This is a genomic window from Umezakia ovalisporum Ak1311 (genome assembly GCF_029891685.1).
In the GTDB taxonomy this organism is placed as follows: Bacteria; Cyanobacteriota; Cyanobacteriia; order Cyanobacteriales; family Nostocaceae; genus Umezakia; species Umezakia ovalisporum.
This window is the reverse complement of record NZ_JANQDJ010000042.1, coordinates 1-45967: the sequence shown is the minus strand read 5'-3', so window position 1 is coordinate 45967 and position 45967 is coordinate 1. Positions and strand designations below refer to the sequence as shown.

35 protein-coding genes and 4 pseudogenes are annotated in these 45967 nt (G+C 41.4%); 20 read left to right on the top strand and 19 right to left on the bottom strand.

Annotation, left to right across the window (positions count from 1 at the left end):
- From NWP25_RS07210 to NWP25_RS07195, 4 genes and pseudogenes are all read left to right on the top strand, one after another.
- On the top strand, positions 1 to 356 hold a 356-nt coding region (locus NWP25_RS07210; protein WP_313959066.1), incomplete at its 5' end, for a transposase.
- 325 nt (positions 357 to 681) lie between these two features.
- Positions 682 to 3984, top strand: a complete 3303-nt coding sequence (locus NWP25_RS07205; protein ID WP_280699091.1) for a type I restriction endonuclease subunit R — start codon at positions 682 to 684, stop codon at positions 3982 to 3984.
- The gene (locus NWP25_RS07200; RefSeq protein WP_280652246.1) at positions 3981 to 4679 is read left to right on the top strand and encodes a M48 family metallopeptidase; all 699 of its coding nucleotides are present in this window, start codon (positions 3981 to 3983) and stop codon (positions 4677 to 4679) included. Before NWP25_RS07205 ends, NWP25_RS07200 begins: the two co-directional genes overlap by 4 nt.
- Before the next feature lie 240 nt (positions 4680 to 4919).
- Positions 4920 to 5799, top strand: a pseudogene (locus tag NWP25_RS07195) (IS982 family transposase).
- Here the strand turns inward: NWP25_RS07195 and NWP25_RS07190 are convergent.
- Positions 5796 to 6185 (bottom strand): hypothetical protein, encoded by a 390-nt coding sequence (locus NWP25_RS07190; RefSeq protein WP_374912755.1) that lies wholly within the window; start codon positions 6183 to 6185, stop codon positions 5796 to 5798. The pseudogene NWP25_RS07195 and the gene NWP25_RS07190 overlap by 4 nt on opposite strands.
- 233 nt (positions 6186 to 6418) lie before the next feature.
- Here NWP25_RS07190 and NWP25_RS07185 point away from each other — a divergent pair.
- A pseudogene (locus NWP25_RS07185) lies at positions 6419 to 6556 on the top strand (transposase); the annotation flags it as partial.
- An 85-nt stretch (positions 6557 to 6641) separates the two neighbouring features.
- Here the strand turns inward: NWP25_RS07185 and NWP25_RS07180 are convergent.
- Positions 6642 to 6920 (bottom strand): LapA family protein, encoded by a 279-nt coding sequence (locus NWP25_RS07180; RefSeq protein WP_280652244.1) that lies wholly within the window; start codon positions 6918 to 6920, stop codon positions 6642 to 6644.
- Positions 6921 to 6971: 51 nt separating this feature from the next.
- Complete coding sequence (locus NWP25_RS07175; protein ID WP_280652243.1) at positions 6972 to 8411, bottom strand: phosphoglucomutase/phosphomannomutase family protein; 1440 nt, start codon at positions 8409 to 8411, stop codon at positions 6972 to 6974.
- A gap of 106 nt (positions 8412 to 8517) precedes the next feature.
- Between NWP25_RS07175 and NWP25_RS07170 the strand changes: the two genes are divergently transcribed.
- Positions 8518 to 9402, top strand: coding sequence for a PD-(D/E)XK nuclease family protein (locus NWP25_RS07170; RefSeq protein WP_280652242.1), 885 nt, complete (start codon positions 8518 to 8520; stop codon positions 9400 to 9402).
- Positions 9403 to 9516: 114 nt separating this feature from the next.
- On the opposite strand, the gene NWP25_RS07165 is transcribed toward NWP25_RS07170, so the two are convergent.
- Positions 9517 to 11193 (bottom strand): transglutaminase domain-containing protein, encoded by a 1677-nt coding sequence (locus NWP25_RS07165; RefSeq protein WP_280652253.1) that lies wholly within the window; start codon positions 11191 to 11193, stop codon positions 9517 to 9519.
- Positions 11194 to 11487: 294 nt separating this feature from the next.
- Here NWP25_RS07165 and NWP25_RS07160 point away from each other — a divergent pair, with 294 nt between their 5' ends.
- The 3 genes from NWP25_RS07160 (at position 11488) to NWP25_RS07150 (ending at position 18222) form a co-directional block, all read left to right on the top strand.
- Positions 11488 to 14346, top strand: coding sequence for a cation-translocating P-type ATPase (locus NWP25_RS07160; RefSeq protein ID WP_280652252.1), 2859 nt, complete (start codon positions 11488 to 11490; stop codon positions 14344 to 14346).
- Positions 14347 to 14417: 71 nt separating this feature from the next.
- Positions 14418 to 15575: a DNA replication/repair protein RecF gene (gene recF / locus NWP25_RS07155; RefSeq protein WP_280652241.1), complete on the top strand. Its 1158-nt coding sequence runs from the start codon at positions 14418 to 14420 to the stop codon at positions 15573 to 15575.
- A gap of 259 nt (positions 15576 to 15834) precedes the next feature.
- Positions 15835 to 18222, top strand: a complete 2388-nt coding sequence (locus NWP25_RS07150) for a putative PEP-binding protein (protein WP_280652240.1) — start codon at positions 15835 to 15837, stop codon at positions 18220 to 18222.
- A 68-nt stretch (positions 18223 to 18290) separates the two neighbouring features.
- Here the strand turns inward: NWP25_RS07150 and NWP25_RS07145 are convergent, their stop codons facing one another.
- The 10 genes from NWP25_RS07145 to NWP25_RS07100 form a co-directional block, all read right to left on the bottom strand.
- Positions 18291 to 19454, bottom strand: a complete 1164-nt coding sequence (locus NWP25_RS07145) for a baeRF3 domain-containing protein (protein ID WP_280652239.1) — start codon at positions 19452 to 19454, stop codon at positions 18291 to 18293.
- A gap of 286 nt (positions 19455 to 19740) precedes the next feature.
- The gene (locus NWP25_RS07140) at positions 19741 to 20394 is read right to left on the bottom strand and encodes a DUF1361 domain-containing protein (RefSeq protein ID WP_280652238.1); all 654 of its coding nucleotides are present in this window, start codon (positions 20392 to 20394) and stop codon (positions 19741 to 19743) included.
- A gap of 106 nt (positions 20395 to 20500) precedes the next feature.
- Positions 20501 to 20974 (bottom strand): hypothetical protein, encoded by a 474-nt coding sequence (locus NWP25_RS07135; protein WP_280652237.1) that lies wholly within the window; start codon positions 20972 to 20974, stop codon positions 20501 to 20503.
- 132 nt (positions 20975 to 21106) lie between these two features.
- On the bottom strand, positions 21107 to 21871 hold the full coding sequence (locus NWP25_RS07130; RefSeq protein ID WP_280699089.1) for an energy-coupling factor ABC transporter ATP-binding protein: 765 nt from the start codon (positions 21869 to 21871) through the stop codon (positions 21107 to 21109).
- Between the two features lie 10 nt (positions 21872 to 21881).
- Positions 21882 to 22535: an energy-coupling factor transporter transmembrane component T family protein gene (locus NWP25_RS07125; RefSeq protein WP_280652235.1), complete on the bottom strand. Its 654-nt coding sequence runs from the start codon at positions 22533 to 22535 to the stop codon at positions 21882 to 21884.
- Positions 22528 to 23451 carry an energy-coupling factor ABC transporter permease gene (locus tag NWP25_RS07120; protein ID WP_280652234.1) on the bottom strand — a complete coding sequence of 308 codons (924 nt, stop codon included), beginning with the start codon at positions 23449 to 23451 and terminating at the stop codon, positions 22528 to 22530. The genes NWP25_RS07125 and NWP25_RS07120 overlap by 8 nt, the downstream gene beginning before the upstream one ends.
- A gap of 416 nt (positions 23452 to 23867) precedes the next feature.
- Entirely contained in the window at positions 23868 to 24698 is an 831-nt protein-coding gene (locus NWP25_RS07115) for an energy-coupling factor ABC transporter ATP-binding protein (RefSeq protein ID WP_280652233.1), read from the bottom strand.
- Positions 24699 to 24749: 51 nt separating this feature from the next.
- A complete protein-coding gene (cbiQ, locus tag NWP25_RS07110; RefSeq protein WP_280652232.1) occupies positions 24750 to 25535 on the bottom strand; it encodes a cobalt ECF transporter T component CbiQ in 786 nt (261 codons plus the stop codon).
- Complete coding sequence (locus tag NWP25_RS07105) at positions 25532 to 25834, bottom strand: energy-coupling factor ABC transporter substrate-binding protein (RefSeq protein WP_280652231.1); 303 nt, start codon at positions 25832 to 25834, stop codon at positions 25532 to 25534. The genes cbiQ and NWP25_RS07105 overlap by 4 nt, the downstream gene beginning before the upstream one ends.
- Positions 25821 to 26561: an energy-coupling factor ABC transporter permease gene (locus NWP25_RS07100; protein WP_280652251.1), complete on the bottom strand. Its 741-nt coding sequence runs from the start codon at positions 26559 to 26561 to the stop codon at positions 25821 to 25823. Before NWP25_RS07100 ends, NWP25_RS07105 begins: the two co-directional genes overlap by 14 nt.
- A 298-nt stretch (positions 26562 to 26859) precedes the next feature.
- Here NWP25_RS07100 and NWP25_RS07095 point away from each other — a divergent pair, with 298 nt between their 5' ends.
- The 5 genes and pseudogenes from NWP25_RS07095 (at position 26860) to NWP25_RS07075 (ending at position 31746) form a co-directional block, all read left to right on the top strand.
- Positions 26860 to 27855 (top strand): multicopper oxidase domain-containing protein, encoded by a 996-nt coding sequence (locus NWP25_RS07095; protein ID WP_280652230.1) that lies wholly within the window; start codon positions 26860 to 26862, stop codon positions 27853 to 27855.
- A gap of 168 nt (positions 27856 to 28023) precedes the next feature.
- Positions 28024 to 29046 (top strand): ComEA family DNA-binding protein, encoded by a 1023-nt coding sequence (locus NWP25_RS07090; RefSeq protein ID WP_280699087.1) that lies wholly within the window; start codon positions 28024 to 28026, stop codon positions 29044 to 29046.
- A gap of 212 nt (positions 29047 to 29258) precedes the next feature.
- Positions 29259 to 29693, top strand: a complete 435-nt coding sequence (locus NWP25_RS07085) for a ferritin-like domain-containing protein (RefSeq protein ID WP_280652250.1) — start codon at positions 29259 to 29261, stop codon at positions 29691 to 29693.
- Between the two features lie 98 nt (positions 29694 to 29791).
- Entirely contained in the window at positions 29792 to 30748 is a 957-nt protein-coding gene (locus NWP25_RS07080) for an FTR1 family iron permease (protein WP_280699086.1), read from the top strand.
- Between the two features lie 123 nt (positions 30749 to 30871).
- Positions 30872 to 31746 (top strand): annotated as a pseudogene (locus tag NWP25_RS07075) (IS630 family transposase).
- An 80-nt stretch (positions 31747 to 31826) separates the two neighbouring features.
- Here the strand turns inward: NWP25_RS07075 and NWP25_RS07070 are convergent.
- Both NWP25_RS07070 and NWP25_RS07065 read right to left on the bottom strand, forming a co-directional pair.
- Complete coding sequence (locus NWP25_RS07070) at positions 31827 to 32441, bottom strand: molybdenum cofactor guanylyltransferase (protein ID WP_280652227.1); 615 nt, start codon at positions 32439 to 32441, stop codon at positions 31827 to 31829.
- 18 nt (positions 32442 to 32459) lie between these two features.
- Complete coding sequence (locus NWP25_RS07065) at positions 32460 to 34517, bottom strand: thioredoxin domain-containing protein (protein WP_280652226.1); 2058 nt, start codon at positions 34515 to 34517, stop codon at positions 32460 to 32462.
- Positions 34518 to 35545: 1028 nt separating this feature from the next.
- Here NWP25_RS07065 and NWP25_RS07060 point away from each other — a divergent pair.
- On the top strand, positions 35546 to 36604 hold the full coding sequence (locus NWP25_RS07060) for a polysaccharide pyruvyl transferase family protein (RefSeq protein WP_280699084.1): 1059 nt from the start codon (positions 35546 to 35548) through the stop codon (positions 36602 to 36604).
- Between the two features lie 191 nt (positions 36605 to 36795).
- On the top strand, positions 36796 to 37398 hold the full coding sequence (clpP, locus tag NWP25_RS07055; RefSeq protein ID WP_280652224.1) for an ATP-dependent Clp endopeptidase proteolytic subunit ClpP: 603 nt from the start codon (positions 36796 to 36798) through the stop codon (positions 37396 to 37398).
- A 257-nt stretch (positions 37399 to 37655) separates the two neighbouring features.
- Here clpP and NWP25_RS07050 read toward each other — a convergent pair whose 3' ends face one another.
- Positions 37656 to 38525: a hypothetical protein gene (locus NWP25_RS07050; RefSeq protein WP_280699093.1), complete on the bottom strand. Its 870-nt coding sequence runs from the start codon at positions 38523 to 38525 to the stop codon at positions 37656 to 37658.
- Positions 38526 to 39576: 1051 nt separating this feature from the next.
- Between NWP25_RS07050 and NWP25_RS07045 the strand changes: the two genes are divergently transcribed.
- From NWP25_RS07045 to NWP25_RS07030, 4 genes are all read left to right on the top strand, one after another.
- Positions 39577 to 41916, top strand: coding sequence for a ribonuclease R family protein (locus tag NWP25_RS07045; RefSeq protein ID WP_280652223.1), 2340 nt, complete (start codon positions 39577 to 39579; stop codon positions 41914 to 41916).
- 17 nt (positions 41917 to 41933) lie between these two features.
- Positions 41934 to 42554 (top strand): flavin prenyltransferase UbiX, encoded by a 621-nt coding sequence (locus tag NWP25_RS07040; protein ID WP_280652222.1) that lies wholly within the window; start codon positions 41934 to 41936, stop codon positions 42552 to 42554.
- Between the two features lie 60 nt (positions 42555 to 42614).
- Positions 42615 to 43301: a LapA family protein gene (locus tag NWP25_RS07035; protein WP_280699083.1), complete on the top strand. Its 687-nt coding sequence runs from the start codon at positions 42615 to 42617 to the stop codon at positions 43299 to 43301.
- Positions 43302 to 43612: 311 nt separating this feature from the next.
- Positions 43613 to 44158: a shikimate kinase gene (locus NWP25_RS07030; RefSeq protein WP_280652221.1), complete on the top strand. Its 546-nt coding sequence runs from the start codon at positions 43613 to 43615 to the stop codon at positions 44156 to 44158.
- 268 nt (positions 44159 to 44426) lie between these two features.
- Here the strand turns inward: NWP25_RS07030 and psbC are convergent, their stop codons facing one another.
- The gene (gene psbC, locus NWP25_RS07025; protein WP_280652220.1) at positions 44427 to 45815 is read right to left on the bottom strand and encodes a photosystem II reaction center protein CP43; all 1389 of its coding nucleotides are present in this window, start codon (positions 45813 to 45815) and stop codon (positions 44427 to 44429) included.
- Positions 45799 to 45967: pseudogene (locus NWP25_RS07020) on the bottom strand (photosystem II D2 protein (photosystem q(a) protein)); the annotation flags it as partial. The pseudogene NWP25_RS07020 and the gene psbC, both read right to left, overlap by 17 nt.

Here is a 45967-nt window from a genome sequence, read left to right as displayed (position 1 = left end):
CTAATCATTTACACGCAGTAATTATTATCTGTAGGAATGTATTGCAATACACCCCTACAACAGAATCCATGTCTATATCAAATTCCCTATTGCGATCGCCTTCTCAAACAATAGGTGCAATTGTGCGAGGCTTTAAAGGTGTTGCAACTAAACAAATTAACCAAATACGCGATTTACCAGGAACACCAATATGGCAGCGTAATTACTATGAATCTATTATTCGCAGTGAAAATGATTTGAATCGGGTTCGAGAATACATTATCAATAATCCGGCTCAATGGGATTTAGATGAGGAAAATCCTACCAATCATAAATCCGTAGGGGCGTATTGCAATACGCCCCTACATAGAAATTGAATGTATAGAATAAAATAGAATGCTTATTGATTCGATTGTTGCAAGAGTACCAACACCAGGAAAAATATTAAATCGAGTTCAATTGATGAGCTAGAAAAGCAAGTTTGTAATTTTTTCGGTATATCTTCTGTAAATGAAACACCACAGTTAGGTGTTAATTTTCGTTGTTCCCAACATCGAGAACCAGAAGAAACATCTCGCCTAGCTTGGTTAAAACGAGTTCAAAACAACGTTCCTCAACCCAATCTACCCAAACATTGAGTTTTAGGCCTAACTGAACTGTACTGTAATATAATGGAGTAAAATATAATCCGTACTTGTTCTGATGTTCAACGAGTATAGCCAGGTTGAACTCCCTCTAATTAACCAACTTCAACTCATGGGTTGGCAACATATCGAGGGTGACATTGATGCTCCTTACCTAACTGACAGACAAAACTTCCGGGAAGTCCTGCTGATGGAAAGATTACACAAAGCCATCGGCAGAATTAACCTTGATGACAACGGACAACCTTGGCTAGATGATAGTCGCATCAATACCGCCATTGGTGTTTTAGAAAGGTTGGGAACTGCCAAACTCATGGAAGCGAATCAAATAGCCACTGATTTGCTACTTCAAGGAACTGTAATAGAAGGTGATCCACAATGGGATGGAGGCAGAGATCAGACTGTTCGCTTCATTGATTTTGACCATCCTGAACGCAATGATTTTCTAATTATTAATCAATTCCGCGTTGATATTCCTGGCGGTAAAAATTATATAATTCCTGATATTGTTTTATTTGTCAATGGCATTCCCCTAGTAGTAATAGAATGCAAAAGTCCTTCTAGCACCGAACCAATGGCAGAAGGAATTAACCAGTTACGGCGTTATTCAAATCAACGAGAAGAAATCGCAGATGATGAAGGTGTAGAAAAACTATTTCATTACAATCAATTTTTGATTTCTACCTTTTTCCATGTAGCCAGAGTAGGCACAATTGGCGCATCATATCAACATTATCTAGAATGGAAAGATACTAGTCCCGTCTCAATGGCTGAAGTAGCAGCAGAATTAGGTGTAAGGGCGTATGGCCATACGCCCCTAAGTAGTCAGCAAATTTTAGTAGCGGGAATGCTGCGTCCAGCCCTCTTACTGGACATAGTTCGCAATTTCACCCTATTTCAGCAATCAGGTGGCAAGAATCTCAAAATAGTGGCTCGTTATCAGCAGTTTAGAGCCGTACAGGAGTCAATTCGCCGCTTGCAAAATGGTCAAACTCGTTGCCAACATGGTGAAAGTGACCAACGCGGGGGTATTATTTGGCATACTCAAGGATCTGGTAAAAGTTTAACAATGGTTTTCTTGGTGCGAAAGCTGAGAACTTTACCAAAATTACGGCGCTTTAAAGTTGTTGTGGTGACAGATAGAGTAGATTTACAAAAACAACTTAGTAACACTGCCAGTCTCACTAATGAAACAGTCCTGAAAGCAACAAATACCGAAGAACTCAAAACACTGTTGCGTCAATCTAGTCCAGATTTAATCTTTGCCACAATTCAGAAATATCAACAGCGAGATGAGGATATCTCCGATGGTAGGGGCGTATTGCAATACGCCCCTACAGGAAATACTACTGTTCGCAAAGCAGCAGAAAAATCCTCTAGCTATAACCTCAATCCAAAAGTGCTGCGTCTGGTGACGGAAACCGAGCAGTTTCCTATTTTGAACGATTCTGAAGATATCCTAGTTTTAGTAGATGAAGCCCACCGCACCCAAGCTAGTCAACTACACGCTAACTTAATGGCAGCGTTACGCAATTGTGCCAGGATTGGTTTTACAGGGACTCCAATTGTGGCAGGAAAACGCAAGCGCACCTACGAAATTTTTGGGGAGTTTATTGATCGCTACACCATTCAACAATCAGAAGCAGATGGGGCAACTGTACCAATTCTCTATGAAGGACGTACTGCTGAGGCTGAGGTAGCAGATGGGCGATCGCTAGATCAACTTTTCGAGGATATGTTTCGCCATCGCACTCCTGAAGAATTAGCCGCAATTCGTGCTAAATACGCCACAGAAGGCAATGTCTTGGAAGCTCCAAAACTCATAGCAGCCAAGGCAGAGGATATGCTGCGCCATTATGTAGAAACAGTGCTACCCAATGGCTTTAAAGCCCAAGTTGTGGCTAGTAGTCGCCTCGCAGCAGTCCGCTATCAACAGGCTTTTGTTGCTGCTCATGAAAAATTAGTAACCCAGTTGGAAAGTTTTGACCCTTCTCAACCATCTTCAAATCCCGAAACTGACTTTTTAAACCGGATTTATCCGCAATTAGAGCAAATCAAAGGTTTAGAGTTTGCAAGTATAATTTCCAGTGGAAACAATGACGATCCAGCTTGGAAGCAGTGGAGTGATGAATCCAAAGTAGAAGACTACATCAACCGATTTAAAAAACCACTGGTGCATCCTGACCTCAACAAACAAGATAGTTTGGCTTTCATCATCGTCAAGAGTATGTTGCTGACTGGTTTTGATGCCCCAATTGAGCAAGTATTGTATCTAGATCGCTCAATGCAAGGACATGAACTACTGCAAGCCATCGCTCGTGTAAACCGCACCTATACCCGTAAATCCTGCGGCTTTGTTGTAGACTACTACGGTGTAGCCCGACATCTGAAACAAGCCTTGGCAGTTTATAGTGCTGAAGATATCCAAGGGGCTTTAATTAGCTTAAAGGATGAGTTACCCAAATTGAGCCATCGCTATCAACGTGTACTTGCTGTTTTCCAAGGACGGGGTATTCCAGACATTACCGATGTTAATAGTTGCATTGAATTACTACGAGATATAAAAATCCGGGCTGAATTTGTAGTCAAGTTGAAGCAATTTCTAGAAAGCCTAGATATTGTCATGCCCCGACCAGAAGCATTACCTTACATAAAAGATGCCAAAATTCTCGGTTACATCAATAAAGCTGCTGCTAACCTCTACCGTGATTTCCAACTCAATCTCTACGACGCAGGAAATAAAGTCCGGCAACTGATAGACGAATACATCATAGCCAGTGGTATAGATCCTCAAGTCCCGCCCATCTCGATTATGGATGCTGATTTTGAGAATGCTGTTAACTCTCGTACTTCAAATCGTGCCAAAGCATCGGAGATGGAACACGCTGCTCGTTACCATATCAGTAAAAAGTTTCAGGAAGACCCGTCTTATTACAAAAAATTAAGCGAACGCCTAGAAGAGATTCTAGAAAAGTTTCAGGATAAATGGGCAGAATTAGTAGAAGCATTACGCCAATTTACTGAAGATTTACGGCAAGGTCGTCCAGCAGATGAAACTGGCCTTGATCCCAATACTCAAGCGCCATTCTTAGGCATCCTAGTCGAAGAAATCAACGTAGGGGCGTATTGCAATACGCCCCTAGACAAACTGGTAGCCGTTACAGTGGAAATGGTAGAACACATCCGTCAAGAAATTCGCATAGTTGATTTCTGGCGAAATGCCCACGCCCAGAACGTATTGCGAGGCTGGATTGTGAGTTTTTTAGATGACCACGATGTGATATCCTTCTCTAGACAACAGGCAGTGAGCGATCGCATCGTAGAATTAGCCAAACACCTCCATGCGAGATTAACCACATGAGTGAATCTCTGGTAATTGATGATTTGTACTTTGTATTAAATCGAAGTAACAAACGAAAAACAGTAGGTATTACCATTGACCGAGGTGGAGAATTAATCGTCAATGCTCCCTATGACTGTCCTTTGGCAATAATTGAGCAAATTGCCCAAGAGAAACGTTTTTGGATTTACACGAAATTAGCAGAAAAAGAATTACTTTCCCAAAATTGCTCAGATAAAGAGTTTATCAACGGTGAAGGATTTTATTATCTAGGTCGTAGCTATCGACTGTTGTTAGTAGCACGAAAATCTCCCATGGCTCTACGCCTTTACCAAGGTAGATTTATGCTCAGGTCTAATGAACAGAACCATGCTAGAGAGCATTTCATTCATTGGTATACACAACACGCTGAACTTTGGTTACAACGTTGGGTAAATTTATTTTCACCCAGGCTAGGTGTAGCTCCTGGCCTGATCAAAATCAGAGACTTGGGTTTTCGTTGGGGGTCATGTGGTAGTAGGGGAAATCTTTATTTCCATTGGTTAACAGTCCTCCTACCACCCCGAATTATAGAATATATAATCGTTCATGAATTAGTGCATCTGCACGAGTCGCACCACAATGAACAGTTCTGGAAGTATATAGAGCGTGTTTTGCCGGATTTTGGATTCAGGAAGCAGTGGTTAGCTGAAAATGGTAGTCGCTTTGTATTATAAAAGGTAAAGTAAGTTACCAAATTATCGATGTCTGAGGACAAGCTGCTTCGCGTCTATGCATCTCTTGATGAAGGTAAACCCGTAATCCCTGTGTGATTAGATGTGATTCATAACCACTTACAAGAAAAATTACAAACAAGAGTTAATTGAAAATGGAAATTAATAGCTTAACCTGAGTTCGGGATAAGGAAAGGGACAGGTAGTAAGCTGAAAATAGGGTTAAATCCAGCAACCTGTCCTATGTTTAGTTTAGATGCTTTGTTTTGTCATGTAGATGATTTCTGTAAAGCATTTGAAGCCCAATGGCACAAAAAGCTGTTAATTCATGAGGAAAGAAAGGGGAATCGAGGAAAAAGCCTATGCTTAAGTGAAATCATGACAATACTGATTGCATTTCATCAGAATCACTACCGCAATTTTAAGTATTTTTATTTGAATCAAGTGAAAAAATATTGGAGTGATGCGTTTCCAGGTCTACCCAGCTATCAAAGATTTATCGGATGGATACCATGTACCTTGATCCCTCTGTGGGTCTATCTCAAGCATTGTTTTGGCAAATGTACGGGTACGGGTTTTATGGATTCAACCAGTTTGAAAGTCTGCCACAATCGTCGTATTTCACGCTATAGGGTGTTTAAAGGTTTAGCCGAGCGCGGCAAGACTTGTGTGGATTGGTTTTTTGGTTTCAAGTTGCATCTTGTCGTCAATGAGTTTGGTCAACTGTTAAATGTAACTATCACTCCTGGTAATGTTGATGACCGTCAGCCTGTACATGATTTACTGACTGGTCTGTTTGGCAAAATTTTTGGCCATCGCGGTTATGTCTCCCAAAAACTCGCTTCTCAACTTTTACAAGACTTCGGAATTGAATTTTTTTGCCAAACCTCGCCGCAACATGAAGAACAAGCTTATGGGTCTTCACCACAAGCTTTTGTTTCGTAAACGCTCCATTATCGAGACTATTAACGACCAACTCAAAAACATTTCTCAGACTGAGCATTCTACACACCGAAGCCCAGTTAATTTTTGCGTTAACGTTCTTTGCGGATTAATCGCTTATTGTCATCAACCCAAGAAACCTAGTCTTCAACTAGACTGGCTTTTACCTTCTTACCTTTAACCCGAACTCAGGTTAATTAAGTCACCAAATGTTGAGAATTTACCACGCTTTTCTAGAGTTGTTAAGTCAATAATGACTTGTAAAAAGGGTTTTCGCCCTGGTGTTGATGACGACAATATCTTTAAAACTGCTTCTAATGCGTGGCAACAAACTACCTTAATCATCTTCCTTGTTGACCAAGGGTTTATGTTTAAGAATCTGCTGATTGCACTAGGGGATTTTATCTGACTGTGTTCAGGTAATGGGTGTCCTTGTGCCTGTAAGAATAATGTCAACATCGCTTCCAAGTTATCTTTCTGGTACTGCGTCGGCATCAATTCTTTAAGGGTGTAAACTAAGTTTTGGGCGTGGGCAAGCATTGACGAGTGCTTTTTATCGACATACATTTCACGCCTTTTTTCTCATTTTTTGAGACAAGGATACAATCATATCCGTGCCAGATGTCAAAAAGTCCTTACATCCCATAATCTCTTACCTCTGTATTAATCGCTGCATTCCAGTCTTATTTAAAACACAAGCTATTTAATTGGTTCTGTTCATCTGTTGTTATAGTTTTATACTGGTTTATTTAATTTTTACTGGTTAATACGGTTGGTGCAAGATATGAGTTAAAGCTTGTTTGCTTCCAACACTCAAACCGGGACAGGTTGTGGTGATGGATAATGCCACATTTCATAAAGGTGGGCGCATTGAACAACTGATTCAGTACCCAGGGTGTGAAGTGCTGTACCTACCACCTTATTCTCCACACCTGAATCACAATGTGTAGAAATGTTGAATAACAATCTGCAAGTCTAAGCTTTGTGTTTGAATGCACCTGATTAATTTATGCCTGAATTTGCTTAGAAGTCTTCGTCATCTACAAAAAACTCAGCATCTTCATCTAATGAAGATCTACCCTGCCAAGATCCGGCAATATCCCAGAGGGGTTGCAGTATTGCCATGCCAATTAAACCCACACCGACACTGAAAGCCAGTACTAAACCTACTGGGATTTGAATTGATTGAAATGTTAAGAATTTTAAAGATACAGGGGTGGCATTTTGGACTGAGATAATGGCGATCGCTGCTAGCCAAATAGCCACAATTAAAGATATCAAAATAGGAATCAAAGTTTTCATAATTTAAACTCCCCTCTCCGTTGACGAAGAGGGGTTAGGGATGAAGTTCTGTTAAATTGCTACTGCTTCTAGTTTAGCGATGGCACTTTCCATTTCTTGAGCAACTGTGGCTAGTTTCTCTGAAGAGTTGGTTTCCATGTAAACGCGTACTAGAGGTTCTGTACCTGAAGGGCGTAGCAATATCCAGCTACCTTCTTCTAAGTACAGTTTAATTCCGTCTTTGCGTCCAACTTCTTTGACCTTAATTCCGGCCACCTCTGAGGGAGGATTCTTAGTAAAGAAGTCAATAACGGTGTTTTTGTGTGCTTCTGTCAGGTGTAGGTCGAGACGCTCATTGTAAAGTGGACCATCAGCTTCGGCGATGGCTTCTTTCACCAATTGACTGAGGGGTTTACCTTCATAGGCGATGGCTTCTGCCACGAGCATATCGGCTAAAATACCATCTTTTTCGGGAATATGGCCAATTACACTTAAGCCGCCTGATTCTTCACCTCCAATCAGCACGGTAGTTTCCCTCATTTTTTCACCAATGTATTTAAAGCCTACGGCTGTTTCATAAATGGGCAAGCCGTGTTTAGCTGCGAAATTATCTAGGAGATGAGTTGTGGCTACAGTGCGGACTATTGCGCCGCTTTTACCTTTGTTTTTGATTAAATGACGTGCTAGTAATAGCAGCACAGTGTTAGGGGTGAGGACATTTCCTAATTCATCAACGACACCAAAGCGATCGCTATCGCCATCTGTAGCCAAGCCCAAGTCAGCTTTGTCAGCTTGTACTGCTTCCACCAGGCCAACAAGTTGTTCACCTTTGGGTTCGGGCATTCCGCCGCCAAATAGCACATCACGTCTAGTGTTGAAGCTTTCTAACTGACAGCCGCAGTGTTGCAAAACTTCATCCAAATAGCCGCGAGAGGTAGAATAAAGGGCATCGTACTTAACCTTTAAATTCGCGCTTTTGATCCGTTCTAAATCTAACAAAGTGTAGATGAATTTTAGATACTCTGGTTTGGGATCAAACATCGAAATTTTACCAACAGAACTACTGCTTGCCAGGGCATTGGATGCACTTTCAATGTTTGCCACAATAGTATCAGTAATCTCTGGAGTGGCAGGCCCAGCATAATCAGGAATATATTTAATTCCACAGTAAGGTGCTGGGTTATGGCTAGCGGTAAACATCAAAGCCCCAGCAGAATTTAAAAGCCGGGCGTTGTATGCGATTACTGGTGTAGGGCAATCCCGATCAGTAATTTTTACAGTCCAACCTAAGTCTGCCAAAACTTCAGCTGCTGTTTGGGCGAACTGGTCAGCTAAAAACCTAGTATCGTAGGCAATAAGAACTGGTCTATCTTTTGAATAGGCTGTTTCGAGATAACTTGCGATGGCCCTTGTTACTTTCCGCACATTGGGAAAAGTAAAATCATCGGCGATAATTCCTCTCCAACCGTCGGTACCAAATTTTATCTTGCTGGAATTGCTACTAACGCTCATTTGTATCACTTTCTCCCGGACAAATTTAATACTATAGGAAGCTTCTCGCAAAGCGTGCGTAGCCGCAAGTATCCTCCAACGTATTTTTTCTCACTGATATTGAGCAATGTCATTTCCTAATCGACCCTTTGCTAGTTATCACCTTTGGTCTTTAGTTGCCCCAGCAACCGGACAAGAACGTTGGCATTGTCAGATGAGGAGGGGGTTTATTAAAGCGCGTCAACATGAACCACAAGTTAAAGCGCTGTTGGGTAGAGCTACCGCACCCCAGCTAATTGGTATCCTTGCCCAAAAAGGCGTTTATGAATTCCATCATAATAGACATCTCTTAAACCAATCAGACGGTGTAGATCGAGTTGCCCAGCTACTAAAATTAAGCACCTCAACTGAGCAAGTGCAACAGCGCGTGCTGCGGATTTTGCAGAAATATCATAATGCCCCGTTACTCTTAAATAAACACATCATCCAATTAACAAGAGGTGATGAAGGATTTCCCAAGCCAATTTTTGTGGAACAGAAAGATTGTCATTTCCGCTTATATGCAGCCATGGACTGTATTTTTTGGGAATCTGACCGCACTTTGCATATTTTAGATTTTAAAACTGGTAAATCTAGCTTTGACCGACGACAGGCATTAGTTTATTTACTAGCTGCCCGTTATCTTTACCCTGGAATAGAAGCAGTAGCATCATTTTATAATTTGGAGATGTGTAAAGAATCAGATTTAATTAGCATTAATAATAGGGAATTAGAATCTTTAAAATTTGATTTAGCAAATATTGCTAACAAGCATCAATACGATTTACAAAAATATCACGAAAAAACGAGTAATTTCAGTAAAATATTCCCTCCCAATCCAGGTAATCACTGCCGCTTTTGCCAGTTCAACTCCATTTGTGATTTTTCTAAAAAGACATCTTATTTTCCCACCTTGCCCAGTTTTATAAGTCATGAAGGACAACGGAGTAAGAGGGAGAACAAAAATATTTGAAGGATTGAAATATGACAGGGAACAGGGACTGAAAACTCATGTGGTGTCTTGTAGCACCCTGGTAGAGACAATTCATGAATTGTCCCTACGTTCTTGGTTCAAGATGACTAATGACTAATCACCAAAGGGCGGTAATTGCTTGAGAATTGTAAAGCGAATGTGATTAATTGCTAAGTCCCCTATGGGAATGTCTTCTTTTGTCAGCCTTACACCCTGACTGCTTAAGCTTTCAAAGGTTATGCCTTTGCCAATTTCGATGTGATACCAGGATAAACCCATAAAAAAGCGTGTGGGGTAGGGGCCATTGTTTCCCAAATCATCAGGATTAGATTCCATTGGCAACCAACCAAAACCGGGTATGTAGAATTCTAACCAAACATGGTTAAAGTCTGGTTGTAAGGGAACTCCTTGATGTTCGCTATGGGGGGGACATTTGTATCTACCCACTGTACGGCAGGGAATGCCATTTAAACGGCATAAAGCTAGTAAAACCCCTACATACTCGCCGCAGGAACCAACACCTCGTTCTAATACCAAGTCTGGGGTGTCAATGTAGGGTTTAATGCCATAGGATAATTCATCGTATACGTAGTTGCGGATGTTGTACATTTTCCGGAGCAGATTTGTTTCTGAACCAATGGCTTCACTGGCGGCACGGCGAACAATGGCAGTATCCATTGCTAAATCATCGTCATCTACTAGGTAGCGACTTTGAAGCTCTGGTAACACTTCCGGAACATTTTCTACATCTTTTGGAGTGATGCGATACTTAATTCCGCGAACTTCTAATAGTGCTTTCCACCCAAATATGTGCCTTTCGCCCGGAGTGAGGGCATCAAATGTAAATACTGCCACACGTTGTCCATCGATCAATTCTTCTGTAAACGGCATACCGATAGGTTCAACGTGTTTCAACTTTTGGCGTTCTGTTTCTGAGGGGAGGGCAATACGCCATTCTACATCTGGCAAATACACCTCTTCTAACGGGGAAATTTCCTCGGCGTAGGACATTTCGATGAGATAGCCATTGGAAAGGGCGTATTTTTGATCTGGGTCGTGATAGTAATGCAGAGGGTGAATAAAAGTGCGATCGCGGTATGTTAGTTCATGACTGGGGTCGGCGTTGGGGTTATCCCGGATGTAAGGCTCATCTGAGGCATAAGCGACAAAAAGAGTTTCTTTGCCTGTTTGTTCATTTCTATGTATGGCAATACCTGTGGGAAATTCAAATGGTGTTAATACGCTGAATTGTATTTCTCCCGTGGCTCTGTCCACAGCATAAACTGTTTGTTCTGTGCGATCGCAAACCCAAAGAGTATCATGGCTAACTGCCAAATTTTCTACGCCTACCCCCGGCGCATAAAACCTGGTGATTTCTTTGCGGGTATTGCGATCAAAAATGAGAATATATCCCAGCTTGTGGCAACTTACATAAACTGTTGATTCCCACACAGCAACGCCATCAGCAGCATAAGGCAAGGTGACGAAATGTTCTAGACCCAAGGACGAGATTTTGGACAGATAAACACTGTTTTCACGGGTTATCCACAGAGAATCTGACCATACTGCTAAACCAGTAACATCCCGAAATTCCCTGACTTGGTGGGGATTTCTGATTTTGCTGTTATCAGAAATGGGATCAATCTCCAGTAAATGTCCCTTAATACTATCAATCGCGATCAGTGTATCTTTGATGAAAGCAATCCCACAAAGAGAGGCTGCTGTTAACGGTCGAATTGTTCTTTGACCAAACATTTGGCTGGCAATCAAACTAGGAAGTGCAAAACTCATATTAAGCATATTTATTTAACGGTTTAGCACGCCCAGAATTAATTTTGGCATATCCTTGATGACCAAAATTATGTCTTTTCAAGCTAATGTAACTAAACACAATGTCCCTATTGTTATGGTTTGTATCGTATAAATACATAGATTGCCAGCAAGAAAAACTAGTAAATTTCCGGAATCACATTTACATTCAAGTCACCCAGGCTGCTGAAAATTCTTAATGTAACTTTAGCTGATGCGTTTCCAGTCATCCCTAAATTATGATCGAATTTTATAACCATTTCAGTGACATACACAATGTCTGCTAATTCTCAGCCTGAAAGTAACTCCCTTTGGCATAGTTGGGAAATTGATCAAGCTTTAAACCTGCTCAAAACCGATGCAGACAAAGGCTTAACCTCTCAAGACGTGCAACAGCGCCTGCAAAAATACGGTCCCAACGAACTGGAAGAAAATGAAGGTCGCAACCCTTGGGAAATCCTGCTAGATCAGTTCAAAAACATTATGTTATTGATGCTGATTGCCGTAGCTTTTATTTCTGGCTTCTTAGACCTCATGGCTTGGCAAGCAGGAGAATTCAAACCTGGTGAAGTGCCGTTTAAAGATACAGTGGCAATTCTGGCAATCGTCATTGTCAATGGCATCCTCGGCTATGTCCAAGAAAGTCGTGCCGAAAAAGCTTTAGCAGCATTGAAAAAACTTTCCTCTCCCTTGGTCCGAGTCCTCCGCGACGGCAAATTGATGGAAATAGCAGCCCAAGAGTTAGTTCCAGGAGATATGATCCTGCTAGAAACAGGAATGCAAATAGCCGCCGATGGACGCTTAATTGAACAATCTAATTTACAAGTGCGGGAATCAGCCCTTACAGGTGAAGCCGAGGCTATCAGTAAACGAGCGAATCTAATCTTACCCCCAGAAACAGCCCTGGGCGATCGCCTGAATTTAGTTTTTCAAGGTACTGAAGTTGTCCAAGGACGAGCCAAGGTATTGGTCACTAACACCGGAATGCAAACAGAACTGGGCAAAATTGCCACCATGTTGCAATCAGTAGAAAACGAACCTACACCTTTGCAACAGCGCATGACACAACTCGGCAATACCTTAGTTTTCGGTTCCTTGGTGCTGGTAGCTTTTGTGGTAGTAGGTGGCATCATTCAAGCCAGAGGGTTCGGCAACATTCGCGAACTGTTAGAAGTTTCATTGAGTATGGCAGTGGCTGTGGTTCCAGAAGGTTTACCTGCTGTCATCACCGTAACATTAGCACTGGGAACTCAACGCATGGTACGCCATCAAGCCTTGATTCGCAAATTACCAGCAGTAGAAACCTTGGGTTCTGTAACTACTATATGTTCTGATAAAACAGGCACGTTGACCCAAAACAAAATGGTCGTGCAGTCAATTTATAACAACAACCATGTATATCACGTCACTGGAGAAGGTTATGCACCGAGAGGAGATTTTCAGTTCAACAATCAAACCATCGCAGTGGAAGATGATCCGCAAATTTCTGCCCTGCTAGTCGCAGCCGCAGTGTGTAATGATGCAGTGCTGCAACAACAAAAAGGAGAATGGAGGATCTTAGGAGACCCCACCGAAGGAGCATTGGTCACTGTAGCCGCTAAAGCCGGAATTGAACAAGACCAATGGAACAGCAAATTACCCCGGGTCAATGAATTTCCCTTTGACTCGGAACGTAAGCGCATGAGCGTCATTTGTCAAGTAGAACAAGTAGCCACAGGTGAAGCATCTTTAACCGATGTAGACCCTCTAATTGCTGACATGACCCAATCTCAACAGTACTTAATGTTCACAAAGGGGTCGCCTGAGTTAACTTTGGCAGGTTGTACTCAGATACATTCGGGTAATCATGCTGCTGCTTTAACCGAGGAACAACGGCAAAAAATTTTGGCAGAAAATGACCGCATGGCCAATAAAGGATTGCGGGTACTTGGTTTTGCTTACAAACCCCTTACAGAAATGCCTTCCGACACAGCCGAAACATCCGAGCAAAATTTAATTTGGTTGGGGTTAATCGGCATGTTGGATGCTCCTCGTCCAGAAGTGAGAGCAGCTGTGCAAGAATGCCGTAACGCAGGCATTCGGCCTATTATGATTACAGGTGACCACCAACTCACTGCACGGGCTATCGCCGCAGATTTAGGCATTGCAGGTGAGGGAGATCGAGTGCTCACAGGTCAAGAATTGCAGCACATGAGTGACCAAGATTTAGAGCAACAAGTTGACCTCGTAAGTATTTACGCCAGAGTTGCCCCAGAACATAAACTGCGAATTGTCCAAGCCCTACAACGGCGGGGCAGATTTGTCGCGATGACCGGGGATGGTGTCAACGATGCTCCAGCCTTGAAACAAGCTGATATTGGCATAGCAATGGGCATAACTGGCACAGATGTCAGTAAAGAAGCCAGTGATATGGTGCTACTCGATGACAACTTTGCTACCATTGTCGCTGCCACCAAGGAAGGTAGGGTAGTTTATACCAATATTCGCCGCTTTATTAAATACATTCTCGGCAGTAACATTGGGGAAGTGCTCACCATTGCCTCAGCACCACTGCTCGGACTCGGAGGTGTTCCTCTTACACCCCTACAAATTCTTTGGATGAACTTAGTGACCGACGGTTTACCAGCTTTGGCATTAGCTGTAGAACCCCCGGAGCCAGATGTGATGAAACGACCGCCTTTTAGTCCCAGGGAAAGTATTTTTGCTAGGGGTTTAGGTGCTTACATGATTCGCATCGGCATCGTTTTCGCCATAATTACCATAATGTTTATGCTCTGGGCACACAATCATGTGCAATTAGTAGTGGGAGAAAACCTCGACCCGCAACGCTGGAAGACAATGGTGTTCACATGTTTATGCATAGCTCAAATGGGTCATGCCATCGCCATTCGTTCCAACAACAAACTGACTGTGGAGATGAATCCCTTCTCAAACATCTTTGTCTTGCTGGCTGTGGTGGTGACGACAATTTTACAATTGATGCTTGTTTATGTTCCTCCTCTACGTGCCTTTTTTGGCACACATTGGTTACCTCCAGCGGAATTGGGTATTTGTATTGGTTTCAGCGCTTTGATGTTCGTCTGGATTGAATTAGAAAAATTATTCTTTCGCATCACGGGTAGAACCACTGTGTAAAAAAAGCAAAAGGTCATGGTCAAAAGTCAAAGAAATATCATCTTTTCGCCAATAAGCAATTAATAATTTCTATGTACCTGAAGAATATCCACCTGAAACAATTTCGTAATTACCAAGATCAAAAAGTTGAGTTTACTGCCGCTAAAACTATTTTATTAGGTAATAATGCTCAAGGAAAATCGAATTTGTTAGAAGCGGTGGAGTTGCTGGCGACATTGCGATCGCATCGGTTGGGACGCGATCGCGATTTTATTCAATCAGGTAAGGATGTGGCCCAAATTCATGCCTTGCTTGAGGGACAAAATGGCATTAGTGAAGCAGCCTTAACTTTGCGCCGTAATCATCGCCGCAGTGTAGCAATTAACGGGGCATCTGTACGCCGACAAATGGATTTTTTAGGGCTACTCAATGCTGTGCAATTTTCCAGCTTGGATTTAGACTTGGTGCGCGGTAGCCCAGAACATCGTCGTCATTGGCTCGATACTTTGTTAATTCAACTCGAACCGATTTATGCTCACATTTTGCAGCAATACAACCAGGTCTTACGCCAACGCAATGCTGATTTCAAAAAAACTGCCAATTCAGCAGTTTCTACTGTACAAGCAAAAAATCGTCTCCGTCCAAATTCCACCCTAGCCATATGGGATGCTCAGTTAGTCACCACTGGTACCAAAGTGATGAGAAGACGCGCTCGCGCTTTGCAAAGACTAGCACCTTTGGCAACAGCTTGGCACAGTAGTATTAGTGGTAGCAAAGAAATTCTGCAAATCAATTATTTACCCAATGTCTCCTGGGCAGATAATGATCCAGAGCAAATTCATGCAGCTTTTTTCACTCAAATTCACCAACGAGCCGCAGCCGAGCTGTACCGAGGTACTACCCTTGTCGGACCCCATCGGGATGAAATAGAGTTGATGATTAATCAAACTCCTGTCCGTCAATACGGTTCTCAAGGGCAACAACGAACTTTAGTTTTGGCATTAAAATTAGCCGAACTACAACTAATTGAACAAGTCGTCCAAGAACCACCATTGCTGTTACTAGATGATGTTCTCGCTGAATTAGACCCGTTTCGCCAAAATCAATTGTTGGATGCCATTCAAGACCGTTTTCAAACTTTAATCACTACCACTCACCTCAGTTCTTTTGATGCTCAGTGGTTGAATTCTTCACAAATTCTTTATGTCAAGTCTGGTCAAATCACCCCCACTGTCAACAAAGATTTGTAATTAGGGAGTCTGGGCAAAAATACCATCACCGACATTACACTGATGAAGTCTGTTTGGCATTGCTCGATAATATTTAGCTGATCACCTTCTCATTTACATTGCTAGATTTCACTATAAACTCAATAATTAAAGGCATAGCCTCTGAGCAATTACTTTAATCCCCCCAAGCTATTCTGGGTTTTGGGAGAAAAATATCTGAGAATGTCCCGAGAAAAAAGACTGGTAGCTATAAATAGATAACTGATAACTAAGAAATTGAGTGGATAAACTCTACTGGCTTGACCAAATTCAACTGCAAGACCGCGCTCAAGTAGGTGACAAAGCATTTTACTTGAGCAAAATTATGCAGCGTGGCTATCCAGTGGTGTCTGGTTTTGTAGTGTCAGCCCAAGTATTGCGAGAATTTGTGGCTACTCTCAATAGTACATCTGCTTTAGTAGCAGATTTACCTTATTCTTCCTTACATTTAGATGTAGGTAATTGGCAACAACTTCAGCAGGTAGCTAATCGCTTACGTCAGGAAATTATGACAGGAAAAGTACCATCTGAATGGGTACAGAAAATTTTCGCCGCCGCAAGACAATGGCAAACCCGTGATTTAATTTTACGTCCCAGCTTGGCATTATCAGCAGTGACACCGGGGGTGGGCAATACATCTGGATTATTGGAGGCGATTTTTTGTCCCTGGGATGAAGAAGCCATTGCAGTCGCTTTAAAACGCGCTTGGAGTCAATTGTTTCGCGCCAAGAGTTTACTGTATTGGCGGCGGGCGGGAATCAACCTGCAACAAATTAATTTAGCCGTTTTGGTGCAACCAATGGAAAATGCCATTGCCAGTGGTGTTTTTTCTACCCAAACTCTTGTTAGTCCATACCAGTTATCAAGTTGGACAATAGAAGCAACAAAAGGATTAGGAATAGCCATTTCTCAAGGCGATGTTTTACCCGATGTTTATTACATCCAACCCGAAACCGGGAAAGTGCTGGAACGACATCTTGGTAATAAAATGCTGGCTTATAATTTGGCTCATGGGCCAAGCGTAAATTCACGTACTTTATTTGTTACCGCAGATGACAGTCACATCGTCACTTATGTACTTGAAGCAAGCGAACAAAACCAATACGCTTTATCAGAAGAAGATCTGCAACAAGTGATCTTGTTGGGACAGCGACTTGTCACCGAAATCGGTAATGATTTGACGATTAAATGGACTATTTCTGAGCAAAAATCACATCATCATCTTTACTTAACTCAAGTTAGTTATTCTCAATCTCCAGTTGCCAATTTACAGCCTAATTACGGCAGTTCAGCACTGATTAAAGGCATAGGCGCATCAGGGGGAAGTGTGACGGCAAAAGCCACTGTAATTACCGATGCACACCAAAAACCAGAGCAAGTACATAAAGGAGTAATATTAGTAGCACAAAAAATTACACCTGATTGGTTACCTTTACTACAAGATGTAGCTGGGATTATCACAGTCCAGGGAGGATTAACAAGTCATGGTGCAATTCTAGCCAGAGAATTGGGAATTCCAGCCGTTGTTAGTGCAACAGATGCTACATCGGTGATTCAAAACGGAGAAGGCTTGTTGGTAGATGGCAATAGGGGAGAAATTTATCGCATGAGGAAAGAAAAAACAGCAGAACAAGAAAGATTAGAATTAACTTCCCCACAGCAAAGCCATCCTGGATTTCCCCATTCTCAGTTACCCGTGATTTCTACCCAGTTGCTTGTCAACTTGAGTCAGCCGAAATTACTAAAAAAAGTGCAAAGTTTACCTGTGGACGGAGTGGGATTGTTACGCTCAGAATTAATGTTATTGAATATCTTAGAAGGGCAACATCCCTATAGTTGGCTAGTTGGTGGTCGGCAAAAAGAATTATTAGAAAAATGGTCAGACCATATTATTCAGTTTGCGCGTGCTTTTGCGCCGCGTCCAGTATTTTATCGTTCCTTGGATTGGCGATCGCATGAGTTACCATCATCTGTCCAACATTTCCCCCAGGGGATTGTTGGAGAAGGGTTGCATTTACGCGGTACATTCGGTTATGTGTGCAATCCTGCTGTATTTGAGTTGGAACTGAGGGTTTTAGCAGCTGTGCAGCAAGCTGGGTACAGCAATATTAATTTATTATTGCCCTTTGTGCGGAGTGTGGCAGAGTTTTCTTTTTGTCGGGATAAAGTCGAGCAAGCTGGTTTAACTCAAGTACCACAATTTCAATTGTGGATCATGGCAGAAGTGCCTAGTGTACTGTTTTTACTGCCAGAATATGTCAAAGCGGGTGTAGCGGGGATTTCCATTGGTACTAATGACCTGACCCAATTGTTGCTGGGTGTAGATCGGGAGCAAGGACAAATGACCAAAGTTTTAAATGAACGTCATCCGGCGGTGCTGCGAGCTATCGCGCAATTAATTGAGATGGCACAATCTGCGGGGATTCCTTGTTCTATTTGCGGTGAAGCACCAGCTATTTTCCCAGAAATGATTGATCAATTGGTGGAATGGGGTATTACTTCTATTTCCGTGGAACCAGAAGCAGTGGAAAGGACATACAGAGCGATGGCCCGTGCTGAACAACGCCTAATTTTAGCCGCAGCAAGAAACCAAATCGGCGTGGTAGTAGCGCCTCGTAGAAATTGCTAAACGTCAACATTATTCAGGGTGGGTGTTGTATATATTTAGCTTCAACTTATACAACACCACTAAAAATATCAATACCGGAAAATAGCTGCTAATGGTGCGCCATTGGGCATTTGTTCCGAGTGAACTGTGTATACTTTACCACCATTGATCAATGTTTGAATGGCAGCCAAATCTAACATATCTTCATCATTTGGCTCTGGTTCTGAATGTAAATCTACAGTCATGGTATCTGGGTTAAATTTGCCCCAAATTTGCCTATCCATTGGCACAAACATAGAATCAACCCTTTGGCAATAGGTCGCTGAGACAATTTCTTTAACATCACTAGAAGTTGTACCAGTACCTGCTAGTTGCTCATAAAGCTTAATTGCTGACTGCTGATTTTGATGAAATAAAGGTTCCACTATTGGCCAAGCCAGTTGATGCAACTCTTCCGGCTTCATAACTGCGGTGTTACCAGTAATACCTTGTTCCACCAAGTAAGGATAAGTATTTGCTTCTTGATAAATCGGGAATAAGTACTCAACCCCTGCTAACAGTAGGGGTGTATTGTCACCCCGGATTTTCTCGTGTACTGCCTTATCCACAGCATGACAAAATTGTAGAATATCTTCTTGACGTTTATCTCGGTCGGGACTTCCCTGACCATGAAAATCCCCTGGTTGTTGAAACGGATTAGCTGTTCCCCCTCTAGATGTACCAATACGGTGTTGTACGCCTTTTTGAATATCATCTTCCATTAAGGCTTCATTCATACTCCGGGGCATATTTTCTACTTCCACCTCATCCAGGCTATACCCCGTTCCCTGAAAAAACCTGATATCCTTTTGACTCAGAGCTAGAAGATAAAATTTGCCGTCACTATTAATCAAATGTAGTAATGGCTTGACATGAAACCTGTTGCTCACAAATACCAATTCTTGAAACTCCATTGGTAGCCGGTAATAGCGAAACATCTGGGGAGAAATAAAAATTGCTAATCCTTTGTTTTGATTTTCCCAGAAATCAGTTGTATCCAGTTCCTTAGCTGGTTTGAGAAATTCAACCGCCTCGGTATGACGCATCCCCATGGCGTCCAAACGTTGTTCAGCTTCACGGATTAAATTCTTAAAACGAATTGGGTTTTGGCGAATTTCTGGCCCTGCTTTTTGCATAGGTATATACAAAGAAATACAAGGGCTTTGGGAATTATCAAGTAAAATTTTGAGTTGATCATGGGATAATATTGTCATATTATTCAACTCCTATGAATAAAAACTAAACAACTAATTTTATTTCACACCGTATTTGATGAAATTTCATCTTGCTTTTGACAAGAAAATATTTGCTATATACACCATTCTTTAGATAGATAAATACATGTTTTTCATATTTTTATAGATAAATAGTTTTTAATTACAAGGATATCATAAATATCCCCCTGCCCTTCATAGAGTTTGGGAGTGAGATTGGAGATACTTATTTCAACACTATAAAAATTTTTAAAATTGACCGAGAGTAGAGTATGAAGCTCAAAAATTAAGAGATATCACTATTAACTCGTTGTGTCCGAATACTTATTCTATTTTGTGGCTGCATAACAAAACCTAAAGACGCTCGTTTCATAATCCAGTACAAAGTCAGCAGGATTACAAAGGTGAGAGCAATAATTATTAAAGGCTGTCTACCAAGTAAATCCTCGATACCTTTCGTTAGTAAAGCATCAGGTTTAGTGACGAAATCCCAACTATTGAAACGTAAAAACCTGCCCCAATAAATACCTACTGAACAAAGTGCATGAGTAATTAGTTCAACAGCAAAAGTCCACTGGCTTTTACCTATGAGGTGTAAATAGTAACCTAAATTGATTAAGGAAATTACATAAGCTTCAAAACCAGCCAAAATCACTATGATATAAATAGGAATTAGAACTAAGGTAATCATCCATACAGATTGAATCCGACGGATATCTTCTATAAAGTGAATTATATCAGTTAATAGATAAGGCGCATTTGGTAAGAAGGCAAAGAAAATTAGAAATCCTAGCCACCAAACCCAAGAACGACCGCGTTTAATGCGAAATAACCAAACGCTCAAAGCTAAAGGTATAAAAGCCAGAAATAAATTCCAAGTCATCCAAGGCATATTAAAGCGTAAGATTTGTATAAGTGTGGCTATCAGTTCTTTTTTCATAGTTGCTCACTCGTAAGACTGGTGTTCGGGTAGCCTCTACCTCAGAAGGAGGACAATATTAGACTATGAGAATTTGACGACATAGCAAAGGGCAATAGATAAATATTTATTGAGATTGACCACAGTATTTATTCAAGTCTTCTACTAACGCATCGGATTTTTGACCGGCAGTTTCAGCTGCTGTTAGAGATGTATCAATTTCTGTTCTTGCCTTTTGTAGTTTTTCCCTACCTGTGGGTGATGCTTCGGCATTTTTAGCTTTACCAAGTGCTTGAGACGCTGTAGCGATCGCTTGACTAAGATTCTGGAATATCTTCGCAAAATTGCTTTTAAATTCTTTGAGTTTGGAGTCTGATAAATTCAGTTCTTGTAAAGATTTCGTGATCACTTGTAAATCCTTTGATAGTTGTAAGCTAGTTACAACCTGCTTTCCTTTGTTTTGATGAATCAAAGAGTTACCGGCATTCACCACCTGAATCAACCGCTGACATTGGGTGACTTTATCCTCACAACTGCTAAGTAGTAAAGTAATACTCAAACTAACAGGAGCAAATACAATTAACTTACGCCACACAGACAATACCCTTTCCTTGCTGGGAAAACCCCAATAATATTAGCTAATAATTGAGTGATTTCCCAGTTTAAAACGTGGCAGTTTATCTGTTTTTGGTAACTGACAAATAAAAATATCCCAGGTATGAGGATAAAAGGTTTACCAACCTGGTGGTAAACCTAATTGGTTTAAACTATCTCCGTCTTGTAAAAGTGTTTGAATCTCACCGTCTATTTGAATACGTCCACCAGATAGAACTAAAGCTCTTTGAGTGACTTTTCCCAACCAATGCAATTCGTGGGAGGCAATTAACATGACCTGCACTGGCAGCTTTAATAATATTTGCGCTAAGTGCCTTCGCCATGCGGGATCAAGTCCGTTAGTTGGTTCATCTAAAATCAGGATTTTTGGATCTAGGGCTAAAATCGCCGCTAGAGCAGCAAGTCGTCTTTGTCCTCCAGAAAGTTCATGAGCGGAACGGTGAGCGTAGGCCTCTAGACTGAAATCTGTTAATAACTGCCTGGCTCGATCAATGGCCACGGCTGGGGGAACACCGTAATTGCGAGGTCCAAAGGTAATATCTTCCAGGATGGTGGGCATAAATAGTTGGTCATTGGCATCTTGAAAGCTAAAACCGATGTCACGCCTCACTTGAGGCAGGGTTTTCGGCTCTATGGGGATACCATTAATCAAGATTTTTCCGGAACAAGGTTGTTTTAAGCCAATCAGGTTTTCTAATAAGGTGCTTTTACCAGAACCAGTTGCACCCATTAATGCTACGCGATCGCCTGCATTTAAGGTAAAAGAAAGTTCCTGTAATACTGGTTGCTGGTTATTGTATGCGTATACCAAATTTTGCACCTCAATGACTTTAGGGTAGCCTTGATGTGTGGGAAATTGGGGATTAAAAGTTAAAGATTTCAAAATAGCTGCACTAAATTTTGTAAGAAGTTATGGTCAAAACCGTTGCCATTGCCCAAGCTACTAACAGGGCAAAACGCTCTTTTAATCTAAATATGGCATCTATGGGTAACTCCCCGTTGTAACCACGAATGACCATTGCAGTATAAACTCGCTCTGCTCTATCTAAACTACGGAGATATAAAGCCCCAATCATCGCCGCACTTGTGTAGCGCAACCATCCCGATGCACCATTTAAACCCCGTAATTGAGCGCTACGCTGCATTTGTTTGACTTGATCAAGCAAGATTTCTAAGTACTGTCCGGCTAATAATAAATTGGCCTTGATTGGTGCAGGTACAGGTAAGCTTTTCATAGCAATACCGAAACTATGGGGAGGTAAAGTTAACAAAAAACTATTCATGGTAACTAGACAAACCAGAGAACGCATCAATAAAAAACTCGCTCGTTCCCATCCCAAGGGTAATGCCATAAATGAGAGAAAAATTAATTCAGTACCTAGTAGTCCTGCCAATTGCAGGATAGGTACACGCAAAAATCCTGCCCAAAACAGAGCGACTGCTCCATATACCCCCAAACAAAGCCAAGCATCATACTTTAATAAAGCTGTCCCTAATACAATTACTAAAGACAGCTGCAAGCGTAAAGGTAAAGTAATTTTAAGCATTCTTAGGTTTTATTACCTTGGCAATTCCAAAAGCTACAGCAAAGCTGACCACAGATCCCAATAATCCAGCAATACTCGTACCAATTACTCCTAAAGCTTCTATTTCGTAGTCAGCTAAGGGTGTTGGTACTTGGATTCGTACTTCTTCGGCTAAATCTATAAAACCTAAGTCTTCAGCAACTCTTTCCAAGCCATCAGGCCACCCTGAAGCCACTAAAGATAACAAACCAGCAACTAATAAAATACTGATTACAGGTACTAACCATCCTTGAAATTGCTGTTGTTCCCCTGGGAGTAGATCAGGTCTGGCCGTCGCCAGGTAAGCTACCACACCTCCAGTAATCAATCCTTCGCCTACCCCAATGAGGATATGTATTCCAGTCATTGCGGGTAAAACTATGGCTGCGGATGCAGTTCCAGAAAGAACTAACTCTATAGCACAAGCTACAGATGCCACAACTACGCTGACACCAGCAGCAATACCAGCGGCCAGAGGTAAGCGACCTTTAGACCCTCCAAATAGGCGTTGTAAGGTTTTGGTTAACACCCAGCCCACCCAAACAGCAATTACTCCCGCGTTCAAAATGTTTGCACCCAAGGCTGTGATACCACCGTCGGCGAATAGCACAGCTTGAATAATGAAAACTGTGGCAATACATAACATTCCCGCCCAGGGACTGCCCAAAACTATGGCCGCTAGGGTTCCCCCTAATAAGTGACCGCTAGTACCTCCAGATACCGGGAAATTGATCATCTGGGCGGCAAAAATAAAAGCAGTGGTTAAGCCCAATATGGGCGCGCGACGGATACCAAAAGCTTCTTGCGTTCGCCCACAAGCAAGCACAAGTGCAGCAGCACTCATTAAACTAGTAGCTCCAGCTACGGGAGGTGAAATAAATCCATCAGGAATATGCATTATGTACTCGTCTTGAATGTGTGAACCCACACAATATAAACAATATAGTTACGGCATCACATCAATAGAAAAAATAATTTTTCTGGCTTTTGCAATGCCCTCTTAGGCGATTTTATCCTGTGATTTGGGGAATCTAAACAATAAATTTTCCGATAAATAATATACTTATTTATCGGAATGTTGAATTTTATTTCTGAAAATAGACTGGTGACTATAAGTACCATTTCTAATGAAATTAGTTGTTTGAATTTTGCCTAAGTAAGATTTTTCGGTTATCATGGGTATTTTGTGTCATGTGTATACTTGCAAAGGATACTCCTGGAAAAAAGTCCTGACTTACTAGTTGTTGGGGTTATCCAGTGCAGAAAACTAAGACTGCTGACTACTTAATCAGTCTCGATGTGAATATGATTAAGCTAAAAGTAAGGGAAAAGTTTTAATATTTTATGGTGTAATTGTTGCCAAATTTCTTTTGTTTCGGATATTTCTTCACCAAATAGCATTTCATAGATTAGTGGAACTCCTAACTGTAGTTCCTCAAGAATTTCGCGTTGCTTAAATACATCCTGGGGATTTCCTTCTAAAATAAGTTGTCCTCGATCCATGACAAATACCCAGTCTGCCCAACGATAAACTAAATCTAGGTCATGGGTCGCCATTAATATTGTTGTGCCAGATGTGTGAATATTTTTCAGGGTTGCCATCAAGTTACGAGTATGTAATGTATCCAGATATGCGGTCGGTTCATCTAGTAATAGCAGTTCTGGTTTTAGCACCATAACATCAGCAATAGAAACTCGTTTTTTTTGTCCAAAGCTCAGATGATGTACGGATCTCTGGGCTAATTCAGTTAATCCAAACTCAACTAAGGCTTGCTGAACACGCTGTTGAATTTCTGCTGTTGGTAAGCCTAAATTACACAATCCATAAGAAATATCTTCTTCGACAGTTGAGGCTACCAGTTGTTGCTCTGGATCTTGAAAGATTAGTCCGACTTTTTGGCGTAATTTTAGTAAGGATGTCCGGTCGTACTTTAGCGTTTCCCCTTGCCATTTGATATTTCCTTTTTGGGATTTATATAGGCCATTAGCTAATAAAAACAATGTGGTTTTACCACAACCATTTTGACCTATCAATGCACATTTTTTTTTCGCTGGAATTTTTAATGTTAAGTTATTTAAAGCTAATTGTTGTGTTCCTGGATATGTAAAATTTACCTGCTCAAATTCTAGTAATGATTGCTGCATAATAATAATGTTTTTTCAAAACCTTGGTGAGGAAATTAAGAGATATGCCTTCTATCCCCATGACAATTTAATTAAAACTACACATCCGATAATTGCTTCTATGGCATAGCGTTTGGAAAAATGATAGCGATGGGGATACCAAACTTTAAATTCGCCATTAAAACCCCGTGAGGCTAAACTTAAAGAAACTTGATGATAGTTTTCTAGGGTGCGGCTGAGTAGTTGTCCAATCAAAAGTGATAAACTTTTGATCCCAATTCTCAAAGTGCAGTAGCCACCGCGAGACTGTTGTGCAGTGAAAATTTCGGAAGCTGTATTTAATAAAACAAAAATAAAACGGTACATTAATAGTAAAATATCTCTTAATAACACCGGAAAACCAAAGCGTCCTAAGGTTTGTAAAATTTCAGTAAATGGGATAGTTAACATTACAAAGTATAAGCAAGAAAGTGAAGCGATCGCTCGCGTTAAAATTGTCCACCCTTGCTCAATGCCATGATGACTGATGTATATGTAATAAGAAGCAACATTCAACCCAATTATTGAATCATCTTGGATTAAATTTAAATGTTGAATGTTTATACCATTAATTACTAAAGCTGGCAAACTCGTTAACCAAAATAAAATAGCAATATAAACTAATTTTAGATATATTCTTAAGGGAATCTTAGCATATAAGACTGTCCAATTACTGATCCAGATTGCAATTAAAATTTGTAGTGGGGGACGACTAAAAGCAGTGAGAATTAATAAGGTGATCACAAATAACAGTTTTTGCTCTGGTGCTAACCATCGCAACCGATTAGTGTAAGCCAGAGTATCTATTTGCAGAGTCATTCCTTATTCCTTTTCTGTCGAAAACGCTCCTTATATAATCCAATCACATAACCAATGACTCCAGATCCCAAAGCGGCTTGAGAGGTAAATAACAAGCTTTCTACCTCACCACTAGGTGGTTCAAAAACAGGTTTAAACCAAGGTTCATATCCAGGCTGCACTTCGACAATTGCTTCTTCAGCTTGGCCATCCGCACCACCAAATTCTGCGTCACGGATAAATATTAAGGGAGCTACTGCTAGAGTAATCACAGATAATATCAACAACCAATTACTCAATTCTTGTTTAGACTGATTCATTGCTTTGAGGTTCTTTTTTAATCAATTGCAATAGTTCGAGTTCTTGAGGTGTGTAGGATTGTAGCCAGTTCCACACCAATACAGTTAGTAATCCTTCGCTAATTGCTAAAGGAACTTGAGTAATGCCAAAAATAGCCCCAAACTTGGCAAATGAAGCCATAAATCCACCTACAGGTGCCGGAAAAGCTAAAGCGAGTTGTACAGACGTGATAGTGTAAGTCAGCAGATTTGCCAAAGCGGCTGCTAAAAAAATTGCGATTTTTTGCTTGCCAGTGAGTCGCGTTGTCAGATGATATATCCAGTAGGCGGCAAATGGGCCAGCCATCGCCATAGAAAAGGCATTAGCTCCTAGTGTTGTTAAACCCCCATGTGCTAGCAGTAGAGCTTGAAATAATAAAACAAGAGTACCTAGTACGGACATTGCTAAGGGTCCAAATAGCACTGCCCCTAAGCCCGTACCTGTAGGATGAGAGGAACTACCTGTGACTGAAGGTATTTTCAAGGCTGACAAAACAAAAGCAAAGGCTCCTGCTAGTGCTAAAAGTAATTTCAATTCTGGGTTGGCTTTGGTGATGCGAGTGAGCGATCGCAATCCTAAAGTAAAAAATGGTAACGCCACAACCCACCAAAAAATTGCCCAACTGGCTGGTAAGTAGCCTTCCATAATGTGCATTCCATAAGCTGGTGCAGATGCTCCTATGAGCATGAAAAAACTCACAAACCCCATCAACATTAGTGATATGAGTTTTGATTTGAAAATAATCTTCAACAATTTTTATACCTCATAGATAGATGTATTTTAATGACTTAGCTTGAATCAGTGCATACCTTAATTAAGAATTAAAGATTAAACATTACCCATAGAATAGTCTGATGACTTTAAAACTGAATCATAAAACTTTTTTTCTGAAGTTGTCTGCTCAATTAAACTTTACAAATAGTTGACAATTATTGACAATAAATTGTGAATTTCATATCATACACCAAACTAATTACAAATTTTTAGTGCTTGTGTGGATTATGTCATGCCCAACAAATTTATTCTGGAGCAAGAAAAATTCTGGAACCGTCGCCAACTAATAAAACTGGGGTTAACAGGTGCTGGAGTGACCACTGTAGCAGGAATCTGGCATTGGCTAAATTTACAAAATCAGTTGAGGGTGAAAGTACCACCTCTGGAGATAGAGGCAAGTGAAGGAGCTACTCAGCCGATTAAGATGCTGAGAGAGTTTAATTATGGAACACTCAAGTCAGAAAATGGGCGTAATATCCGAGAATTTCAGTTAATTGCCAGTACTTCTACAATTCAACTTAATAGTGCTGTCTCCTATAATATTTGGGATTTAAACGGTAGGATACCGGGGCCGACGCTACGGGCAAAACAAGGCGATCGCGTGCGGGTAAAGTTTCTTAACAAAGCCGGACATTCTCACTCTTTACATTTTCACGGTACTCATCCGGCGGAAATGGATGGTGTCCGTCCAGTTAGACATAGTACTGCCACAATTTATGAATTTGATGCTCAACCCTATGGTGTTCACTTGTACCACTGCCATATTGAACCAGTTACTCGCCACATTGCCAAGGGGTTATATGGAATGTTTATTATTGATCCCCCAACACCACGCCCCCCAGCTGATGAGATAGTTCTAGTCATGGGTGGGTATGACGTTAATGATGACAACCATAACGAATACTACGCCTTCAACGGTCTCCCTGACCACTACATGCATCATCCTATTCCCATTTATCAAGATCAGTTGATTCGGCTCTATGTTCTGAACATGATTGAATTTGACCCAGCAGTAACATTTCATCTGCACGCCAATTTCTTTGATGTCTATCGGTCTGGAATGACTCTTACTCCCACTGAAAAAACTGATGTAATTACCATGGGTGTAGCAGAAAGGCACATTTTAGAATTTGCTTTTCGCTATCCTGGAAAGTATATGTTTCATCCTCACCAGGATACCATCGCGGAAAAAGGTTGTATGGGTGAATTTGAAGTTATTGCTAATTAACTTCTCTTAATTGCCAAAATTTCCCTAGCGGTGATTTTGATAATAAACTGAAAAAATTATTAAATTATTTGCAATATTTAAACAAATATTTGACAAAAACTCTCATTTGTATGACAGTAGAATTTAGGCTATTTATTGACTAAACTTAAAATTTTTTTAGGGCTAAAAATGATCAGATTGCGTTATGCTAGTTTATCTGTTGCTGGTGCAGTGATAGTGACTATTAGTGCTTGTAATAGTACACCAACTACAGAAAATCCATCCACACCAAACGTTGATAATCGTTCTCAAAGTACGGAGGCTGTGAGCCACAGTGGTCACGCTGGTAAAGATAAAATTAATATCAACAGTGCTATTTTGTCAGAGTTGGATAAATTTGAAGCCAAGTTAGGTATACCCGCATTATCTAACAAAATTCAGGCCAACCGTCCCTATGGCAGTCCTGAAGATTTGGTCAGCAAAAAGGTCATCACTCAGGAGCAATTCAACCAGATTAAAGACTTGGTTACTGTTGAGGAAGTTGTATTGACAGGTGAAGCCCAAGATGTGGACTACATGACCAAATTGAGTTTAATGAAAGGGCATCTTTTAGTAGCACAAGAACTGATAGAAAAAAATCAGCTAAAACAAGCCGAACCTCATATTGGACATCCGGTTGAAGAGATATATGTTGATGTGGAAGATGAATTAAATGAGCGTAAAGTCAAAGAATTTAAGACGAATTTGCTCAGTTTGCAAAACTTGATCAAATCTAATCCCAAAAATGGCAAAGTGAACACTGACCTGGCAGCTTCTATCCAAGCAGTTGATGAAGCAATAAGTGCTTTACCCACAGAGCAACGCTCAAAACCAGGCTTTGTGCTCCAGGTAATTAACGAGTTACTAGATGCAGCTAACGCAGAATATACGGCAGCAATTGCAAATAACAAAATAACTGAAGCAATTGAATATCAAGATTCCCGTGGCTTTGTAGTTTACGCCAATGAGCTATATCAAGAAATTGCTACCCAAGTAGCCACAGAAAATCCTGAAGCACACCAAGCCATCGCAGCTAGTCTCACTCAACTACAAGCAGCTTGGCCTAGTGTTATTCCAGCATCTCAAGCAGTGAAGACGCCAGAAGATGTTACTAAGCTGGTGACCACTATTGAGGAACATTCGCAAAAAATCATCAAAAAATCGAAAATCTAAGCCAGGTTTTTGGCAAGGCCGATCCCTAGAGGTTTACATTGACTTAATTGGTAGTGCTGAGAGAGCGGTTTACAATAAGTTGAGAAGTGAGGTGATAGTTAACAGTTAACAGTGTAAATAACTTGGTTGTGAATATCTATAGAGAGTTCCGTCCTGTATACCTGTTAAATCAATACTTATAATTCCCATTCGTAAATTTAACTAATCTAATGATGCAAGAGCTTGACCACAAAAAGACCATTGACCTGCTGAACGCCATTATGGAATTTGAACTAGCGGGAGTAGTACGCTACACCCATTATTCGTTAATGGTCACCGGTCCTAATCGTATTCCGATTGTGGCTTTTTTCAAAGCGCAGGCAAGTGAATCTCTACTTCATGCCCAACAGGTAGGAGAAATTCTCACAGGTTTAGATGGGCATCCCTCTCTAAAAATCGCTCCAATGGAAGAAACTTACCAGCACACAGTCAAGGATATTTTGGCAGAAAGCTTATCTCATGAAAAGAAAGCGCTGGATTTGTACAAAAGTCTTTTGGAAACCGTCACCAATGCCAGTATTTATTTAGAAGAATTTGCTCGTAGCATGATTGGGCAAGAAGAGATGCATAATCTCGAATTAAAAAAAATGCTCCGGGATTTCGGCTAAACTTCTCGGGAGTGAGGACTAGGTACTAAGTACTTACTGAGAAAAAATAAAGAATATTTGTGTCCCACTCCCCAATTATTACTTCCTATTCCCCAAATATGAATTTTAGTACTGCCATACCTACTTTTTTAATTACACTCCGAGAAGGAGTAGAAGCTGCCCTTGTTGTAGGCATTGTGCTAGCTTTGCTGAAAAAAGCCAACCAATCCCGACTCAACCCTTGGGTATATGCTGGTGTTGGTACTGGCATTCTCATTAGTGCTGTGATAGGTGTGTTAATTACTTGGTTAATTCAAGTAGTAGGAGCAGTAAATCCTCAATATACCACAGTCGTTGAGCCAATGCTAGAAGCTGTGTTTGGTGTTCTGGCCATCACTATGCTCAGTTGGATGCTAATCTGGATGACGAAACAAGCCAGATCTATAAAAGCGCAAGTTGAAGGAGCAGTAACAGAAGCCCTAACACAAAACTCAAATGTTGGTTGGGGTGTGTTTAGTTTAATTTTGATTGCTGTTGTTCGTGAAGGTTTTGAGACTGTTCTATTTATTGCTGCTAATTTTCAACAAGGATTAGTACCTGCTTTAGGTGCAATCGTCGGTTTAGCAGGGGCAGCTGCTATTGGAGTTTTACTATTTAAATGGGGTATCAAAATCAATATTCGTCAATTTTTCCAGGTGATGGGCGTTTTATTGGTATTGATTATTGCCGGATTAGTAGTTTCCGCCTTGAAGCATTTTGATGAAGGTTTGGCTAACCTAGCCCTGAGCAGTCGTGCCTCAGAAAGTATTTGTTTTTATTACGAACACTTTAGCAAAGTTCACTCTTGCGTCTTGGGGCCAATAGTTTGGAATACTGAGAACATACTGCCAGATAAACAATTCCCCGGCATTATTCTCAAATCTTTGTTTGGTTATAGAGATCATTTGTATTTAATACAGGCAGTCGGTTATGTTGTGTTTTTAGTAACTGTAGGAGGGCTATATTTCCGCAGTGTAAATGGTGGTGATATGCAAAAGGAATTAACTCAAAAACCCATCAGTTCTGCCGACCAATGAAAACTCCTGAGTGCCCTTAACAAAGCAATATTTTTCCCCTCAACTATAGCAACCGCCAAGGTAACATAAGCATAAACTATAAGTAGTCCCTTTTGACGTGAAACCATCCCTTGCTACAGGTATATGCCCAAGTGCTACAGTTACAACCTTCGTCAAAAACTAATCCAAGGGATTGAAATCCATGGCTTGAAGAAAACTGAAGCCAGTCAAATGTTTAATATTAGTCCCAACACCATTACCCTATGGTTGAAGGGAAAAACCGAAACGGGAGACTTCCAAACCTTGTCTAATCGGCCACCTGGTAATGGTCACAAAATTACCCATGGGGAAAAATTTCGTGATTTCGCTTCCGTACATGGCGATAAAACCCAAGTAGAGATGGCCTCACTTTGACCTGAAGAAATTAGCGATCGCACAATCTCAAGAGCTTTAAAAAAAATTGGTTTTACGCGAAAAAAAAGACCTACAGCTACCGTGAGGGCCATGAGGTCAAAGGACAGGCTTTCGTAACGCAGTTGTCTAAGCTACCTGTGGAGAAGATTGTATACCTCCATGAGTCAGGAATGGACAACTGACACCAGTATGATTACGGTTGGAACTCAAAAGGACAGCGCTTCCATGCACTTAAATCAGGTCGTCGTGAAGGTCTGGTGAACATAATTACCGCCCTGTGTAACCATCATCTGATAGCTCCTTTCACTGTTGAGGGTCCGTGTAATCCAATAGTATTTGAGACTTGGCTTAAAGCTTGTTTGCTTCCCACACTCAAACCGGAACAGGTTGTGGTGATGGATAATGCCACATTTCATAAAGGTGGGCGCATTGAACAACTGATTCAGTACCCAGGGTGTAAAGTGCTGTACCTAAGACCTTATTCTCCACACCTGAATCACGTTGAAAAATGTTGGTCTTGGTTAAAAAGTCGAATCCGCAAAAAACTTGAGCATTTTGATTCTTTACGGGATGCCATTGAGGATGTCTTGCTTTTTGCGTCCTAACCTCCTTGGCGGTTGCTATAATTGTCACTTAAATTTGTGAATATTACTATTTTGGCTTTATTGGTAGTGATACTTTACTTTTATTTGACCAAAGCCAGGTCTTCTGGTGTATTACAGTTAAATAACATTTCCGGTGTTCGTAAAGACAAAACATGTATAGGCTGCTGATTCAGCCACTTTTGGAATGACCGCCCGCCTTGATTGATAAATTCTAAGAGTTGGGGTAAACAGCGACGGCGATAAAAACCACATAAAGGTTCCCAACCTTTTGTATGATGAACCAAAGTGGCGATAGCTTCATCCTCTACATAATTGAGTTCAGTGGTCCATGCTGTTAATATTTCAACCTGTAAGCGAGGTAAATCACAAGCCAGCAACAACACCCAATCTGTTTGTACTTGTGACAGTCCTTGGGCAAACCCTACCATTGGCCCTTGGGTGGAAAAATGGAGGGATGAGGAAGAAAAAGGTAATTCCCGAATAAATTGGCAATTAGGTAAAATTAAATCTTGATAGCGTTCTGGCCAAGGGGTAACTACATAAACATGATCTGTACAACCTGCGGCAACACTACAAACTAACTGCAACAAAGGTATACCGCCAATAGAAATCAGGGCTTTATCCTTACCCATGCGAGAACTTTTGCCACCCGCCAATACAATAGCACTTAGTAAGGAATTGTGGTTTCTGCTCATGTGTGTTAATTCACCCCCTCACGCCCTAGTCTGACTGTGCAGCACTTGCAGTAACAACTGTTCTTCACTTTCTGCTGGTGTCAAACACTTCAAACCTTGGCAAACTAAACCGACGCTGCCTGGTGGTAAGTCAGATACCACAGTAAACACCGTCACCGACAGATACTGGGGCACAAGAGGAATTATGTGCTCAATGGTGCTGCGAATTAAAGTACAATTACGATACCAATCTAAGGCGCTAAACAAGCTAGGACAAGCCTGGGGTGCCTTAGTCATGACGCTACTAAAAGCTTTTAGTCCTTGCTCGGCTAAATCAAGATAGTGGAGCTCATCAGTTAGTAAGGCTAGACGGACTAAATTAGCCATCGCCACTCCGTTGGCAGATGGTGTGGCGTTATCTGCATAACTGCGTTCACGCACAATTAAATCTTGGCTAGCATCACTTGAAGTATTGTAGTAGCCACCTAATTCCACACTCCAGAGAAACTCGTTGAATTCTTCTTGAAGTGCGATCGCTGCTTGTAACCAAGATTTGTCTTCAGGGCAACAAGTTTGTAAATCCAGTAGTGCCTTAATAAAAAAAGCATAGTCTTCAGACTGAGCTAACACAGCTGGTTGACCTTGATAGTTGAGTCTGTGGAAACGCCCATTGATGAGCTGATGTTGCAAAATAAAGTTTGCTGCTTGTGCAGCCATTTCCAGATATGACGGTTGTTGAAATACCCCACCCGCCCTGGCTAACCCAGAAATCATCAAGCTATTCCAAGCCACTATCATCTTCGTATCTGTCACTGGGGGAATGCGCCCAGGCCAGCCCCCTGTTTTTGCTTCTTGGTTATTGGCAGCAGGGGGAAAAGTTTTCAGTGATTCTGGCTTTTGGCCATAACGTGCCGCAAACAATTTACACAGTGCAATTTCTATTGTTCCACGTAGTTCCCCCTGATGGCGGCGTTGCAAAACATTCTTACCTTCAAAGTTCCCATGACGGGTGACTGTAAAATCTTTTTGTAATTCTGTTAGTTCCTCTGACGTTAACAGTTGTTCAAGTTCACTGAAACTCCAGACGTAAAAAGCCCCTTCCTCCGGTTCTACATCCCTAGGGCTAGTAAAACTATCAGCATCTTGAGCAGCATAAAAGTAACCTTCTGGGTCTGTCATTTCCCGCCGTAGCCATTCAATAGTACCAGCCACACACCTAACAAATGCTGGTTCTCTGACTCCATCGCTCCATAAATTGGCTAAATACTCGACAATTTGACCATTGTCATAGAGCATCTTTTCAAAGTGAGGTACTGTCCAAGTGGGATCAATAGTGTAACGGTGAAAGCCACCACCCACATGGTCATAAACACCCCCTAAGGCTAAATCTAGTCCGCGTTGAGTACAAATTTGCTTGCCATCATATCGGGATGAAAACAAAAATCGAGTTCCCCGTAATGCCAGTTGTGCATGGGGGATCATGGGGAAGCTGTTACCGGATTGATTGGGAGTAATTACGCCCGTGTTAGTTTCCCAACCTTGGCGGAGCAATTCATGTTCTTGAACTTGATTGGTAGCGTCATTTTGCAATATGGCAGAGGTGACGAGGGACTCAATAATTACTGATTTACGTTGCCTTAAATCCTCCTTTTCTGTGTCGTAGTAGTGGCGCAGGGCTTGCAATACTTGCAAAAATCCAGGACGACCATAGCGCGGTTCTACAGGAAAGTAAGTCCCAGCGTAAAAGGGCACTAAATCATCTGGGGATAAAAAGACATTTAAAGGCCAACCCCCTTGACCACTCATCATCTGCAAAGCTTGCATGTAGATACTATCGAGGTCAGGTCTTTCTTCCCTATCTAGTTTTACAGGTAAAAAATTGGCGTTCATGTATTCAGCAATAGCTGGATCAGAGAAAGCTTCAACTTCCATGACAGTACACCAATGGCAACTGGAATAACCAATGGAGAGAAAAATTGGTTTATTTTCCTCCTTTGCAGTTGCGAGAGCTTCGTCACACCAAGGCCACCAATCAATCGGGTTGTCAGCATGTTTGCGGAGATAGAGACTCTTAGCTTCGGCAAGGCGATTACTCATAATTTAGATGCAGACAGTAGCCTTCTTAGCCCAGTTTACCCTGTTCTTGGAAGTGTTCCCCCATAACCTCTAGACATGAACAAAAAACTCAACCACCGACTTATCCCTGGGGTAGGAGACCATTTAGTAGATAGTTAACTGATTGAGCAAGAAATTATTTATCTTAAAGATTGCAATAGCAAGCTGACAAGTTTTACTGGCGTTTCCCGTGACCCTGAGATCGTCCTTGTCTGAGTTCGATGATTGGGGCTAAGGCCTGCTATCAGGTAAAGTAAAAATGTAATTATGGCAGCTTGTACAAGTTTTTCAGGCATCGCAGGTATCCCTTTGTTAATGTATGTCCAGTAGGGTTTCTGTAAATACACGCCTTACTATTGGTTTACGGGATTGGAAAAAATTAACCGGATAATTGATGTTAAATATTTAAAAATATACCAATAGTTGACATAATTTTACTATGTATACACCTGATCCAGTGGTCTGTGGTAAACCCTTATATCTACAACGTGGTTTAGAGACAGGGTTTTTCTGGTGTAGAAAAGCTCTTGTTGTAGACAAGAATCCTTAATCTTTTAATTTGTTCCTGTTTAACCACATAGACAATAGACGTCTCTCCTCTATAGAAAGTGCCCGTGATAATTTTTGCCATCTGCCAATAGAGGAACAATTAGAAAAATTTTACCCAAAAACAGCAATCAATCCCTGCTCGAAAAAAAGGTACTAAATTTTACTTATTCCAGTCATAGAGACGGGGCTATTAGTTTTTTTTATTACATAAAGTTTCTATGTAATAAATTACACTAAATAAAACAAGGCCATCACTATGTTAATTATGCTCAGACCAGTTTCCATAGATGTGGATGGCGAACCTACTGGGAAAAATGACTAATACCAGACCTTTCACATCGATTTATTAGATTATTAGAGAAATTAATAGCTTCAAAATCTACATAATTGACATATACTGTTAAGCATTGCCACAATCAAACGTAAAGTTAAATATTACTAATATAGACACTTTGATTCTTATGAAAATTTTGATGATGGGCTATTATGGTTGTAACAATGTAGGCGATGATATATTTGTCAATCAATTAACAAAGTTTTGGGAATCACAGCAATTAATAGAAAAAGTTTTTGTACTGTGTCAAGATAACTATTACCATAGTACAGCAAAAAAAATAAAATTTTTTAGCAACAAATTGACAAAGCTGCAAAGGCTGTGGCTAATGCTAAACAGTGATTTTATTGTTTGGGGCGGAGGTACTTTAAATTTCAGTAGCAAACCTAAAAATTTACTCAGGCTGCAAACTTTCACCAAATTAATGGGTAAACGTTTTTGTTTTTTAGGTGTGGGTTTAGAAAGCTTTAAACCAGGAACTGAAAAAAACTTGGCGCAAATATTTGAAAATGCAGATTTTTTGTACGTCAGGGATAAGCATTCTTATTCACTAGTTAGTGAAAAAATAAATTATGCTAAATCTTTTCATTTGGGTGGTGATTTGGCTTTTTTAGACTTAGCAATATACGAAAAATATTTAAATAAAAAATCGACTCCCAATCATCTGAATAATATTTCTTTTTCTGGGAAGTTTTGGTGGGGTGAAGGCAGAGGAGAATTTTATGCACAACAGTTAATGCCATTAATTGAAAAATTTAACTCAGTTATTCATCTATTGCCAGCACATCAGGGAAAAGAGAGAAACGATAACCAGTTCCATCAATTGCTAAAAAAATATTTACCTGAAGATAACTGTCAGATTCATTCATGGGAGCAACCCGAACATTTTGTTGAAATACTCAGCAGGATGGATTTTCATTTTGGAAATCGTCTGCACTCCGTTATTATTGCTGATCTGGTAGGAGTTCCTAATCTTGGTATTGGTGATTATCCTTCAAAAATTAGCAACTACATTGAAAAAACAGGAATTCTCGCTCAACAAAGAATAGCGGCCTTTATGGAGCCAATATCCCTGGATCGAATTGAGCACATTTATCATCAATATCAAAGACCAGAAGAGTTTATTCTCAATGAATCGAACAGATCTAGAGAATGTCTAGAAAAGTTGTTACAATGTGATAAATAAAGTTTCTCTGGGTTTACTGAGTAAAAATGAAGGAAACACTGAGCAAAAGTAAATCCCTTTGTTAGACAGGAGTTTTCATCAAGGCTTGAAAAAGTGAGCAATAAGTGAGTAATAATTTTTGTGCCTTGAGGCAGGACTAGTATCAAGTCGATAAGATAGATATAAAATTAAGATACCTACAAGCACGCTCCATGATTCCTATCGTTGTTGAACAATCGGGTCGAGGCGAACGCGCCTTTGATATCTACTCACGACTATTGCGTGAGCGCATTATATTTTTGGGACAACAGGTTGATAACGACATTGCTAATTTGATTGTTGCCCAACTACTATTCTTAGATGCTGAAGACCCAGAGAAAGACATTTATTTATATATCAATTCTCCGGGTGGTTCGGTAATGGCTGGTATGGGTATTTTTGACACCATGAAGCACATTCGTCCTGATGTTTGTACTATTTGTACCGGACTGGCGGCCAGTATGGGTGCCTTCCTCCTTAGTGCAGGCGCTAAAGGTAAGCGGATGAGTTTACCCCATTCTCGGATTATGATTCATCAACCCTTGGGTGGCGCCCAGGGACAGGCGACTGATATTGAAATTCAAGCGCGGGAGATACTGTACCACAAACAACGGTTAAATGAATATTTAGCTGAACACACTGGTCAACCAATTGAGCGTATTGCTGAAGATACTGAACGCGACTTCTTTATGTCTCCAGGGGAAGCTAAGGAATATGGCTTGATTGACGAAGTGATTGACCGTCACGCTGCTGGTAGTCGACCTGTGGCTTTATGAATCAGTAGTGTGTTTACCCCCCTAATTTTAGATTGTGGATTGAAATAAAAATTTCCTTATCTAAAATCCAAAATTGATTGACTTGAGGAGATGAGGGAGATGTGGAAGGTTTGCTTTCTTCTTACTCCCCACCCCTTCAGCAGTGGGGACAATTCGTCACCCATATGATGTGGTAAGCTACGGCGATGCAAATAATGAATTACATCTACCGCATTTATCTAGATTTTCATCAATGGGTAATCATGCTTCAGAAGACGTCAAAATCCCGCTACTGGGTCTGGTTGAGATTCCAAATGTTTGAGGAATCCCTGTAATTCTTCTTCGGTTAGCAAAGTGCGTCCCCGCTTGCCGTAAGTTTTAATTAAATGCTCTCTTCCCTGTTCTGCTGTCCAGCCCAAGCGCTGAAGTTCAACATCTGTTTTGGCAATGACATCAGACAAATCAACTGGTTCATTTTTCTTCTTTTTCTTAGCTATCGCTGTTTGAGTGTTCACATTGTCTTGGGATCCATAACTGCGAGGCGTGAATGGCGTAACATTACTCGCAAAATTACCCGAATATGTCTGAATTTCCAGTTGGTTATCAGGCATTTTTTCCCGGTTTTCAACTTGGGGATCGGGTTCTAGTCCGTTATTGGTTGTGGGAACATTTTGATTTAAATCTTCGCTGTGGGTATGGCCATTATCAGGGCTTTGGGCATCGATGCTTAAAGACTCTGTTTTGATATTCTGTTCGCTGACAGGCGATAGATATATTTCTCTGACTTTGGGTACTGACCACTGGCTAGTGGCAAAGTCTTGATCTGTGGAGGAATAGCTAGCCTGATCAGACTGGTTCAATTCTACCTTTACACTTTTGAAGGCAGGATTTAACTGCCCTGGGGATGTTGCTTGGGAAGGGAATTCTACTGATGTTTGTGGAGAATCGCTTATGCCCAAAACCATTAATGCTCTGGTTCTGGCTTGGTCTTCTGCTACTTCTATTGTTTCTGCCCCGGCCATACCAGTCGCACGGGTAACGCTGTCAATTTGGATCCAAGCCCGGACAATATATTTGCCTTGAAAAATTTGCACTAGTTCAGTAATGATACTGCCGTTGGGATACAAGCTCTGGAATTGAGCCAACATCAACATAATAATACTGCCACCAATCTAAATCTGCTTTATGACGAAAAAGTGGACTAATTTTTCCTGTGTTTCCAAAAAAGAAAAAATAAAAGTTTGTTCCTTATTCAGAACTCAGGACTCAGCACTCAGATGTTTTCTGATTGTAGCAGTAGCTGTTAGTTGCGTAACTCTAAGTGGCTACTGTTTAAATGCTATACTAATTACCCAATTCTAGATCCGGAATTATTTCCTGTAAGTACGCATTAAATCTACAATAATGGAGATAAGGTTTGCCCCACTGCTTGTTAAGCTGCTTACCTGATTGTTACCGATTCTACATGTAGGACAATCGGGATAACCGGCAGTTTATCCTACTTACACATCAGAGTCTTATGGTGAAAGTACCTGAAATCTAGACAATCAAACACTTGTGGTTTCCCTTTGTAGCGCTTGTGCTCTGCGTGGAGAGTTATCCCAACGCAGCTGATCAAAAACTCGTTGCGTAATTACCTAGTGGGACTCAATTCCAATCAAGTGTACTGTCTTAAATTGGTTTAGTTGAAGGAGCTTGTACCCAGACAAACTCTGAGATGATTTTGCAGTGAGAGGTTTGTAGATCTAAAGCGGCTTCCCGTCAAGGTGAGTCGGCTTCCTTACCCTGAAACAGGAACTCTGCCTCAAGGCAATTCGTTTCCAGCTAGTGCAGTTAGGCAGAAATGACCGACTATCTGACAACAAGTCGTTCGCGCATCGTCTCCCTTTGGGAGAAAGCTACAAATAAAACTGACTTTCCATGGAAACTGAAAAATCCTCTCCAAACCTTTCCCCTGCAAGGAGAGATATTTTAAAATTTCCCCCTTCTCTAGTAGGAAAGGACGGTAGGGGTTAGGTTATACGATAATCTTTCCTCATGACCTGAAAAGTCAGCAGATAAAAAGGTCTTTTGACTTTTGCGTAGCAGCACTAGTTTCTGTAAGCCGTGTTCGCACAGCGTCTCCCCTTGGGAGAGGGTATACAGGAAAAGTCCAGATTGAATGAAAAATGATGTTTTGACCAAAGGTCGGTTCACTGCATGGAATTTTCTATCGCTACACTCCTTGCCAATTTCACTGATGATAAATTGGTAGCTCGTAAAGTTTTGGAAAAAAAACTGGGTTGCGAGGATGAAATTAGTTTACAAAAACTTCACATTGCCTTGGAAGTTTTGGAGAAAATCGGAATTTTGGTGAAAGAACGCGGCAAATATCGCCGGGTGGTAGAAGAAGGGGTAATTGAAGCAAAACTCCGTTGTTCTAGTAAAGGGTTTTGCTTTGCCATTCAGGATGTGGAAGGATCTGAGGATATTTATATTCGTGAAAGCCATTTAAGCAATGCTTGGAATGGTGACCGCGTTTTGGTGAGAGTCCTCAAAGAAGGTAGTCGTCGTCGTTCTCCCGAAGGAGAAGTTAAGCTGATCCTGGAACGTTCCAACCACACATTACTGGCAAGAATTAAGCCAGTAGACAATGGTTTTCGTGCTGTACCCTTAGATGATCGACTCCTATTTGAACTGAAAATCCAAGCCAATGGTATAAAATTAGAGGAAGCCATTGACCACCTCGCTCATGTGGAAGTTTTGCGTTATCCCCTGGCACAATATCCTCCATTGGGTCGAGTAGTACAAATCCTGGGCAGCGATGCTGAGGCTGCTGCTGATATAGATTTGGTAACTTGTAAGCACGATCTATCACGTAATTTCCCGGAAGCAGTGCTAGACGCAGCAGCTAAGTTGCCGAAAAGACTTCTGAAAGCTGACCTGAAAAACAAATTAGATTTACGCAATTTGTTTACATTGACAATTGCGGGTGTGGATTATGATACTAAATTCATTGAGAATGGTTTTAGTTTAGAAAAAACAACAGAGGGACATTGGCTTTTAGGCTTTCATATTGCTGATGTTTCCCACTATGTCCAACCTGACGAAACCCTAGATAGAGAATCTGCGAAGCGAGGAAGGTCAGTATATTTGGGAGATCTCGTGCTGCCCATGTTACCCGAAGTTGTGGCAGAACGCTGCTCCTTCGTACCAGGAAGTGATCGCCTAGCCCTCTCTTTTTTAATTGCCATTGATCCACAATCCGGAGAAGCTTTAGAGTGGGAAATTCAACCGAGCCTGCTCAATGTAGATACAGCACTGAGTCGACAAGCAGCAGAAGCTATTCTCATAGGTGAATCTCAACATGAATCTCCAAAGGTAATTGAAATCGTCCAAGGTCTAGAAACATTGTGCAAAGCAGTGAAACAAAGGCGTTTAGCTCGTGGTAGCTTGCAGTTGAATCTACCACCCAATCAAAATCCCTACTATGATGAGGGGGTCTTAGGAGCAGTATTAGTCAATGATTTACCAGTGAGATCGCTTTTAACAGAGTTGGTGCTACTAGTTAATGAACTCATGGCTAAACATTTGAGCGCTTTAGGTATTCCTGGCATTTGGCGAGTCCAAGGTACACCAGATACTGAAGATGTTCAGGAAATGCTGAAACTAGCCATCAATTTAGGCGTAGAACTAATACTAGGGGCAGAAGTGGAGATCCAACCTTTAGATTATCAGCACTTAACTAGGGCTTTTGCTGAATCACCATCAGAGCAAGTCTTGACTTATTTATTGCAAGACACACTCAAGCCAGCTTCTTATAGCACAAATAAAGGAACACACTTTGGTTTATCATTACAACAATATACTCACTGTACTTCCCCTCTGCGAAGATACCCAGATTTATTGATGCAAAGAGTGTATTATAGGCTAATAGAACAGGGACGCGATCGCCGCAACACCCGTGTGAAAGAGCGGGTTAACCTGCGCCACTCCTCTTCTCACAGCGAAATTAACTGGAATGTTCTCCCGCCAGAATTGCAACAAGAACTCCAAAGTGATTTGAATCGGGTAATTATTCAAATTAATGATCGAGAAAAACAAGTCCAAGAAGCTGAAGCCGATTTAGCAGGACTGCAAAAAGCACAACTGATGAAACAGCGCATCGGTCAGGTGTTCCATGGGGTAATTACTGGTGTGCAATCCTACGGCTTCTTTGTGGAAATTGAAGTCCCAGCAGCACAATCCAATGTGGGACAAGATATCAGCGTACCTTTACGGGTAGAAGGACTTGTACATGTCAGTTCCCTCAAAGATGATTGGTATGAATACCGCGCCAGACAACAGGCACTATTTGGGCGCAAAAATCGAGCTTCTTACAGACTCGGCGATCGCGTAGCTGTGCAAGTTAAAAGTGTCGATTATTATCGTCAGCAAATTGATTTAGTTACCGTCAGCACTGATTTTGTACCTAAAGGTTTGGGTATCAATGCTACTAATAGTGAGGCATCAGATATCTATTTACCAAGCAATTTAGATACTTATGCAGAAGATGAATAAACTTTACTAATAGTAACGTGTCCAATAACTCAAAACCGCTTATATTAGGCATATCTGGTGCATCTGGCCTCATTTACGCTGTTCACGCGCTTAAATATCTGCTCGCAGCAGACTATGAGATTGAACTAGTTGCCTCTAAATCAACTTACATGGTGTGGCAAGCAGAACAGGAAACTCGAATGCCAGCAGAACCAACTGCACAAGAGCAATTCTGGCGAGAAAAAGCTGGAGTAGCTGTTGGGGGTAAACTAAGCTGCCATCCTTGGGGTGATGTGGGAGCCGGAATTGCCAGTGGTTCTTTTCGCACCTTGGGGATGATTATTATGCCATGCAGCATGAGTACAGTGGCGAAGCTAGCAGTTGGCTTGAGTTCCGACTTACTAGAACGGGCGGCGGATGTCCAGATTAAAGAAGGGCGAAAGTTAGTCATCGTTCCCCGTGAAACGCCATTTAGCCTGATTCACCTGCGAAACTTAACAACTTTGGCAGAAGCTGGAGTCAGAGTTGTACCAGCCATTCCTGCTTGGTATCACAATCCTCAAACCATAGAGGACTTGGTTGATTTTGTAGTTGCCCGTGGTTTAGATCAACTGGATATTGATTGCATTCCAATTCAGCGGTGGCAAGGAAGTAAGTAAAAAGGTAAAAGTAAAAAGGTAAAAGTAAAAATATAGTAACTTTTGCCTTTTGACTTTTCTATGGCTGTAATTCGCGTAATTCTTTTGTCAGCAGTACTAGGAGTACTCACACTCTTGTTAGTTCAAAATTGGTCCCCTGTTCTATCCCTTGTATTTTTGGGTATGGTAACTCTGCCGTTACCACTGGCAATGTGGATTTTTTTTAGTACTGCTGCTGGTGCTTTCACATCCCTACTCATTACTACCTTGGTGAAGGTATCAGTTTATTTTGGCGGACAACAACGCCAAAGACCATTTAAATCAGCCGGAACTTCACCGCCCACGAAAGCAAGATATAGGGAAGAACCTCAACCACAAACCTATAAACCTTTTTCATCAGCTAGTAAAACCGACTCTGCTGACAGTAGCGCATTTGATGATTGGGAAACAAATGACAGTAGAAATGATGATTGGGATTTTGATGAAAAGCAACGATCAGCACCTAGCCCTAGTTCTGAAACTCCACCGATGAAAGAATCTCAAAGCTACCAACCCCAACAACAACCTCAAAACACCACTTACTCCTACAACTATCGTGACCCAAAAAATACTGCGGTGGGAAAAACCGAATCAGTTTATGATGCTGATTACCGGGTAATCATCCCGCCTTATCAACCACCGACTACTAATCAGGTTGATGATGAGGAGGATTGGACGTTTTTTGAGGACGACGATTCTGAGGATGAAGATAGGCCTTCCCGTAAGTGAGCTTTTAATTTCCAATGAACCAAAAATTTCCAGGCTTGATGTGAAAGAAAGGCAAAATAGCAAAGTTTTCACAGCCGTTGCAGTCTCAATGAGAGAGTACACCTTCACGAGACTCTTGCTTCACTTTATCGTTCATAGCAGCCTCCTGCAAAGCCATAAATGCATTGAATCATCGATTTTAACTTGTGGAAATATTACTTAAGTAATCTTAAATACATAAGTGACTAGAATAGCTGTAAATGCTTTCAGTCAAGGTAATTTTAAGAGTTAGGATAATAGTAAATTCAAGCCTAATTGGAGCAAAACCACTGGTGAGCAGGTTATTAAAAGGAGTCAACCTTTACTTAATTGGCATGATGGGTGCTGGTAAGACCACGGTGGGAAAATTATTAGCAAACCATCTGAGTTATAAATTTTTAGATACCGATGATATAATTACCCAATCAACAGGAAGATCCATCAATCAGCTTTTTGCTGAGGAAGGTGAAGTAGCGTTTCGCCAGTTAGAAAGTAATGTATTGGCACAGGTGTGTGCCTACACCCAGTTGACTGTAGCAACAGGCGGAGGCATTGTGTTAGAGCGACAAAACTGGAGTTACCTACACCACGGTTTAGTTGTGTGGCTAGACGTACCAGTACAATTACTCTACACCCGCCTGGCAGAGGATAGAACAAGACCGTTGTTACAAGATAGTGATCCCCAAGAAAAATTGCGATCGCTTCTCGAACAAAGAACACCACTTTACTCCCAAGCTGATCTCAAAATCACTGTGACAGAAGAACAAACAGCTGAAGAAATTGCTAACAAGGTCATGGAGGGGATTCCTGGGGTTCTTAAACAAGAACTTGCTAAATGAACATTGAGCAAGACTACTGGCCAAGCTTCCGCCCAGGCTGTTCAACAAAATCTGCTGTCACAACTTTTGTTTCTTCTCGACGTCCTAACTCTTAAATTCAGGCTTTAGCTTGGGAAAAGGCAAAAAAAGCGATATTTCGCAATTATATTTATATATTTGTCTAATTAGTTTAATTGTCTCACATGCCACCATTGATAGGAAAAGCCCTTGTTATTAGGCAAGGGCTAGTGAAGTATTTAATTGTCAGTGATGAAAGAAAACGTACAACCTAGTCAAGGTCATTCATGAACAACACTGGCTCGGTTTGACGGTTAATTCCTTTCTCAAAACCACCAGCAGCAGCGCGGGCGCGACCAGCGTGCCATAAGTGGCCAATGAGGAAGAAGAAACCTAATACAAAGTGAGATGTTGCCAACCAAGCACGAGGAGATACGTAGTTAAATGAGTTGATTTCGGTAGCCACGCCACCCACAGAGTTCAAAGAACCTAAGGGCGCGTGGGTCATGTATTCAGCAGCACGACGAGCTTGCCAAGGCTGAATATCATTCTTGACTTTATCTAGGTCAAGACCGTTAGGACCACGTAGAGGCTCTAACCATGGACCTTGGAAATCCCAGAAGCGCATGGTTTCACCACCGAAGATAATTTCACCAGTGGGAGATCGCATCAGGTATTTACCCAGTCCTGTGGGGCCTTGTGCAGAACCAACATTAGCACCCAAGCGTTGGTCGCGAATCAAGAATGTCAAAGCTTGAGCTTGAGACGCTTCGGGGCCAGTGGGACCAAAGAATTCGCTGGGGTAAACGGTGTTGTTATACCAAACCATGGTGGAGGCGATGAATCCCATTAAGGAAAGAGCGCCTAAGCTGTAGGAAAGGTAAGCTTCGCCAGACCAGATAAAGGCACGACGGGCCCAACCAAAAGGCTTGGTGAAGATGTGCCAGATACCACCAGAAATACAGACCAAAGCAACCCAGATGTGACCACCGATGACATCTTCCATGTTATTGACGCTTACAATCCAGCCGTCGCCACCGAAGGGAGACTTAATCAAATAACCGAAGATCACCGCAGGGTTTAATGTAGGGTTAGTAATAACACGAACATCACCGCCACCAGGTGCCCAGGTGTCGTATACACCGCCAAAGAACATTGCCTTCAGCACCAACAGGAGGGCACCACATCCGAGGATGATTAGGTGGAACCCGATGATGTTAGTCATCTTGTTCTTGTCTTTCCAGTCATAGCCAAAGAAAGAGGAGTACTCTTCTAAGGTTTCTGGACCACGGACGGCATGATAGATGCCACCAAAACCCAGCACAGCTGAAGAAATCAGGTGGAGTACACCAACTACAAAGTAGGGGAAGGTGTCGATAACTTCACCACCAGCACCAACGCCCCATCCAAGGGTGGCGAGGTGAGGAAGCAGGATTAAGCCCTGCTCATACATTGGCTTTTCGGGAATGAAGTGAGCGACTTCAAATAAAGTCATCGCTCCGGCCCAAAATACAATCAAACCAGCATGGGCAACGTGAGCGCCAAGCAGTTTACCAGATAGGTTGATTAAACGAGCGTTACCAGACCACCAAGCAAAGCCTGTGGATTCTTGGTCACGTCCGCCGCCTAATACAGTAGGTCTATTAGAGAGCGTTACCACGGGGTAGAACCTCCTCTGGGAATACGAATTGTTTGTGAGGCTGATCCTGAGGAGCCATCCAAGCCCGGATACCCTCGTTCAGCAAAATGTTTTTGGTATAGAAAGTTTCAAACTCTGGGTCTTCTGCTGCCCGTAATTCTTGGGAAACAAAG

Bases quoted from the DNA above. Each gene is read 5' to 3' on its own strand.
- NWP25_RS07045 (WP_280652223.1), top strand. From the start codon at position 39,577: ATGGAATTTTCTATCGCTACACTCCTTGCCAATTTCACTGATGATAAA.
- NWP25_RS07100 (WP_280652251.1), bottom strand. From the start codon at position 26,561: ATGGGGTTTGTGAGTTTTTTCATGCTCATAGGAGCATCTGCACCAGCT.
- cbiQ (WP_280652232.1), bottom strand. From the start codon at position 25,535: ATGACTCTGCAAATAGATACTCTGGCTTACACTAATCGGTTGCGATGG.
- NWP25_RS07070 (WP_280652227.1), bottom strand. From the start codon at position 32,441: ATGAGCAGAAACCACAATTCCTTACTAAGTGCTATTGTATTGGCGGGT.
- NWP25_RS07180 (WP_280652244.1), bottom strand. From the start codon at position 6,920: ATGAAAACTTTGATTCCTATTTTGATATCTTTAATTGTGGCTATTTGG.
- NWP25_RS07190 (WP_374912755.1), bottom strand. From the start codon at position 6,185: ATGTATGTCGATAAAAAGCACTCGTCAATGCTTGCCCACGCCCAAAAC.
- NWP25_RS07125 (WP_280652235.1), bottom strand. From the start codon at position 22,535: ATGCTTAAAATTACTTTACCTTTACGCTTGCAGCTGTCTTTAGTAATT.
- NWP25_RS07165 (WP_280652253.1), bottom strand. From the start codon at position 11,193: ATGAGTTTTGCACTTCCTAGTTTGATTGCCAGCCAAATGTTTGGTCAA.
- NWP25_RS07095 (WP_280652230.1), top strand. From the start codon at position 26,860: ATGCCCAACAAATTTATTCTGGAGCAAGAAAAATTCTGGAACCGTCGC.
- NWP25_RS07140 (WP_280652238.1), bottom strand. From the start codon at position 20,394: ATGAAAAAAGAACTGATAGCCACACTTATACAAATCTTACGCTTTAAT.
- NWP25_RS07090 (WP_280699087.1), top strand. From the start codon at position 28,024: ATGATCAGATTGCGTTATGCTAGTTTATCTGTTGCTGGTGCAGTGATA.
- NWP25_RS07080 (WP_280699086.1), top strand. From the start codon at position 29,792: ATGAATTTTAGTACTGCCATACCTACTTTTTTAATTACACTCCGAGAA.
- NWP25_RS07085 (WP_280652250.1), top strand. From the start codon at position 29,259: ATGCAAGAGCTTGACCACAAAAAGACCATTGACCTGCTGAACGCCATT.
- NWP25_RS07205 (WP_280699091.1), top strand. From the start codon at position 682: ATGTTCAACGAGTATAGCCAGGTTGAACTCCCTCTAATTAACCAACTT.
- NWP25_RS07145 (WP_280652239.1), bottom strand. From the start codon at position 19,454: ATGACAATATTATCCCATGATCAACTCAAAATTTTACTTGATAATTCC.
- NWP25_RS07035 (WP_280699083.1), top strand. From the start codon at position 42,615: ATGGCTGTAATTCGCGTAATTCTTTTGTCAGCAGTACTAGGAGTACTC.
- NWP25_RS07170 (WP_280652242.1), top strand. From the start codon at position 8,518: ATGTCATTTCCTAATCGACCCTTTGCTAGTTATCACCTTTGGTCTTTA.
- NWP25_RS07120 (WP_280652234.1), bottom strand. From the start codon at position 23,451: ATGCATATTCCTGATGGATTTATTTCACCTCCCGTAGCTGGAGCTACT.
- NWP25_RS07160 (WP_280652252.1), top strand. From the start codon at position 11,488: ATGTCTGCTAATTCTCAGCCTGAAAGTAACTCCCTTTGGCATAGTTGG.
- NWP25_RS07200 (WP_280652246.1), top strand. From the start codon at position 3,981: ATGAGTGAATCTCTGGTAATTGATGATTTGTACTTTGTATTAAATCGA.
- NWP25_RS07105 (WP_280652231.1), bottom strand. From the start codon at position 25,834: ATGAATCAGTCTAAACAAGAATTGAGTAATTGGTTGTTGATATTATCT.
- clpP (WP_280652224.1), top strand. From the start codon at position 36,796: ATGATTCCTATCGTTGTTGAACAATCGGGTCGAGGCGAACGCGCCTTT.
- NWP25_RS07050 (WP_280699093.1), bottom strand. From the start codon at position 38,525: ATGTTGGCTCAATTCCAGAGCTTGTATCCCAACGGCAGTATCATTACT.
- NWP25_RS07065 (WP_280652226.1), bottom strand. From the start codon at position 34,517: ATGAGTAATCGCCTTGCCGAAGCTAAGAGTCTCTATCTCCGCAAACAT.
- NWP25_RS07175 (WP_280652243.1), bottom strand. From the start codon at position 8,411: ATGAGCGTTAGTAGCAATTCCAGCAAGATAAAATTTGGTACCGACGGT.
- NWP25_RS07115 (WP_280652233.1), bottom strand. From the start codon at position 24,698: ATGCAGCAATCATTACTAGAATTTGAGCAGGTAAATTTTACATATCCA.
- NWP25_RS07060 (WP_280699084.1), top strand. From the start codon at position 35,546: ATGAAAATTTTGATGATGGGCTATTATGGTTGTAACAATGTAGGCGAT.
- recF (WP_280652241.1), top strand. From the start codon at position 14,418: ATGTACCTGAAGAATATCCACCTGAAACAATTTCGTAATTACCAAGAT.